Consider the following 55,833-nt stretch of genomic DNA (forward strand, 5'->3'; position numbering starts at 1 on the left):
CGCCGCGGCCCGGCCCGGGGAACCCCCACTCGCTTCCGCGGCGGGGGGGGGGGGGGCCCCCCCCCCCCCCCCGCCGCAGGAGCCTGCTACAGGTATTGACCGGTGTTGCTGGCCGTCTCGATGGAGCGGCCGGCCTCGGCGCCCTTGCCACCGGAGACGAGCGTACGGATGTAGACGATCCGCTCGCCCTTCTTGCCGGAGATGCGGGCCCAGTCGTCGGGGTTGGTGGTGTTGGGCAGGTCCTCGTTCTCGCGGAACTCGTCGACACAGCTGTCGAGCAGGTGCTGCAGGCGCAGCCCCTTCTTGCCGGAGGTGAGGAACTCCTTGATGGCCATCTTCTTGCCCCGGTCGACGATGTTCTGGATCATCGCGCCCGAGTTGAAGTCCTTGAAGTACAGGACTTCCTTGTCGCCGTTGGCGTAGGTGACCTCGAGGAAGCGGTTCTCCTCGGTCTCCGTGTACATCCGGAGCACGACCGCCTCGATCATGGCGGCCACCGTCACGTCGGCGTCGCCGCCGTGCTCGGCCAGGTCGTCCGCGCTGAGCGGCAGGCCGGGGAGGATGTACTTGGCGAAGATGTCCTTCGCCGCCTCCGCGTCCGGGCGCTCGATCTTGATCTTCACGTCGAGGCGTCCGGGCCGCAGGATGGCCGGGTCGATCATGTCTTCCCGGTTGGAGGCGCCGATAACGATGACGTTCTCCAGGCCCTCGACGCCGTCGATCTCGCTGAGCAGCTGCGGGACGATGGTGTTCTCGACGTCGGAGGAGACGCCGGAGCCACGGGTACGGAAGATCGAGTCCATCTCGTCGAAGAACACGATGACCGGCGTGCCTTCGCCGGCCTTCTCCCGCGCCCGCTGGAAGACCAGGCGGATGTGCCGCTCGGTCTCACCCACGTACTTGTTGAGCAGCTCGGGACCCTTGATGTTGAGGAAGTAGCTGGTGTGCTTCTCCTCGCCGCGACGCTCGGCGATCTTCTTCGCCAGCGAGTTGGCGACCGCCTTGGCGATCAGGGTCTTGCCGCAGCCGGGCGGGCCGTAGAGCAGGATGCCCTTCGGCGGGCGCAGCTGGTGCTCCCGGAACAGGTCGGCGTGCAGGAACGGCAGTTCCACCGCGTCGCGGATCTGCTCGATCTGCGAGTGCAGACCGCCGATGTCGGAGTAGTCGACGTCGGGCACTTCCTCCAGAACGAGCTCCTCGACCTCGCTCTTCGGGATGCGCTCGTACGCGTACGCCGAGCGCGGCTCGATCATCAGCGAGTCGCCGGCCCGCAGCGCGGACACCTGCAGCGACTCGGCGAGGTGGACGATGCGTTCCTCGTCGGCGTGCGAGACGACCAGGGCACGGTCGCCCGGGGCGCCGCCGGGACCGGCGAGGACCTCCTTGAGCAGGACGACCTCACCGACCCGCTCGTAGCCGAACGCGTCGACCACGTTGAGCGCGTCGTTGAGCAGGACCTCCTGTCCCCGCTTGAGCTCCTCGACCTCGAGGCTCGGGGACACGGCGACACGGAGCTTGCGGCCACCGGTGAAGACATCGACGGTGCCGTCCTCATGGGCGGCCAGGAATACGCCGTAGCCGCTGGGCGGCTGGGCGAGGCGGTCAATCTCTTCCTTGAGAGTGACGATCTGAGCCCGGGCTTCCTTGAGGGTCGCCACGAGCCGGTCGTTGTTCTCGGTCAGCCGGGCGAGCTGCGCCTGCGTTGCCGCGAGCCGCTCCTCGAGCTGCCGGACGTGTCGGGGGCTTTCGGTCAACTTGCGCCGAACCAGAGCGAGTTCCTCCTGCAGGAACGCAACCTGGCTGGAGAGATCGTTGGCCTCTTTCTCCCAACGTGCGGCGCGGTGATCCGCCTCGTCGCTGCGTGCCACGTCCCACCTCCCCGGGGGCTCGAACGTTCTGAGACAACACTAACCGCTGCGGACCGGATTTCGACCCATGCAACACCCTCGTCACTGAACCTTGATCGATTGGGTCAGGTGGGCGCGCCGGGTGGTCAGGGGGTTCGGGTACCGTCGGACTGGGTTATTTCTCAGGAGGTGGACGGTGTCCGTGGAGACCGGGACTGACGAACTTCAGGTCTGGGTGGATCAGGATCTGTGCACCGGTGACGGGCTCTGTGTGCAGTACGCGCCGGAGGTCTTCGAGTTCGACATCGACGGGCTGGCGTACGTCAAGGACAGCACCGGTGAGCTGCTGCAGAGCCCCGGAGTGCGCACCGGGGTGCCGGAGCGGCTGCGGCTGGAAGTGATCGACGCGGCGAAGGAGTGCCCGGGCGACTGCATCCACGTGGTGCGCCGTTCCGACGACGTCGAAGTCGCCGGCCCGGATGCCGACTGATCGGTTTCGGTAGGGGCCCCTGGGGCCCTCCCGGCCCGCCCGCTGTGACAGCGGGAATGTCACAGTGTCGGACGGCCGACCAAAGATGCGACTATTCGGGAAAATTCTTCCAACCGGGCGATTTGCCCCGGCCCGCCGTCGTCCAGCGTCTTGCCGAAGCGCAGCGCGTCGTGGCGCAGCGCGGCCCGGCCCTCCTCCTCGGCCATGCCGGGCGGCGGCACCGCGTCGTCGACCGAGCTCAGCAGCAGGTAGACGTCGATGCTGTCGACCCTGGCCTGGCCGTTGGAGGTACGCGTCAGCCGGCGCCGGCACCCGACCTCGGTGACCGTGGACAGCGGCACCACCCGCAACGACGAGGTCATCGACCCGACCGGGCCGTCGCCGGGAGCCACGTCCTCGCCGTGCCACAGCACCAGCCGGCTGCCGTCACAGATGACGACCTCCTGCCACACGCCGTTGACCTCGTTGACGAAGCGCTCCAGCGTGAAACACAGCACCGACGCGCCCCGCAGCACGCCGAAGAGGGCGTCCAGCGCCACCTCCGGGTCGCGCAGGTAGGCCCGGGCGGCCGAGTCGAGGTCCTCGTACGGCGACCAGTCCGGGAAGACCGCCGGCATCTCATTGCTGCCCCCGAACGGCGGAGAACTCATCGCGCCCACCCGTTCCCTCCCAAGCCCCATAAATCCGCGACGGAAACTACCGGATCCGCGACGGGCCGTCACACCCCGGGATCGTCGGTCGTCTCCGCCCGTTCAGCGGCGAGAGCAGCCTGGGCGGCCCTGCGCAGCGCGTACGCCTCAGCGCCCTTGCTGGGTTTGCGCCGGCGCGGCGGCGCGGTGACGCCGGGTGCGAGCTTACGGGCCGACACCAGGAACGCGGTGTGCGCGATCATCCGGTGGTCCGGGCGCACCGCGAGCCCCTCGGCGTGCCAGTCGCGGACCAGCGACTCCCACGCCCGCGGCTCGGTCCACCCGCCGCGCTCGCGCAACGCCTCCACCAGCTCGGACAGCTGGGGCGTCGTGGCCACGTACCCGATGAAGACGCCGCCGGGCACGAGCGCCTTCTCGACCATGCCGAGGGCCTCCCAGGGGGTCAGCATGTCGAGGATGATGCGGTCGAAGCCGGTCCCGGTGGCGTCGGCCACGTCACCGTGGTGCAGGTGCCAGGCCGGGTGCGGGCCGCCGAAGAACGACTCGACGTTCTTGCGGGCGATCGCGGCGAAGTCCTCGCGCAGCTCGTACGAATGCAACTCACCGCTGCCACCGACGGCCCGCAGCAGCGAACAGGTGAGCGCACCGGAGCCGACACCGGCCTCCAGGACCTTCGCACCGGGGAAGATGTCGCCCATGGCGACGATCTGCGCCGCGTCCTTCGGGTAGATGACCTGCGCGCCGCGCGGCATCGACAGCACGTAGTCCGACAGCAGCGGGCGCAGCGCGAGGTACGCCGTGCCGCCGCTGGACGTGACGACGCTGCCGTCGGGCAGCCCGATCAGCGCGTCGTGCTCCAGCGCGCCGCGGTGGGTGTGGAACGCCTTCCCGGGCTCCAGCACGATCGTGTGCATGCGGTTCTTGGGATCGGTGAGCTGCACCCGGTCGCCCGCACGGAACGGTCCCCGGTGCGCGGGCACGGGGTCGGCGGCCACGGTGGTCTCTTGAACGGTCACGGATCCCTCTCTCGTCTGCGGTGCGACGCTCTCACTTCGCCGCGGCGCGGCGGGCCACGCGACGCGGCTCCAGCAGCTCGGCCAGATCCGCGACGTGCAGCACGCCGACGACATCCTCGCCTGCGGTCACCACGTACTGCGCACCCGGGTGGGCCTGCACGGCTCGGACCACCTGCTCGCCGGTGAGACCGACGCGCATCGCCGGCAGCCGCGCCAGGTCGCGCGACACGGAGTCGACGGAGACCCACGGCCGCCGCCCGGCCGGCACTGCCGCCGCCGCGGCGGCATCCACCAGCGCGACCACGCGGCCACTGGAGTCGGCCACGGCCAGGCCCTTACGCTCCAGCTCCGACGCATCGGCGCGGCGCTGTGCCTCCGCGATCGACGTTCCCGACGGTACGGCGAACAGCGGCCGCGCGAGCGTCGCCAGGTCGACCAGGGGGAACCGCCGCGTCATCCGCGCGAGCCGGATCGACTGCCCGGCGCCCTGCCACAGCGTGAAGACCACCAACAGGATGAACATCAGGCCGAACAGCGTCAGCAGGTTCAGCCGGTACAGGGTGAAGGCCACGCATCCGGTCACCAGCGCGATGCCGCGGCCGGCCCACCCCGCGACCACGGTGGCCCGGTTTCGGTCCTTCAGCAGCGCCCACACGCCCGCGCGCAACGCCCGCCCGCCGTCGAGCGGCAGGCCGGGCAGCACGTTGAAAACGGCCACGATGACGTTGCTCGCGGCCAGCTGGAAGGCGATCTGGCCGGCAACCGTACGGTCGGGCAGGGCGAACGCGGCGGCGGTGGCGACCCCGCCCAGGACGAGGGACACGGCCGGGCCGGCCAGCGAGACCAGCGCGTCGACACGCGGGCTCGGGGCGTCCCGGTCCATCTCCGTCCAGCCGCCGAGCAGCTCCAGGGTGATACCGCGCACACCGATCCCGTACCGGCGGGCGGTGACGGCGTGGCCCAGCTCGTGCAGCAGCACCGAACCCATCAGGCACACCACGAAACCCAGGCCCACCACGTACGCGAACGGGGCGGCCAGGCCGAGCTCGTTCTCCGCGTACCCGCCGTAGACGACCGTGACCAGCACGGCGAGCAGGAGCATCGACGCGTTGACGTAGATCGGCACGCCGAGGACACGCCCCACCACCCGCCCACCGCGCCGGGCCGGACGGGTCTGCCGCGTGCTCTCCTCCACGGCACCGATGCTACGGACCGAGCCTGAGAGCCCCCTGCCGCGCCGGTTTTCGTCGTACCCCTCCCCTAGCCTTACCCGCATGACGGCAGAAACGGTCCTTGCCCCCACCGGCGCCACAACCACAGGCGCCGACCGGGAGCGCCACCCCGGCCCGTCGCTGTCGCCGTCGCGGGCGGCCGACTTCAAGACGTGCCCTTTGCTGTTCCGCTTCCGCACGATCGACCGCCTGCCCGAGCAACCCACCCGCGACCAGCTGCGCGGCACGCTCGTGCACGCGGTCCTCGAGCGCCTGTTCGACCTGCCGGCCGAGGAGCGCACGCCGGAGGCGGCGGCGGGGCTGGTGGCTCCGCAGTGGGAGCGGCTGGTGGAGCAGGAGCCGGAGGTGGCCCGGCTGTTCGAGGCGCCGGTGGACGTCGCGGCACCGGTCGCGGTCGAGGATCACCCGATCGCGGCACCGCCCTCCCCCGCTGCTCCCGCGACCGCGCTGCCCGGCGCGGCACTGCCGGGCGCGGCACTGCCCGGCGCGGCTCTGCCGGGGGCGGCTGCGCCGGGGGCGGCTGCGCCGGGGGTGGAGGCTCTGCCCGGGATGCCGGAGGGGCGGCCGGCCGACGAGCTGGCCCGGCTCGAGGCGTTCCTGGCGAGCGCGGGCGAGCTGCTCGACGGCTACTTCGCCGTCGAGGACCCACGCCGCCTGCAGCCCGCCGAGCGCGAGGCGCTGGTCTCCACGCTCGTCGACGACGACCTGCTGATCCGCGGCTACATCGACCGCCTCGACGTCTCCCCGGCCGGCGACCTGCGCGTGGTCGACTACAAGACCGGCGGGGCGCCCCGCGAGGCCTTCGAGGGCCGGGCGCTGTTCCAGCTGAAGTTCTACGCGCTGGTGCTCTGGCGCACCCGCGGTGTCGTGCCCCGCGTGCTCCGCCTGCTGTATCTCAAGGACGCCGAGATCTGCGACTACAGCCCGGACGCCGAGGAGCTGGAACGCTTCGAACGCACCCTGGTCGCCCTGTCCCAGGCGATCGAGCGCGCCAAGCAGGACCGCGACTTCCGCCCCAAACCGAGCCGCCTGTGCGGCTGGTGCAGCCACCAACAGTTCTGCCCCGAGTTCGGCGGCACCCCGCCGCCTTACCCGGAGCCGGCGCCCCCGGCGGAACAGCCGGCGCCGATCGCCGGCCCACCGGCATCCCAATCCACCGCCGGCGGCACGTTTCCCTCCGACAACGGGGTCGTGCTGCAACGGCCGTCCTGACGTCGCCTCGGCACCTCCTCCCGTGAGACGGGCACGGCGGCCCGGCGTGCCGATCGCTTAGGGTGAGCGCCGAGGCCGGACACGGGGTGGGGAGGCGAGCGGTGCCGCACGGCAACGGATCTGACGTCGGTTCCGCCCCGGCATCCGACGCCCGCCGCACCGACCCCCTCCACGCCGACCCTCGCCACGCGGACCACCCGGCCGACCCTCGCCACGCGGACCACCCGGCCGACCCGGACCATCCGGCCGACCCCCGGCACGCGGACCACCCGGCCGACTCCCGCCACCCGGCCGACGCCCGCCACCCGGACGCCCGCCACCCGGACGCCCGCTACGCCGGTCCGCGCCAGGCCGATCCCGGCCACGCCGCCCCCAGTCAAACGGCGAGCACCCGCCCGGCGAGCGGCGGTCGCGTCGGCAACGTCCCCGATAACGCCGGCCGGGCGGGTGGCGCGCGTACCGTGCGGGTCCTGCTCGCCGATGAGCAGCCGATGTTGCGGGCCGGGCTGCGGATGGCGCTGGCCGGGGCCGACGGGTTCGCCGTGGTCGGGGAGGCCGGGGACGGCGCCGAGGCTGTCGACCTCGCGCGCCGGCTGCTGCCCGATGTCGTGGTCATGGACCTTCGGCTGCCGCGCCTCGACGGGCTGGCCGCCGCCCGGCGGATCACCGGGTCGGGGCTGCCCGTCCGGGTGCTGGTGCTGACCGCGTACGACGCCGACGAGCAGGTGCTGAGCGCCGTGGCGGCCGGGGCTTCCGGATATCTGTGCAAGGACGCCGGGGCCGAGGAGCTCGTCGCGGCCATCCGTACGGTGGCCGCCGGGGGTGCGGTCGTCGCGCCGAAGATCCTCGACCGGTTGCTGGTGCGGCTGGCCGAGCTGCTGCCCGCCGCGGAGGCAACCGCCGCGGCGCCGGCGCTGGACGCCCTCACCGAGCGGGAGCGGGAAGTGCTCGTGCACGTCGCCCGGGGACACTCCAATGCCGAGATCGCCCGGGCGTTGACGGTCAGCGAGACCACCGTGAAGACCCACGTCGGGCATGTGCTCACGAAGCTGCGGCTGCGCGACCGGGTGCAGGCGGTCGTTCTCGCGTACGAAACGGGTCTGGTCCGCCCCGGCAGCTGACCCGGAGCCGGGAACGGGTCGGGGTCAACCCTGAGGTCACGTAGGTGACGTCCCCGGGCCGGATCTCCGCGTCACGCTCCGCCGTCAGGCGGACGCCGGGCCCGCCGCGCGCCGGAAGACTGAGCGGGCCGGCCGGGCGTGCTGCCCGGCCGGACCATTCCGGGCAGGCGGCTTCCCCGCCTGCCGGGGCAGACCCAGCGGGCGCAGCGCCATCTCAGCCATCCGGCGCGTCCCGCATCGCGTACGAGACTCAGGGGGCGACAGTGACTGCGACGAATGCCGGTGAACCGGTGGCCGCACGGGCCGACGAGGTCTGGAAGGTCTACGGCTCGGGCGAGGCGCGCGTCGTCGCTCTGCGTGGCGTGAGCGCCGAGTTCCGGCGGGGCCGGTTCACCGCCATCATGGGCCCGTCGGGCAGCGGCAAGTCGACGCTCATGCACTGCCTGGCCGGCCTGGACACCGTGGACCGCGGCACCGTGCACGTGGGCGACACCGAGCTGAGCAAGCTCGGCGACAAGGCGCTGACCCGGCTGCGCCGCAACCGGGTCGGGTTCATCTTCCAGCAGTTCAACCTGCTGCCGACGCTGAGCGCGCAGGAGAACATCCGGCTGCCGCTGGACATCGCCGGGCGCAAACCGGACCCGCAGTGGTGGGACATCGTGATCGACACCGTCGGGCTGCGGGACCGGCTGAGCCACCGGCCCAGCCAGCTGTCCGGCGGCCAGCAGCAGCGGGTGGCCTGCGCGCGGGCGCTGGTCGGCCGGCCTGACGTGATCTTCGCCGACGAGCCCACCGGCAACCTGGACTCGCGCTCCGGCGCCGAGGTGCTGTCGTTCCTGCGGGCCAGCGTGCGCGAGCACCACCAGACGATCATCATGGTCACGCACGACCCGGTGGCCGCGAGCTACGCCGACCGGGTCATCTTCCTCGCCGACGGGCAGATCGTCCACGAGCTGGCCGCGCCGACCGCCGAGACCGTGCTCGACACGATGAAGCGGCTGGACACGCACGCCGAGCCGGTGATGCTCTGATGCTGCGCGCCACCCTGAAGAGCCTGCTGGCGCGCAAGCTGCGGCTGATCCTTTCCGGGCTCGCCGTCGTGCTCGGCGTCATGTTCGTGGCGGGCGCGTTCGTGGTCACCGACACGCTGAGCCGCTCGTTCGACGCGGTGTTCGCCAGCGCCTACTCCACCACCGACGTCTCGGTGCAGGCCCAGCCCAAGATCGCGATGTCGGAGATGGACGGTGAACAGGTCGACCCCCCGGTGCCCGCCGGCACGGTGGACACGATCAAAAAAGTTCCGGGGGTACGGAAGGCAGCCGGGCTGGTCGATGCCGACGGCGCCCGCGTGATCGGCAGCGACGGCAAGGTCCTGACGTCCATGGGGCCGCCGCGGCTGGGCATGTCATGGACCGGCGAGGACGAGCTCGTACGGCTCCGCGAGGGCCGTGGACCGTCCGCCCCCGACGAGATCGCGGTGAACGCCGCCGTCGCGAAGGCCGGCGGCCTGAAGGTCGGCGACAAGGTCGGCGTGCTGACCCTGCAGCCGAAGAAGCAGTTCACCCTCGTCGGCGTGTACGGCTACAGCGGCGACCGGGACAGCCTCGGCGGCTCGCAGGTGGTCGCGTTCACCGAGCCGGTCGCCCAGAAGCTGATGCTCGGCAAGACCGGCGTTTACAGCTCCGTGCGCGTACGGGCCGCCGCCGACGTGACTCCGGAGGTGCTGCGGGACCGCATCGCCGCCGCGCTCGGGTCCGCGTACGTCGTCAAGACCGGCGACCAGCTCGCCCAGGACACCGCCGCCGACCTGCAGGAAGGGCTGAGCTTCTTCAACCGGATCCTGCTCGGCTTCGCCGGCGTGGCGCTGTTCGTCGGCATCTTCCTGATCCTCAACACCTTCTCGATCATCGTGGCGCAGCGCACCCGCGAACTCGCCCTGCTGCGGGCGATGGGCGCGAGCCGCCGCCAGGTGATCACCTCCGTCCTGGTCGAGGCGATCGCGATCGGCCTGGTCGCGGCGGTGCTCGGGCTGGCCGCCGGGGTCGGGGTCGGCGCGGGGCTGGCGTACCTGTTCGGCTCGTTCGCCGGCGGCGGCATGGACCTCGCGCCGGTCGGCGTGCCCCTCACGGCCGTGATCAGCTCGTTCGTGGTGGGCCTGCTGGTCACCGTGGTGGCCGCGGTGCTGCCCGCGCTGCGGGCGGCCAGGATCGCCCCGGTCGCCGCCATGCAGGAGGTCGCCACGCCCGACCGGCCGCTGACCCGGATCAGCGTGGCGGGCGGCGCGGTGACGGCCGCCGGCGCCGCCGCGCTGGGCGTCGGGTTGTTCGCCGACGCCGGCGACGCCGTGCTGTGGCTGATCCTGGGCGGCGTCCTCGTGTCGTTCATCGGGGTCGCGCTGCTGACGCCGCTGATCAGCCGGCCGGTGGTGTCGCTGCTGGGCCGGCTGTTCTCCTGGTCGCTGCCCGGCCGGCTGGGCCGGCTCAACTCGGGCCGCAACCCGCGCCGCACGGCGATCACCGCGGCCGCCCTGATGGTGGGGATCGCGCTGGTCACCGGCGTCACCGTGGTGATGGATTCGGCCAAGAGCAGCCTGCGGGCGGAGGCCACCCGGGTCCTCAAGGCCCAGATCATGATCAGCGGGGATCAGAACGGCCCCCGGCCACCGACGTACGACCCGGCCGTCGTGGGCAAGGCCGCGGCGATTCCCGGGGTACGCGCGGCAGCCGCCCTGTGGAACGACCAGGTGCTCATCGACGGCCGCCGGCAGTGGGTCAACGCCACGGACGACCTCACCGAGCTTTCCCAGACGTACGGGGGCGTCGCCGACCTGCCGGCCCTGCGAGACGACCAGATGGTGGTCAGCGCGCCGGAAGCCGCCGAGCAGGGCTGGCAGGTCGGCACGCGGGTCACCGTGCAGCCGTCGCGCGGCGAAGCCCGCGACTACACGATCGTGGCCACGTACGCGGAGGACTCCCTGCCGGGCAGCGTCCTGCTGCCGGCGGCGGCGACGAAGGACTTCAGCGTCCCGCAGCCGATGCTGGGCTTCGTGCGCCTCGCCGACGGCGTACCCGTCTCGGCGGTGCTGCCCCAGGTCAAAGCCCTGCTGGCGGACAGCCCGGAGGTGTCGGCGACCGACGCCGGCGCGTTCGTGGACCAGCAGGCGGCCTCCCTGGACACGGTCATCACCATGATCCAGATCCTGCTGGCGCTGGCCATCCTCATCGCGGTCCTGGGCGTGGTCAACACGCTCGCCCTGTCGGTGCTGGAACGCACCCGCGAACTCGGCCTGCTGCGCGCGGTGGGCCTGAGCCGGGCGCAGACCATGCGCATGGTGACGGTCGAGGCCGTGGTGATCTCGGTCTTCGGCGCACTGCTCGGGGTGACCGTGGGCGCGGGCATGGGGACCGCGGTGACCCGCGCGCTGGAGAGCGACGGGATCACGGAACTGGTCCTGCCGTGGTCACGGATGGGCACGTACCTGCTGCTGGCGGCGCTGGTGGGAGTGATCGCGGCGGTGCTGCCGGCGATCCGCGCGGCCCGGCTGAACGTGCTCGGCGCGATCGCGCACGACTGACGGGGGACGCCCCGCGCCGGTCCCACCGACCGGCGCGGGGCATACGTCGGCGTGCCCGCGCTGACCCGGGCTCTCGTCCGAGTCCCCGGCGCTGAGCCGGGCTTTTCCGTCGGTCTGCCGGAGGTGACCGGGGTCAGGCGTTGACGCGGGCCAGGAGCGCCCCCAGGTAGGCCGGGTCGACGCCGACCAGCGTCTCGCGCAGATGGACCCCGTCGACCGGGGGCAGCTCCAGCTCGGCCGGCACGGCGAGCACCGCGGCACCCGAGGCGAGCGCGCTGGCCGACCCCGTCGGCGAGTCCTCGATCGCCACGCAGTCGGTGATCGGCACCCCGAGCAGCTCGGCGGCCGTCCGGTACGGCGCCGGGTCGGGCTTCGGGGCCGGCACCTCGTCCCCGCAGACCACCACGTCGAAGTTCTCCCGGCCCAGCGTGTCCAGCGCCACCTCGACGAGCCGGCGCGCGGTCGAGGTCACCAGCGCGGTCGGTAGCCCGGCGGCGCGGACCGCGCGCAGCAGCTCCATCGCACCGGGACGCCACACCAGCCCCTCGGCGAACAGCTCCTCGACGCGGTGCTCCAGCCAGGCGACGTCCGCGGCCTCATCCCGGTCGGGCTGGCCCAGGTCCTCGCGCAGGATCCGCATCGACGTGGCCATGCTGCTGCCGATCATCGCCAGCCGGGCGGGCTCGGAGAGCTTCCCGCCGGCGCGCGCCGCGAGCTCGTGCAGCGCGACGTCCCAGACCTTCTCGCTGTCGACCAGCGTGCCGTCCATGTCGAAGAGCACCGCAGCCGGATGTCGTGATGTCAGAACAGGCCTCCCACGCCGCTGAACCGAACCGTCCCGCCCATTCTTCCCCGGGACCGGCCCGGACGCGGCCCGGTGTGACGTCCGCTACGAGAGCTTGCAGGGGCTGAGCGACCGCCGGTACCCGTTGCTGAACGCCGCGGTGCGCTGCCGGGCGGTCCCGTGCGCGCCCTCGGCGAACCACGGCTGCCCCGGGTCGTCGCCCACCGCCTCCAGCCCCGCCGCCAGCTCGTCCAGGTCGCCGTCCGCCAGGCGCAGGCGGCCCGCCTTCTGCATGTCACCGATGTACGCCCCGGCCATGCAGTCGGCCTGCAGCTCCTGCTGGATCGTGAACTGCTTCTGGATGCCGAGGCGGCGCTGGATCGCGTGGGCATACTCGTGGCCGAGCAGGTAGAAGATGAACGCGTCGCCGATCTGACGGAACGCGGCGAACGCCCAGTTGGCGTCGTACGCGATGAAGTCCCCCGCCGAGCAGTACGCCGCGTTGTTGAGCCCGAGCGCCTGCCCGCCGCACCCGACCTGCTTCTTCGCCCCGTACGGGATCAGCTCGGCGATCGGCTGGAAGTCCAAGCCGGAGCGCTTGAACTGCTTCTGCCAGTACTCCTCGGCGATCTCGCGCGCGTCGCCCACGTCGCCCTGGAACTCCTCGACGGTGTCCGTACCGTCGATGTCCGGGTCGTCCGCCGTGTCCGCCGTCCTCGTCGCGGCCGGCTTCCGCCGGCCAGCGGGCTCGCCCTGGCCGGCGGGGGCCTGCGGCGCGGCCACGCAGCCGAGGGCGATCGCAGCCGCCACGGCGAGCGCCGGCATCACGAGACGGTTGCGGCGCGGCACCGGCATGCGGGGTCCTCCGAGGGCAGCAGTCGATTACCTCCACGATACGGACGCAAGCCAGTCACCGGATCAAGCGGTGTGGCGCTGGACACCTGTGGACAACCCGGTACGCCCCTGCGCCGGGGCGTAACTTGCGAAGGGACCCCAGGACGAGCCGCCGGCCGCCCCGGGGTGACCGACGGGTCCCGGCGGCACGAAGGGAAATCCGCATGAAGCAGGTATCACTGGCCGGCCTCGACGTGTCCCGCATCGGCCTGGGCTGCATGGGCATGTCGGCGTACTACACCGGCCGAGGCAGCGACGACGCCGAGTCCATCCGCACCATCCACCGGGCGATCGAGCTGGGCGTCACGTTCTTCGACACGGCCGAGATGTACGGCCCGTACACGAATGAGGAGCTCGTCGGCCGCGCCCTGGCCGGCCGCCGCCACCAGGTCGTCATCGCCTCCAAGTTCGGCCTGCTCTCGCACCGCGGTGGCGACGGCGGCCGCACCATCGACGGGCACCCCGACAACGCGCGCGCGGCCGTCGAGGGCTCGCTCAAGCGGCTCGGCACCGACCACATCGACCTGTACTACCAGCACCGCATGGACCCAAAGGTGCCGGTCGAGGACACCGTCGGCGCGCTGGCCGACCTGGTGCAGGCAGGGAAAATACGCCACATCGGCCTGTCCGAGGCGGCCCCGGAGACGATCCGCCGCGCCCACGCCGTGCATCCGATCACGGCGGTCCAGTCCGAGTACTCACTGTGGACCCGCGACCCCGAGACGGAGGTGCTGCCGACGCTGCGCACCCTGGGCATCGGCTTCGTGCCGTATTCGCCCCTCGGCCGCGGCTTCCTCACCGGCGCCATCCGCTCCCCCGAGGACTTCGACGCCGACGACTTCCGCCGCAACAACCCCCGCTTCCAGGGCGACAACTTCCAGCAGAACCTGCGCATCGTCGACGAGGTGCAGGCGGTGGCCGCGGAGGCCGGCGCCACGCCGGCCCAGGTCGCGCTGGCCTGGGTGCTCGCACAGGGCGACGACCTGGCACCGATCCCGGGCACCAAGCGCGTCACCCGCCTGGAGGAGAACGCCGCCGCGGACGGGGTGCGGCTGAGCGCGGAACAGCTCGCCCGGCTGAACGCCATCCGGCCGGCTGTGGGTGACCGGTACGCGAACATGAGCGAGGTGGGGCGCTGACGGCTGGGCGGTCCGCCTCAACCGGGTTGATCGGGTCGGCGCGGCGCTGGCCGGCGCGGCTCTGGCCCGCGCGGCGTCGGCCCGCGCGGCGTTCGGCGGGACCGGCGGGGCGTTGTGGCGGGATAGGGAGATGATGGGCGCGTGCGGATCGAGGACGTCACCCCGGAAACCATGCGGCCCGTGCGGCGCTCGTGGCTGGTGCAGAGCTGGCACGACCTGACCTTCTTGCACTGGCCCGTACCGCCCGCCACGGTGGCGCCGTTCCTGCCGCGGGGCACGGTTCCCGACACGCTCGACGGGGTCACGTACGTCGGGCTGATCGGGTTCCGGATGGTGAAGCTGGGCCCGGGCCGCGGGCCGGGGATCCCGTACCTGGGCACGTTCTGCGAGACGAACGTGCGCCTGTACAGCGTCGACTCGCAGGGGCGGCGGGCGGTGGTGTTCCTGTCGCTGGACGCGGAACGGTTGCTGCCCGTGCTGACGGCGCACGCGCTGCTCCGCCTGCCGTACAAGTGGTCACGGATGTCGTTGCACAAGAACGACGGCGTGCTCAGCTACTCCAGCACACGCCGATGGCCCGGGCCGCGCGGATCCAAGACCGCTATTTCCGTACGGGTGGGAGCACCCGTCCCGGACCCCACGCCGACGGAACACTTCCTGACCGCCCGGTGGGGGCTGCACACCCGGGCCTGGGGCCGTACGGTCCACCTGCCGAACGAGCACCCCCGCTGGCCGCTGTTCCGGGCGGACCTGCTCGACCTCGACGACGACCTGCTCCCGGCCGCGGGCGTACCGGTGTCGGGCCCGCCGGCCAGCGTCCTGTACTCCCCCGGCCTCCCGGTCACCTTCGGCGGCCCCAGCGTCGCCGCCACATGAACACGGCCGCAGCACCCCGCACGACGGCCACCGCACCCCGCCGATACGGCCGCCAGGACGCCTCGGACGACGGCCGCCGCAACGCGCCCACACCGGCCATCACTGGGATGCCCTGACCGCACGTCCCGCAGGACACCACGCCGGCCGCGCAACGGCCCAACCATCCATCGACGCGGGCCATCACCAGGGCGAACTGACCGCACGCCCCGCAGCACACCACGCCGGCCGGACCACGGCCCGATCGACTCCGGGCCGCCACCACGACGCCTCATGTCGCGCCCGCCATGCCGGTCCGGGGCCGGCCGCCGGACCGACCACCGTCACAGGCCCACCGGGCTCCGGTGACGGCACGAGGGCGGCGTCGCGGGGCGAACCGGCCTCGGGTCAGACGCGCGACGGGATGCGGCGGTGCAGTTCGGCCAGGAGGACGTCCGGGCCCGGGGACATGAGCCCCACGTCGATCACGTACGCCGTCCGCGCGTCGCGGCGTACCGTGCGGGGTCGCCGGCCTGGGCCCGGCAGTTCGGTGACCTCGGCCGTGGAGGTCGGCGTGACGACCAGCTCCGTGAAGGGTCCCCACCGGCGAAGCGCGAGCGAGGCGACCGCCGACCAGGGCAGGTGCACCCCCCGGCGGCCGGTCGCGGCGAACTCGAGGCCCCGCACCGAACTCTTCAGCCACCCGAACCGGCGCCAGGCCACCAGCACGACCACGCCCGCCGCGACGACGGGGACGATCAGCAGGCTCTCCGCGATCGTGACGAGGTCGGCGGCGGTCGGCGGCATGCCCAGGGCGATCGAGATCAGCAGCCACAGGGCGCGCACCACGAGGAATGCCAGGGCGATCACCCACAGCATGGTCACGAAGACCATGCCGCGGGGCTGGAAGAACGTGGTGGCGTCCTCACCGATCTCCAGCGGATGATCCTGCACGACGCCCATTATGCCCGGATTGCGATGCCGCTTCCGCCGTTCGCCCGCGGAAGCAGCAGCCGGCACACACCGCGCACTACCGGCCCGCACCGCGCAAGACCGTCACGCACCGCCGACAACCGGCACGAACCGCGAACGAGCGGCACGCACCGCGGACAAGCCGCACGCACCGCGGACAGCCGGGTCGAGGACGGCGACTACGGCCGGCATGGCTCGAGGGCGGCGGCTACAGCGGATCGGCGGCGGGTGGGTTGCCCGGCAGACCCGCCGGACCGGATCCGGGCGGATTGCCCGGATGCCACATCGTGCCGGCGGCAGGCGGATTGCCCGGCGGCCACGTCGTGCCAGCAGCCGGCGGGGTGCCCGGCGACCACAGCGGATCGGCGGCGGGTGGGTTGCCCGGCAGACCGGTCGGGCCCGCGGCCGCGACGCGGCCGGCCAGCAGGTCCGCCACCCGGTACAGCGGCCCGAGCAGCTGCGGGATTGTCTCCGGGTCGCGCAGCCGGCCGGTCGTCATGGCCAGGAGGTCGGTGCCCTGCAGCGTCCATACCGGTACGGCCCCCGCCACGTGGGCTGCCAGGAGGGCCGCGCTCAGCGGGTACGGGGAGGCGCCCGGCTCGCCGACCACCTGGAAGTGTTTGTCGAACTGCTCGTGGCCCAGCGCCGTACCCGTGCCGAACAGCGCGCGGCCCCACTTGGAGAGGGTGCCTCGGGGTTGGATGCCGAGGTACGGGGACGGCCGGTCCAGGTGGACGACGAGGACCGTGTAGTGGTGGGTCGTGGACTGGGTGCCGTGCGTGGTGCCGCCCTGGCCGTCCGACGTGGTGGTCGAGGTGGTCACCGTGTGCGAGTAGTCGGCGACGCTGGCGCGGCGGCCCCACAGCGCCCCGGTCAGGGCGAGGGTCACGCCGCGGCGGTTGCGGCCGGGCAGGCGTTCGCTCCAGTCGACGGCGGGGTTCGGGACGATGGTCCAGCCGTGGGCCGCGACCCATCGGTGCAGGGCCTCGCGGCGCTCACGCTCGCGGCGGCGGCCCGCGACGACGGAGACCACCACGAGGGCGACGACTGCCGCCATGCAGGTCAGAGACCCGCCGAGGATCACGACTGCGTCCATGGCCGCACAGGATGCCACGCTCCCGCCATCCCGGGCATCCCCGCCGCGCGGAAGCGTCGAGATCGCGCCCCGGCCGGGGCGCGCAAGGCGAGCGGAGACAGGCAAGGCAGGGCCGCGCCGGGCCGGGCCGACGCAGGGCGGGCGCAAGCGGCAGGGCCCCGCGATGGGAGCGCGCGGCGGGGAGCACGCGAGGTCCGGGCGCGAAGCGGCAAGGCGCGAGGTGAGAGGGCGCGAGGCGGACGGCAAGCGGGGAGGGCGGCCTGCAAGCGGGGAGGGCGGCCTGCAAGCGGGGAGGGCGGGGCGCGAGGCGGGAGGGCAGCAGCGCATACGGCGACGGGCGCCCCCGGGCGGGCGGCCGGCGGGCGGGGGTGGGTAAGTGGCCGGCGGTGACCGGGGGCAGCGGGTCCCGGTGCGTGCCGAGCGGCTCCGTGTCGACGACCTGCTCGACCGGCTGCATGCCGGCCGCTGCCGCCACCGCTTCCGCCTGGGCCTCCGACGTGACGCCGACCTTGGCGAGCTGGCGGGTGTAGCTCTTCGTCGCCGTCCAGAGCTTGTAGATCAGGAGGAGTTCGAAGGCGGCCAGCAGGACCCCGGACAGGACCGTCACCGGGATGATCTGGTTGGTCAGCGGGCCGACGATGAAGACGAACATCTGGAACTCGATGCCGCTGAACACGTGCGCGCGGATCCGCTGGCGGACCAGCATGTTGCGGACGCGGACGAAGGCGCTGAACTTGCTGCGGAAGTCGCCGTACACGTCGACCACCGGGCGTTCGGCGCCCTTGCCGTCGACCGCCGTCGCCGTCGCGGTGGCCGCGCCGATCGGGTGCTCCGCGTCGGTCTCCTCGACGAACATCGGCGGGGCGCCCTCGCCCTGGGCCGCCTCGAGGTGGCGGCGCATGTCGTTCTTGACCTTGCCCATCTGCAGGGCGTTCAGGTACCGGAACATGTCGAGGAAGATGATCGCGCCGGCCAGCCACAGGTAGTGGATGTTGTCGGTCTTCGCGTACAGGCCGCCCATCAGGGCGATCGCGCAGACGAGGACGCGCAGGCGGTCGAAGACGTAGTCGAGCCAGGAGCCGAAGACCGAGCCGGTGCCCTTGAGCCGGGCGATCTTGCCGTCCATGCAGTCGAGCACGAAGCTGAGGTGGAAGACGACCGCGCCGGCCACCAGCCACGGGTAGTCGGCCTGGGCGAAGCAGGCGGCGGCGATCAGGCCGAGCACGAAAGCGCCCATGGTCAGCAGGTTCGGCGTGATCCACCGGACCGGGGCGACGAGCCACACCAGCCGCGACGCGAGCGGGTCGACCAGCCAGACGGTCCACCAGGCGTCGCGATCCTTGTAGGTGCGGGTGCGGATCTCGTCGAGCGAGAAGCGCTGTGCCATGCCACAACTCCACCGAGGTGATGAATACGTGAATAGTGAGACGCGCGGACCTTACAGGAGATCGATTGGCAGCATAGAAGCCAGGCCAAGAATCTGGACAAAGAGTGAAATGTTTGCCCGTACGGCCCGCGGATCATGAACTGTAGGTAATCGGGTCAACAGCCGACCCCGGCCCGCCGAGCGGCCGGCGACCGGAGCGCCGCCACACGGCGAGAGCCCGCCGAGCGGCCGGCGACCGGAGCGGCGCCACACGGCGCGAGAGCCCGACGAGCGGCCGGCGACGAACCAGCGGCACGCAGCGCGAAGGAAGCCCGACAAGCGCCCGCGCGGCAAGCGCCCACGCGGCAAAGGCGAGCGGCAAAGGCGAGCGGCAAGGGAGCGCGCGAAGGCGCGGTCCGCAAGGAGCGCGGGCGGCAGGGAGCGCGGGCCGCAAGGAGCGCGGGCGGCAGGAAGCGGGCGGCAAGGAGCGCGGGACAGGAGAGCCACCCGTGCGGGCGACAGCCGTGTTGGCCGCCGGCGGCCGGCGTGTCAGGATGCCTGCAGTCCGACAGACCGGGGGTACGGGTGGACGCCGAGCACGTGGCGGGCGATCTCGAGACGGTGCTGCTGCGCGAGGACCAGATCCTTTCCCGCGTCGCCGGCCTCGCGCGGGAGATCGGTACGGACTACGCCGGCCGGGACCTGGTGCTCGTCGGCGTGCTGGGCGGCGCCGCCACGTTCACCGTGGATCTCGCCCGCGCCATGGACAGCTCGGTCGAGATCGGCTGGATGGCGATGCGGTCGTACACGACGGGCAAGCGCAGCTCGGGGTCCGTACGCCTGCTCAAGGATCTTGATCTGGACATCGAGGGCCGCGACGTGCTGATCGTCGAGGCCGTGATCGACACCGGGCTGACCATGTCGTGGCTGATCTCCAGTCTGCAGCAGCGCCGGCCCGCCTCCGTCGCCGTGTGCGCGCTGCTGCGCAAGCCGGACAGCCCCGCGTTCGACGTGCCCACGTACGTCGGCTTCGACGTGGAGCCGGGGCTGATCGTGGGCTACGGCCTGGACTTCCGCGGCCGCTACCGCAATCTGCGCTGTGCCGCCGTGCTCGCGCCGCACGCCGTGCGGTAGAACCACCCGATGCCCGTGACGAACCCCTGGCTGGCCGGACCCTCCCCCACCGAGCGCCTGCCGCGCGATCGCCTCGAGGAACGCATCCTCAACCTGCTGTCCACCCACAACATGTGCGTGCTCGCGACCACCGGGCCGGGCGGTGCCCTCGCCACCCCGGTGCGCTACTTCCATCTCGGCTTCACCGTGATGTTCACCGCCGCCGCCGGTACGCCGAAGCTGCGCAACATCGCCGCCGACCCGCGCGTGTCCCTGGGGATCTTCGCGCCCCTGGTCGGTCAGGCCAGCAGCCGCGGCGCGCAGATCTTCGGCACGGCCCGCGTGCTGACGCCCGGCGACGCGGATTACGCCGAGCACTGGCCGGCCGTACGCTGGCAGTCCGACCACGTTGAACGCTCCCGTGACCTGGACGATCCGCCGCACGGACCGCTCGTGGTGGTGCCGGCCGAGCGCATCGTCTACACCGAGCATTGGCTGCGCCGGGACGGGTACGCGCCCCGCCAGTTCTGGAAACGCTAGCCCGCGCGACTCCCCTCGGGCGGCGGGCCCGGCGCGGCCGCCGGGTGCTATCCGGTGCGGCCACGTACGCTCGACAGTACTCAGGTACGAAAGGTTGGCACCGTGACAGAGTTCGACGGCCTCCCCCTGCTGCGCTCCCCCGTGGCGATCGCCGCCTTCGAAGGGTGGAACGACGCCGCCGACGCGTCGACGGCCGCGGTGGAGCACCTGGAGCAGGTGTGGCAGGCCCGCGAGATCACCACCATCGACCCGGAGGAGTTCTACGACTTCCAGGTCAGCCGTCCGACCACCACGATGGGCGACGGCGAGACGCGGCGCATCGAATGGCCGACCACCCGGTTCAGCGTGGCGAGCCCGCCCGGCACCGAGCGCGACGTCGTGCTGATCCGCGGCATCGAGCCCAGCATGAAATGGCGCACGTTCTGCGAGCAGATCCTCGAGGTGTGCCACAGCCTCGAGGTCGACCGCATCCTGCTGCTCGGCGCGCTGCTCGCCGACGTGCCGTACACGCGGCCGCTGCCGATCAGCGGCACCGCCTCCGACGAGTCGGTGGCGGAGAAGTACAAGGTCGCCCCCACCCGGTACGAGGGACCCACCGGCATCGTGGGCGTCCTGCAGGAGGCGGCCGGCCGCGCCGACGTGGAGGCGCTGTCGTTCTGGGTGCACGTGCCGCACTATGCGAACAACCCGCCCTGCCCGAAGGCGACGCTCTCGCTGCTGAGCCGCCTGGAGGACGTGCTGGACCTGCCGGTGCCCCTGGCGGACCTCGCGCAGGAGGCCGACGAGTGGGAGAAGCGGGTCCGCTCGGCGGCCGAGCAGGACGCGGAACTCGGCGAGTACGTGCGCGAGCTCGAGGAGCGGGTCGGCGACGAGGGCATCAAGCCGCTGACCGGCGACGAGATCGCCAGCGAGTTCGAGAAGTACCTGCGCCGCCGGGGCGGCTCCGCGGGCCCCACCGCCGGGTCCTGGTGACGAGCGGCCCCACCGCCGGGTCCTGGTGAACAGGGGTGGCGGCCGGCGCGGAGCCGGCCGTCACCTCACCGCCAGAAGGTCGCGACCGCCGCGTTGACCAGCGTCAGCGCGATGATCCCGATGAAGTGGCCGCGGGCCACGGCCTCGCGCCGCTTGCGCCACGGGATGAACACCATGATGAAGATCGCGACGGCGATCAGCAGCTTCACGGCGAGCTTGGCCGGCTCGGGCTCGGCGTCGCCGCCCCCGCGCAGCGGCGCCGCGAGCGCCAGGCCGGTCACGACCTGGATCACCGAGCCCCACAGCATGGCCGGGTTGATCCGCAGCTTGCCGGAGATGTACTGGACGATCGCACCGCCGAGCAGCAGCGCGAACCCGACGAGGTGCGCGTAGCGCAGGATCAACCGCAGAGCCTCCATGGCCGCACAGCCTAGAGGTCCGCTTCCCCGCTGATGTCCGCAGGTGCCACGGCGTGTCGCTGCGGCGCCCCGCACAGCCCGTAGGGCATCCTAGGAACCTAGGGTCTGGAGGTCGCAGCATGACGATCAACCCCGGCGCCGCCGAGTTCCCGCACCGGCAGATCGCCGCGCAGCTCAAGGAACGCATCCGGCGCGGCGACTGGCAGCCCGGCGAGCGACTGCCGTCCATCCCCGCGATGGCCGAGATGTTCGGCGTCGCCAAGCAGACCGTGCAGCGTACGGTCGACCAGCTGCGCGTCGAGGGCATCCTGATCACCAAGCCCGGCTCCGGCACGTACGTGCGCGGCACCCGCCGCCGGCTCAACCGCCTCTCCCGCGGCCGGTACGGCGTGCATCGCGGCTACCACGCCGACCTGGCCGCCCGCTACCGCCAGCAGTTGACCGCCGTGGGCCGCGACGCCGCGCCGCCCGAGGTGGCGGACGCGTTCGGGGTCCGCGACGGCACGGAGATGCTGGTCCGCCGGCACGTGGTCCGCGCAGACGACGCGACCGTCGAGGTGGGCGCGTCGTGGTTCCGGGTGACCGACGCGACCGGCACGTCCCTGGAGCGCGCCGAGGCCTTCGGGCGTCCGCTCTACCAGGAAGCCGAGGAGGCGATCGGGAGGCGCTACACCTCGGCGACGGACACGATCAGCGCCCGGCAGCCGAGCCGCGAGGAGGCGGAGATCCTGCAGATCCGGCCGGACACGCCGGTGCTGCACCTGCTGCACGTGGCGTTCGACGAGAACCGCAAGCCGATCGAGGTCGCGCAGGCCACGTGGCCGGGGCCGATGACGACGCTGACCGAGGAGTACCGCATCCCCGCCCCCACGCCGGACCCCGACCCGGACCCGGGCCTCACGCTCGCTTAGAGACGGTGGGCCCACCGCGCCGGGCCGCCGGCAGTCCGCACCGCGACCCCTCCTCGGTGGCCAGCACGTTCTCCTCCAGCCGCAGCAGGCTGGCCAGGGCGACCTCCTGCTCGGATGGGCTCATGTCGCCGACCGTCAGCTCCTCCAGCTGCGCCCAGATGCACTCCACGCTCTCGCGCAGCGCGTCGCCCGCCGGGGTGGACACCACCAGCGACGCCCGCCGGTCCTTCGGGTCCGGCTTGCGGCGCACATAGCCCGCCGCCTCGAGCCGCTGCACGATGCGGGTCGTGCCCGCCGAGTCGGTGCCGAGCTCGGCGGCGAGGTCGGCCTGGCGCTGCGGGCCGGACTCCCACAGCCGCATGAGCAGCAGTTCCTGACTGGGGTGCAGGCCCAGGTCACGCAGCAGCCGCCCGGCGAGGAGCTGGTGGATCCGGGCGAGCCGCGCGATGGCGTGGCTGATCGGTCCGCCGGGCAGCGCCTCGGCAGTGGGGTTCATGCAGCTGAGCGTAGCTCCGCTCAACAGTGGCGCTCGTCACGGCCGCGCCGGGAAACAATCCGGGCCGGCCGGAACTTACCTGTCCTGGACAGCAAAAAAGCTGTCCAGGACAGGAGTTTGTGATGACGACCGCATTCGACGGGGGCCGGCTCGGCCGCTACACCACCCGCAACCGCGTGGTCATGGCCCCCATGACGAGAAGCCGGGCGTACGGCGAGGGCGCCAGCCCCACACAGCTCATGGCCGAGTACTACGGCCAGCGCGCCGGCGCCGGACTGATCATCACCGAGGGTACGCAGCCCTCCGCCGTGGGACAGGGCTACCTGAACACCCCCGGCCTGCACACCGCCACCCAGGTCGAGGCGTGGAAGCCGGTCACCGCCGCGGTGCACGCGCGCGGCGGCCTGATCTTCGCCCAGCTCATGCACTCCGGCCGGATCGGGCACCCGAGCCTGCACGGCGCCACCCCGGTGAGCGCCTCCCCGGTCGCCGCCGCCGGGCAGGTCTTCACCGCCGAGGGCCCGCAGGACCTCGTGACCCCGGAGCCGCTGGACGAGGCCGGGATCCAGGCCACTATCACCGACTTCGCCGACGCGGCACGCAACGCGATCGAGGCCGGCTTCGACGGCGTCGAGCTGCACGGCGCCAACGGGTACCTGCTGCACCAGTTCCTCTCCACGAACGCCAACGTGCGGACCGACGGGTGGGGTGGCACGGTCGAGGGCCGCATCCGGCTGGTCGTCGAGGTGGCCCGGGCCGTCGCCGGCGCGATCGGTGCGGACCGCGTCGGACTGCGGATCTCGCCGTCGAACCCGTTCAACGACATCGTCGAGGACGGCCACCGCGAGACGTACCTGGCCCTGGTCGACGCGCTCAACCCGCTGGGGCTGGCGTACCTGCACGTCGGCGAGGGACCGGACACCGAGTTCACGCCGCAGCTGCGGGAGCGGTGGAACGGGCCGCTGATCCTCAACCCGTACACGCCGGGCGGGTGGACCGGGCCCGAGGCGCTGAAGCTGGTCGAGAACGGCGAGGCGGACCTGGTCTCGTACGGCGCCCTCTTCCTCGCCAACCCGGACCTGCCGGAACGCCTCGCCGCGGGCGGGCCGTTCAACACCCCCGACTACGACAAGGCGTACGGCGGCGACCACACCGGCTACACCGATTACCCGGCGCTGACCGCGGCGGTCTGATCCACCGGCTCCCGGCGGTCCTGATGGGCCGCCGGGGCGCGCAGGCCACGGTCGAGCAGCGCGAACGCCACGCCGATGAGCAGCGGGCCGGCCACCCCGGCCGGTCCCGCGGCCAGCACGAGGAACGCGGCCACCCCGGCGACGGTCAGCACGGGCACCCACCGGCCGGCCAGCCCGTCGGTGGCCGCGCCCACGGTCACCGCGATCAGCCCCAGCAGGCTCAGCGCCATCCCCGGCAGCGCCCAGCCGAAGGCCAGCAGCGGGAAGCCACCCATCGTCTCCCCCACCCGGCCCGCCGCGGCGTCGCCGAGCACCTGCCGGGCCGCGAGATCCGCCGTGTCGCCGACCATCAGCGCGCTGAAGTGCAGCAATGCCACGACGGTCACCCCGGCCGCCACCCTGGTGAACCGGCGCCCGCGCGCGGCGATGCCGAGGACCGCCGGGACGAACAGCAGCCAGCCGAGGTGCAGCAGCAGCGCGCTGAGCTGCAGCACCACGGGATGGTCGCTGGTGGCGGCCGGCGCGGTCAGCATGCCGAGCGCGAACGCCGCGGGGGCCGCGTACAGGCAGATCCTGGAGACCCGGCGGCGGAACGCGCCGAAGACGTCCGGCTCGCCGGCCTCAGGCCGGCGGGTGACCAGCTGCCATCCGGCCGCGCCGTAAGCGCCGGCCAGGACCACCGGGCCGAGCAGGTTCACCGGTACGGGCGAGATCGCGAACAGGAAGTACAGCACCGTGCCGAGCAGCGCCGCCCCGGCCGTCCACCACGAGATCACCCGGCCCCGGGCCGCGGCCACCGGCACGAGCACCAGCGACAACGCCCAGCCCGCGAGGCCCGGCCACTGCCAGCCCGCCATGGTCGGCGTCTGCTCCTCGAACCGGGTGGTGACCGCCGCGGCCTGAGCGTCCGGCAGGTTCTGCTCCAGCGCCAGCACGAAGAAGTCGATCACCATCAGCGCCGAGAACGTCGCGAGCCCCAGCAGCACCGCGACCCAGGCGACCCGGGCGAGCGCGGCGCCGCGCGTACGGATCGGGGCCAGCAGCCCCAGCATCCCGGGCACGAACAGGACCCAGGCCCAGTGCAGCAGCAGCGAATGCCACTGCGTCGCGTCCGGATGGGCGCGGTAGATGCCGTGCACCTCGCCGGTGCCGAGCGCCGGGTCCACCCCGGTCGCCACGGCCAGAGCGATCGGAGCCGTCACCAGAGCGACGGCGGCCGCCTTACGCCACATCGTGGCCTCCTTGCGTGTTGCGTGGATGTCGGCCGCCGACGCTACGAACGGCGTGGCCTGCGGTAACCCGTACCGGGAGGGAGCCGGGGTCCGCCTCGGGGAGGACGGGCCGTCCCCCGCGCGACGGTCTCGCGGGACGGGCCGGGCCCGTACGGTCGAACAGTGATCCGCAAGCCACGCCCGCTCGACCTCGCGCTCGGCGCCGGGTTCGCCGCGTTCGCCCTGATCGAGGAGTACGTCGTCCGGATGCCGGGGAGCTGGTGGCCGTACGCGCTGGCGGTGTGCACGGCGTTGGTCGTCGCCCGTCGCGCGGTGCCGCTGCTCGCGATGGCGGTGAACAGCGTGGCCGCGTGCTCGTTCTTCTACGCCGACACGCCCGTCAGCTACCGGCTGTGGCAGCTTGTCGCGATGATGATCTCGGCGTACACGGTGGGTCAGCTCGTCCCGGGCCCGCAGGCCGGCCGCCGCGACCGGCTGCGCGCCGCCGCCGGAGCCGGGCTGGTCCTGCTCACCGCCCTGCTGTACTGGGAGAACGACCGCACCGACCCGATGGCCGCCTTCTTCTTCACGACCGCCCCGTACGCCCTGGGCGCCGTGGTCGCCGCGCAGGCCCGCCGGCTCGCCGACACCGCAGCGGTCCGCGCGTCGATCCGCGAGCAGCAGGCCCGGGAGGCGGTGATGGAGGAACGCGTCCGCATCGCCCGGGAACTGCACGACATGGTCGCGCACAGCGTGACGGTGATGGTCATCCAGGCGGGCGCGGTCCGGCGGCGGCTCGACGCGGGGCTCACCGTCGACCCGGAGCTCCTGCAGGGCATCGAGGAGGCCGGCCGCGAGGCGGTGGGCGAGCTGCGCCGCACTCTCGGCCTGCTGCGCGGGGACGCCGGCCAGACGGCACCGCCCGCCGGCCTCGACCGGCTCGACGACCTGGCCGGCCAGGTCCGGGAGGCGGGCCTCAAGGTCATTCTCGACCGTACGGGCAGCCCGGCGACGTTGCCGCCGGCCGCGGACCTGTCGGCGTACCGGATCATCCAGGAGGCCCTCACCAACGTCCTGAAACACGGCGGCGCGGCGGCCGCGACGGTGACTGTCGCCGCCGAGGCCGGGGGCGTACGGCTCACCGTCGCCAACGACGGCCCGGTCGTGCCGCCGCCGGCGGCCGGGAACGGGCAGGGTCTGATCGGGATGCGGGAGCGGGTGGCGTTGTTCGGGGGTACGTTCACCGCCGGGCCTCGGGACGGGGGTGGGTTCGCGGTGGAAGCATGGCTGCCGGCGTTGCCGGCGACGGGCTCACCGACCTCGGCAGCTGTTCAGGCGGGGTCGTGAGCGGGGGGATCTCGGTCGTCATCGCGGACGACCAGAAGATGGTCCGCGCCGGCCTGCGGATGGTCATCGAGACCGAGCCGGACCTGCGCGTCGTCGGCGAGGCCGGCGACGGCGTGGAGGCGGTCACCCTCACCCGGCGGCTACGGCCCGACGTGGTGCTGATGGACATCGCGATGCCCCGCCAGGACGGCCTCGCGGCGACCCGGGCCCTGCTGTCCGCCCCGAACCCGCCGCGGATCATCGTGCTGACGACGTTCGACACGGACGAGAACCTGTACCGGGCGCTGCAGGCGGGAGCGAGCGGCTTCCTGCTGAAGGTGTCGTCGCCCGAGCATCTGATCACGGCGGTCCGGGTCGTGGCGGCCGGCGAGGCGCTGCTCGATCCGGCGGTGACGACCCGGGTCATCTCGGCGTTCGCGGGCCGGCCCGGTCCCGCGGCACCACCGGAGCTGGACACGCTGACGCCCCGCGAGACCGACGTGCTGCGCCTGCTGGCCCGCGGCAGGTCCAACGCGGAGATCGCCGCGGACCTGGCCGTGGGCGAGGCGACGGTGAAGACGCACGTGGCGCGCGTGCTGATGAAGCTGGGGCTGCGGGACCGGGTGCAGGCGGTCGTGTACGCCTATGAGTCCGGCCTGGTCAGAGCCGGCCGCTGACCTCGGCCCGGCGGCCGGGCGCGGCGGTCTCTACAGGCGGATGCCGAGGAGGGCGTCCACCGTGCGGGACATCAGCTCCGGGGCCGCGGTGTCGTCGCCGGTGCCCGACAGGGCCGCCTCCGTCCAGGCGTCGATCAGGGCGAGCGCCGCCGGGGTGTCGAGGTCGTTGTGCAGGGCCTCGCGGACCGCGGCGAGCAGGCCCTCGCCCGACGGGCCGGCCGGGGCGGCCGCCGCGGAGCGCCAGCGGGCCAGGCGCTGCTGGCCGGTCTTGAGGACGTCGTCGGTCCACTGGCGGTCGGTGCGGTAGTGCTCGGCGATCAGGCCGAGGCGGACCGCCATCGGGTCGACGCCGTCGCCGCGCAGGCGGGAGACGAAGACGAGGTTGCCCTTGGACTTGGACATCTTCTCGCCGTCGAGGCCGATCATGCCGGCGTGCACGTAGTGGGCGGCGAACGGGGCGCGGCCGGTGAGGCGCTCGGCGTGGGCGGCGGAGCACTCGTGGTGCGGGTAGAGCAGGTCGTTGCCGCCGCCCTGGACGTCGATGGTGTCGCCGAGCAGGCCGGTGGCGATCGTCGCGCACTCGATGTGCCAGCCGGGGCGGCCGGGGCCGAGGTCGCCGCCCTCCCAGGCCGGCTCGCCGTCGCGGGCGCCGCGCCACAGCAGCGGGTCGAGCGGGTCGCGTTTGCCCTCGCGGCCGGGGTCGCCGCCGCGCTCGGCGGACAGGACCAGCATCTCGTCGCGGGTCAGCCCGGACTCGTAGCCGAACGAGGGCGCCGCGGCGATCGAGAAGTAGACGTCGCCGGTGCCGTCTTCGAGGGTGTACGCCGACCCGTCCGCGAGCAGCTCCCGCACGTGCCCGGCGATCGCGGGGATCGACTCCACCGCGCCCACGTAGTGCACGGGCGGGATCATCCGCAGCGCCTCCATGTCCTCACGGAACAGGGCGGTCTCGCGCATCGCCAGCACGACCCAGTCCTCGCCGTCACGGTTGGCCCGCTCCAGCAGAGGGTCGTCGATGTCGGTGACGTTCTGCACGTAGCGCACGTCGAGGCCGGCGTCACGCCAGGCGCGCTGCACCAGGTCGAACGTGATCATCGTGGCGGCGTGCCCGAGGTGGGTGGCGTCGTACGGCGTGATGCCGCAGACGTACATGGTCGCGGTGGTTCCGGGCCTGGTCGGTGCGACCCGGCGGCGGGCGGTGTCGTACAGGGCCGGCAAGGCGGCCCTTCCCGGCAGGGTCGGCACGTCGTGCCCGGTCCATGCGTCCATGGTCACCGAGCCTATCCAGACCCGGCGGCAGTTTCGCCCGGGGCGTGAGTAAAGACTCAGGAAGACGCGGCGGCCGGATCAGACCGGCGGCCAGGGCACCGCCGGCCAGTCCTGCGGCGGCTTCGGGAACCGTCCGGCGCGCAGCAGCCGCCGCACCCGCAGCCGCGCGTGCTGCACCTCGGAGAGCGTCAGGTGCTCCTCGAGCTTCTCCCCCAGGTCGCCGTCGAGCTCCGCGCCGAGCCGGGTCAGCACCTCCACGCACTCGGCGGGCAACTGCCGGCCCGTCCAGCCCCACAGCACCGTGCGCAGCTTGTTCTCGACGTGGAAGCTGACGCCGTGGTCGACGCCGTGGATGCGGCCGTCGGGGGCGTACAGGACGTGGCCGCCCTTGCGGTCGGCGTTGTTGATGACCGCGTCGAGCACGGCGAGGCGGGCCAGGCGGGGGTCGTCGGCGTGGGCCAGCGCGTACGCGTCGCCGTCCTCGTCACGCGCCGACGCGACCGGGAACCAGCCCTCGGGCACGTCGTACGCCGGGACGAACCCGATCAGCGCCTCGGCGTCCGCCGGTTCGTCGATCCACAGCTGGCAGGCGCCGGGGCCGAGCGGACCGTCCCGCAGGATCGTGGGCGGTACGAGCCCCCAGCCGCTGGCCTGCGACACGAGGAAAGCGGACACCTCCCGGCCGGCGAGGGTGCCGTCGGGGAAGTCCCACAGCGGGCGTTCACCGCGCACCGGCTTGTACACGCAGCGGCGGGTCACCCCGTCGAGGGTGATCTCCGCGCGCAGCGTGGTGTTGGAGGCGTCGACGAGCCGGCCCTCGAGCTCCATCGTGCCGTGGTGGAGCAGCTCGAGGGCGTCACCCTCGGCGAGCGCCTGCGCCGGCTCCGTCGTCACCGGTGGTAGCCGTTGTGCCGGGGGCAGAGGTGGCCGGCCGGGTCCAGCGGCTGGCCGCAGAGCGGGCAGGGCGGGCGGCCGGCGGCGACCACGCGGCGGGCGCGGTCGATGAACGCGCGGGTCGCCTCGGGGGTGAGCCGGACGCGGAGCCGGTCGAGGTCGTCGTCGGGCTCGTCGTCCTCGTCCTCGTCGTCCGCGGCGTCGTCGTCCTCCTCGGCGCCCAGCTCGACCTCGGCGTCGGCCTCGCCCGCCTCGATCGCCTCGATGACGACCGTGGTGGTGTCGACGTCGAAGGCGAGGCCGAGCGTGCCGACCCGGAACTCCTCGTCGACGGGGGTGTCGAGGGGCTCGTTGTCGTTGACGGCGAGCGGGGACGACTCGGGCAGCTCGACGCCGAACCGCCGGCCGGCCTCGGTGAGCAGCTCCTCGAGCTTCTCGGCGAGCAGCGACACCTGGACCTTCTCCAGCGCCACGCTGACCACCCGCCCGCCACCGCGGGCCTGGAGGAAGAATGTCCGGTCGCCCGGCTCGCCCACCGTCCCGGCGACGAACCGCTCCGGCGGCTCGAAGGCATGCACCTGGTGGGTCATGGCAACGACCCTATCCGCCCGCGCGCACGATCGCGCGGCGCACCGGCCCGGTTCGCCGAGGGCGCAACGCGAGCCCCCATCGCCGTCACACGCTGGTCACGCGCCGTCAACACGGGTTCACACGCCGGCGCCGGCGCCACCGCCCACCGCGGCGTCGGACTGCGCCGCCGGGTCCGCCGCCTGCCCGTCCTCCTTCTTCACCGGGATGAGACCGGCGAGGTCGGCGGTGTCGTTGAGGCGGACGAGGAACGGGCGGGTCGGCGTGTAACGGATCACACTGATCGAGGCGGGATCGGCGACGATGCGCTGGAACTCGTCCAGGTGCAGACCCATGGCGTCCGCGACGATGGCCTTGATGATGTCGCCGTGGCTGCACGCCACCCACAGCGCGTCGGCGCCGTGCTCGGCGGTCACCTTGGCGTCCCAGCGCCGGATCGTGGCGACCGCCCGCGCCGACATGGCCGCCATCGCCTCGCCGTTGGGGAACACCACGGCGCTCGGGTGCTGCTGCACGACGGGCCACAGCGGGTCCGTGGCCAGCTCCTTGAGCGGCCGGCCCTCCCAGTCGCCGTACCCGCACTCGGTGAGGCCGTCGTCGACGGCCGGGACGACGTCCGGCAGGGCGAGCTCGACGGTCTGCCGGCAGCGGACCAGCGGACTGCAGACGACCGTCGCCAGCGGCAGCGCGCGCAGCCGTTCCCCGGCACGCCGGGCCTGGTCACGGCCGGTGTCGTCGAGCTCGACGGGGCGGCGGCCGGCGAGCTCGCCGGTCGCGTTGGAGGTGGTCCGCCCGTGGCGGAGCAGCAGGACGGTCGCCACGGCTACTCGGCCACGCCGGACGCTTCGTAGGCCTCCGCGACCGCGCGCAGCGTGGCGATGCCGCTCTCCAGGTCACCCACGTACGGGCTCACCGACAGCGTGCCGACGCCGGCTGCCGCGTACTCGCGGATGCGCTCCACGATGCGCGCCTTGGGCCCGACCATCGACGTACGGTCGATGAAGTCCTGCGGCACCGCCGCGGCCGCGTCCCGGACCTTGCGGTCCAGGTAGAGGTCCTGGACCTGCTTGGCCTCGTCCGCGTAACCCATCCGGACGGCCAGCTGGTTGTAGAAGTTCTGCTCGCGGCTGCCCATGCCGCCGACATAGAGCGCCGCGTACGGCCGGATCAGGTCCGCGCACGCGGCCACGTCGTCGCCGATGGCGACGGGCACGGCCGTGCACACGTCGAAGCCGGCCAGGCCGGCTCCCGACTTCGCGCGGCCCCGCTCGATGTGCTGCAGCTGCTCCCCCGCCGCGTCCGGCGCGTAGAAGATCGCCAGCCAGCCGTCGGCGATCTCACCGGCCAGCTCCAGGTTCTTCGGTCCCACGGCCGCGAGATAGATGGGTACGGAATCCCGGGGCGGATGGAAGCCCAGTCGCAGCGCCTTCCCGGCTCCGCCCGGGAGCGGCAGCCGGTAGTGCTCGCCCTCGTAGGCCACGGGCTTGCGCGCGATCGCGAGCTTGACGATGTCGACGTACTCGCGGGTGCGGCCGAGCGGCTTGGCGAACCGCACGCCGTGCCACCCCTCGGAGACCTGCGGGCCGGAGACGCCCAGCCCGAGGCGGAACCGCCCGCCGGAGAGCGTGTCGATGGTGGCGGCCGTCATCGCGGTCATCGCGGGGCTGCGGGCGGGGATCTGCATGACCGCCGCGCCCACGTCGATGCGCTGCGTCTGGCCGGCGATCCACGCGAGCATGCTGGGCGAGTCGGAGCCGTACGCCTCCGCCGCCCACACCACCGAGTAGCCGAGCCGGTCGGCCTCCTGGGCCATCGCCAGGTGATCGGCGGGGGTGCTCCACGAGGTCTGGTATCCGAGGCTGAGTCCGAGCCGCACGGGTCCTCCCGTTCCTGCTGGCAGGGCCGCGATGCCCCGCGTTACGAAGCCTAGGCGACCACGCTGAGTGATCTTCGGGCCCTCGGGTCGCGTACCCGACGGTTGTGCGGCACTGTTGAGCTCTCAACAGCGTTCCGCCGGTGGTCCCCTCTGAATAAGGTTCACCCATGCAACAGCGACCGCTCGGCCGAAGCGGGCTGGCGGTCTCGCGGCTCGCGCTCGGCACCATGACCTGGGGACGGGACACCGATCCTGACGACGCGGCCGCGCAGCTGAAACTCTTCCTCGACGCGGGCGGCACGCTGATCGACACCGCCGACGTGTACGGCGACGGCGACGCCGAGGCGGTCATCGGGTCGCTGCTGGATCACATGGTGCCCCGCGACGAGGTGCTGATCGCCACAAAAGCGGGGCTGGGGCATTCGCCGCACCGCCGTCGCGACAGCTCCCGCGGTCACCTTCTGCGCACCCTCGACGCCTCGCTGCGCCGGCTCGGCACCGACTACGTCGACCTGTGGCAGCTGCACGGCTACGACCCGCAGACGCCGCTGGAGGAGACGCTGTCGGCGCTGGACCACGCGGTCAACAGCGGCCGGGTGCGCTACGTCGGGGTGTCCAACTTCGCCGGTTGGCAGACCGCGCAGGTGGCCATGTGGCAGCGGGCGTACCCGGCGCGCGCGCCGATCGTGGCCACCCAGATGGAGTATTCGCTGCTGGAACGCGGCATCGAACGCGAGGTGATGCCCGCGGCGGCGGCCCTGGGCATCGGCGTGCTGCCGTGGTCGCCGCTGGGCCGTGGCGTGCTGACGGGCAAGTACCGCAACGGCCGCCCGCTGGACTCGCGCGCGGCCACCGACCACCTGGCGCCGTTCGTGCGGACGTACCTGGAGCCGCGCAGCTCGAGCATCGTCGAGGCGGTCGTCACGGCGGCGGCCGGCCTCGGCGTCGAGCCGCTGGAGGTGGCGCTGGCCTGGATCCGCGACCGCCCGGGCGTGTCCGCGCCGATCCTGGGTGCGCGTACGGCGGGCCAGCTGCAGGGTGCGCTGCTCAGCGACGAGCTCACCCTGCCGCACGAGATAGCCCAGGCCCTCGACGACGTGTCGGCGGTCCCGCTGGGCTATCCGGAAAGGGAGGGTCTGACCGGCCCGGGGACTGGTGGCACGCCCGAACCGGGCGCATATTAGGACCCATGGACTACGAGTACGCGCCGCTGCGGTTGCCGTCGAATGTCGATCGCCTGACCGCCGCGGCGCAGCTGGCGATCCAGGCAGAGTTCTCCGGATGGGAGCTGGCCCGCGTGCAGCTCTTCCGGGACGGGACCCGCCAGGTGATGCTCCGCCGCAAGGTGGGCACCACGGGGCAGCCCGGCATCTCGATATAACCGAAGAGGAAGACCACCATCGCCCGCCACCGACGGGCGATCATTACGTCCTGGCCACGCCCGGGCAGACGACTGCCGGGGGTGCGCACCGCCCCGGGCGGACAACGGCCGGGCGCACCACGGCTCCGCCCGCGCTGGGGCAGAGCCGGGCGCACCCGGCCGGCTGCGAACGGCTCAGGCCGTCACCTCAGTGGTTGTGGCCGGCGTGGTCGTCTTCCTCGTCAGGCAGGAAGGGGTGCTCGTCGAGGCGGCCGACCAGAATGTCGTCCGGTCCGGGGGTGAACGGGCCGGCGCCGTCCTCGTCCGCGTACGCCTCGAGGTCGAGCGGCTCACTCACCTCGGAGACCGTCAGCAGGCCGTCGAGCGGTTCGAGCTCCGGCACGTCGAGCGACGACAGCGAGCCGTCCCCGGCCTGGAGCAGCTCCAGGACCGCCTCGCCGACGGATTCGATCGGCTCGGCCTCCTCGTCCTCGGGGACGAGGCCGCGGCGGGCGTTGTCGGCGACCCGGAGCAGCGCGGCGACGCTGGGCACCCGGTAGTCGCGGCGCTGGCGCACGGAGATGACCTGGGGGTGCGGGTCGCTCCCGGCGCCGTCGAGGCCGCCGGCGGCGGCGTTGAAGCGGGCGGCCGCCTCGTCCGGGTCGATCGATTCGACGTCCCAGGGCGTGACCTCGCCGAACAGGTCGAGCAGCTGCTCGTCGTAGGCGAACGAGGCGTTGTTGAGGTCGACGTAGGCCTGCCACACGTCGTCGTCGTCGACCCGGCCCTGGGCGGCCTTGACCGCCGCCAGGTGGGCCTTGGCGGCCGCCACGACCCGGTCGAGGGCGGCGTCCAGCTCCGCGTACTGGTCGGTCATGGTGTGAAAAGTCCTCTCATCAACGGCGTCGTTGTCGGGACGTCAGCTCGCCCTGAGCAGCCGGTCGAGCACACGCACGCCGAACTGTAGTCCTTCGACCGGAACGCGCTCGTCGACGCCGTGGAACAAAGCCGAGAAGTTGAGGTCGGCGGGCAGTTTGAGCGGCGCGAAGCCGAAGCAGCGGATGCCGAGCGTGCTGAAGGCCTTGGCGTCGGTGCCGCCGGAGAGCATGTACGGCACCGCACGGGCGCCCGGGTCCTCGGCGCGCAGCGCGGAGGACATCGCGTCGACGAGGGCACCGTCGAAACTGGTCTCCAGGGCGGCCTGCTGCTGCAGGTGCTCGATCTCGATGTCCGGGCCGATCACGGCGCGCAGCTGCTCGAGGAAGAGCTCGGCCTGGCCGGGCAGCGTACGGCAGTCGATGGTCGCGGACGCCTTGCCCGGGATGACGTTGTCCTTGTACCCGGCCTCGAGGCGGGTCGGGTTGGCGGTGTTGCGCACGGTCGCGCCGATGAGGTTGGCGATGGGACCGAGCTTGGCGATGGCCAGCTCGGGCTCGGCGGGGTCGATCTCGATGCCGAGCGCCTCGGAGACCTGCTCGAGGAACGCCTGCACGGTCGGCGTGACGACCATCGGGAACTTGTGCCGGCCGACCGCTGCGACGGCCTCGGCGAGGGCGGTGACGGCGTTGTCGTCGTGGACGAACGAGCCGTGACCCGGGCGGCCGCGGGCGTGCAAACGCAGCCAGTCGATTCCCTTCTCCGCGGTCTCCACGAGGTAGAGCCGCAGGTCGTCGTTGATCGTGTACGAGAAGCCGCCCACCTCCCCGATCGCCTCGGTGCAGCCCTCGAACAGGCCGGCGTGCTCGCGGACGAGGTACTGCGAGCCGTACTCCATGCCGGCTTCCTCGTCGGCGGTGAAGGCGAGCACGATGTCGCGGGGCGGGACGACGCCGGTACGTTTCCAGTCGCGGACGACGGCGAGCATCATCGCGTCGAAGTCCTTCATGTCGATCGCGCCGCGCCCCCACAGGTAGCCGTCCTTCTCCTCGCCGGAGAACGGCGGGACGGACCACTCGCTCGCGTCGGCGGGGACCACGTCGAGGTGGCCGTGCACGAGCAGCGCGCCGCGCGACGGATCGCTGCCGGGGATACGGGCGATCAGGTTGGCCCGCTTCGGCGCGGACTCGTGCAGCTCGACGTCGATGCCGGCCTCGGTGAGCTGCTGCGCCACGTACTCGGCGGCGGCACGCTCACCCACGGTGGTCCGGGGATCGCCGGTGTTGCTGGTGTCGATCCGGAGCAGGTCGCGGCAGATTCCCACGACCTCGTCGGCGGCGGTGACGGGTTCCATCCGCCCTTCTTACCAGGTGGGGCGGGGCGGCGTTTGGCGGGTGATCAGGTACGGGTAAGACCCGGCCGTGTCCGTACATCTGCCTCCCCTGCCGCCGGTCGGTGGCGAGACGACCGGCCCGAACGTCGCCGATGTGATCTCCCGTGAGCACCGCGAGCTGCTGGCGCTGGCCGAGGAGCTGGCCGCAGGCGGGGCCGACGCCGCCCGCGGCCGTACGCTCACCCAGGTCCTCGTGGCCGCCGTGTCCCGGCATCTGTCCGCCGAGGAGCAGTACGTCTATCCCGCCGTGCGGGCCGTGGTCTTCGACGGCGAGGGCCTGGTGGACCGGGAGATCACCGAGGACCGGGCCATGCTGGAGGCGTTGCGCCTGCTCGAGGCCGCGCCGGAGGACGAGCGCGCCGAGCGGGCCGCGGACGTGCTGCGCCGGTTGCGCCGGCACGCGGACGCGGCCGCCGGGGAACTGATGCCGTTGCTGGTGCGCATGGCGTCGGTGGAGGATCTGATCCGGCTGGGCAACCGGGTGGAGACGGCGAAGGAGGCCGCGCCGACCCGGCCGCATCCGGGGACCCCGGCGACCCCGCCGTGGAACAAGGTCGTGGACCCCGCGGTGGCCATCGTGGACAAGGTGCGTGATGTCGTGGGGCGGCGGACGACGTACCCGAAGGACCTCTGACCTTACTGATAGTGATAGATCCCACACTGAACGTTCCAGTATGGGCGTACGGGTTAGCTGCTTTGGTCCGTTTGTTTAACCCGTTTGTCACATCTGGAGGATCTTTGGCTGGCCGAAGGTCTAGCCGATATCGCGCGAACGTCCTACCGTCACGCTATGAACCTGGAGCTGCGGCATCTCAAGGTGGTCTGTGCCATCGCGGAGACGGGCAGCGTGACGAAGGCGGCGTCGCTGCTGGGGCTCGCCCAGCCGGCCCTCACGGCGCAGCTGCAGCGCATCGAGCGGACGCTGGGCGGGCCGCTCTTCGAACGCGACCGGCGGGGCGCCCGGCCGACCGCCCTGGGTGAGCTCGTGCTCTCCCGCGCCCGGGTCCTGCTGCCGGCGATGAAGGGGCTGCAGGACGAGGCCGCCCGGCTCGCCGGCGCGGGCTCCGACAACACCATGAGCCGCTACCGGATCGGCTCCATCGGCGGGCCGATCATCGGCGGCATGGTGCACCGGCTGTCCGAGGCCCAGCCGGACGCGCAGATCAGCACCCACGCGTCGTACTACGTGGAGGAACTGGCCACGATGGTCCTCGCGGGCAAGCTGGACTACGCCCAGGTCGGGGTCTGCGGCGACGCGCTCCCCTCGGCGGAGTACGGCCTCGTCTGGCAGACCATCGCCATCGACGGCGTGTGCGTGCTCATGCCCGAGAAGCACCCGGCGGCCAAGGGCGTCGACGTGGACCTGGCGGACCTGGCCGAGGAGCAGTGGGTGGCCGGCACCGGCGACGGCTGCTTCGGCGACTGCTTCGCCGCGGCCTGCGCCCGGGCCGGGTTCACGCCGAGGCGGATGCTGGAGACCGACATCCGCGGCTGTGTGGACATGGTGGAGTCGGGGCTTGCCCTCGCGCTCTGCCAGCCGACGTTCCGGCCGCCCGGCGGGCTGACCCACGTACCGATCCAGGGCGCGCCGCTGCGCTGGCGGCAGGTCCTGGGATGGCACCCGGACAGCCCCGCCGCCCGGGTGGCGCCCCGGCTGATCAGCATGGCGAGCGAGGCGTACCAGGAGGCCGCGGCCCGCAACCCGCTCTACGTGGAGTGGCTGGAGGGCTATCCGCAGCTCGGCGCCCAGCAACTCGCGGCGGCATGAGAAAGCCCCGGCACTCGTGGGAGCGCCGGGGCTGTTCTGTACGGGCGTCAGGCGGCGGCCGGTGACGGCGAGCGGACCTCGAAGGTCAGCCGGTCGTCCGCGACGTCGACGTGGACCGTCCGGCCGGGTGCCAGGTCCGCGGCGAGCAGCATCCGCGAGAGCCGGTTGTCGAGCTCACGCTGGATCGTGCGGCGCAGCGGCCGGGCGCCGTACTCGGGCTGGAAGCCGCGGGCGGCCAGCCAGTCGATGGCCGCGGGGGTGAGCTCCAGGCCGACGTCCTGCGCGTGCAGGCGCCGCCGGGTCTCCTCCAGCAGCATCCCGGTGATCTGCCGCAGCTGCTCCGTCTCGAGCTGCCGGAAGATGATGATCTCGTCGATCCGGTTGATGAACTCGGGGCGGAACTGCTCGCGCAGCCTGCGGTCCAGCCGCTCGCGCAGGTCGCGGTCCTCGCTCACGCCGGCGTCGGCAGCGCCGAAGCCCAGCGTGCGCCTGGTGCCGTCGATGATCTCGGACCCGATGTTGCTGGTCATGATCAGGACGGTGTTCCGGAAGCTCACCGTCCGGCCCTGGCTGTCGGTCAGCCGCCCGTCGTCGAGCACCTGCAGCAGGATGTTGAAGACGTCCGGGTGCGCCTTCTCGATCTCGTCCAGCAGCACGACGGAGTACGGCCGCCGCCGTACCGCCTCAGTCAGCTGGCCGGCCTCGTCGTAGCCGACGTAGCCGGGAGGGGCGCCGACGAGCCGGGACACGGTGTGCCGCTCCTGGAACTCGCTCATGTCGAGGCGGATCATCCGGTCGGTCTCGCCGAACAACGCCTCCGCGAGGGAGCGCGCCAGCTCGGTCTTGCCGACGCCGGTCGGGCCGAGGAACAGGAAGCTGCCCACCGGCCGGTCCGGGTCGCCGAGCCCCGCACGGGAGCGCCGTACGGCCTCGGCAACCGCCGCGACGGCCTCCTCCTGGCCGACCACGCGGTCGTGCAGGTGCGCCTCGAGCCGCAGCAGCCGATCGCGTTCCTCCTCGGTGAGCTGCGCGACCGGGATGCCTGTCGCCCGCGAGACGACCTCGGCGATGTCCTCGGGGGTCACCCGCGGCACCGCGTCTCCCCCGGCGCCCGCCGAGTCCATCCGCTGCCGGATCGCGTTGATCTCGTCGCGCAGCTGGGAGGCCTTCTCGTAGTTCTCCGCCGCCACCGCCTGGTCGCGGTCGCGGGTGAGCTGCTCGAGGCGGCGCTCCTGCTCGCGGACGTCCGCGGCGGGGGTCTTGACGCGCAGCCGTACCCGGGCACCGGCCTGGTCGATCAGGTCGATCGCCTTGTCCGGCAGGAACCGGTCGGTGATGTAGCGGCCGGACAGCTCCACCGCGGCGTCGAGCGCCTCGTCGGTGATGCGCACCTGGTGGTGCGCCTCGTAGTTGTCGCGCAGCCCGCGCAGGATGGCGACGGTGTCCTCGACGCTGGGCTCGCCCACCAGCACCGGCTGGAAGCGGCGGGCCAGCGCCGCGTCCTTCTCGATGTGGCGACGGTACTCGTCCAGCGTGGTCGCGCCGATCACGCGCAGCCGGCCGCGGGCGAGCGCGGGCTTGAGCATGTTGCTCGCGTCCATGCCGCCGCCGTCGCCGCCCCCGCCGGCACCGACCAGCGTGTGGATCTCGTCGAGGAACACGATCAGGCCGTCGCCGCTCTGCTGGATCTCGTCGATGACCTTGCGCAGCCGCTCCTCGAAGTCGCCGCGGTAGCGGGTGCCCGCAACCAGGCCGGCCAGGTCGAGCTGGATCACGCGCTTGCCGGCGAGGGTCTGCGGGACGTCACCGTCCACGATGCGCTGGGCCAGGCCCTCGACGACGGCGGTCTTGCCGACGCCGGCCTCGCCGATCAGCACCGGGTTGTTCTTGGTACGCCGCGACAGCACCTCGACGGCCTGCTCGATCTCGGTGGCGCGCCCGATCACCGGGTCGATCTCGCCACGCCGGGCCAGGTCGGTGAGGTCCACACCGTACTGCTCGAGGGTCGGGGTGTTCGTGGCGCCACCGCCGCCCCCGGCAGCCGAGGGCTCGGGCTGCTGCAGGGTGCCGGGGTCGACCCGGCCGGCGAGCAGGCGCCCCGCGGTGGTGTCGGGGTTGAGGCCCAGCGCCATGAGGATGTGCTCCGGGCCCACGTACGACGCGCCGACCGCGCGGGAGAGCTGCAGGCTGTCCAGCAGCGCGCGCTTGGCCGCCGGGGTCAGGGCGATGTGCTCGGGCAGCTCGGCGCCGGGCGTGCGGGTGGCTGCGCCCAGCTCGGCGAGCAGCGCGTCGGGGTCCGCGCCGGCGCGGCGGACCAGCGACTTCTGCGGTTCCTGCTGCAGGGCGCCCCAGAGCAGGTGGTCGGTGTCGAGGTCGGCGGGGCCCACCCCGGCGGGGGCCACCTCGGCGGCCCGGCGCGCCGCGTCCGAGAGGACCTCGCGCGCGTCCGCGCTCATGTACTTCGTGATGTCGATCCGCTGCGCGGCCCGCCGGGGACCTGCCGCGCCGAAGAAACGGGCGATCAGGTCGTCCCAGTCACCGGGGCCGGTCGGCCCCAGGGGTCCGATACTCATTGATCTTCTTTCGTTGCGGGTTCATCGGGTGTGAGACGCTGCCGGTATGGCCGTACCGCTGCTGGTCGTGGACGCCGCCAACGTCGTCGGCTCCAAGCCGGACGGGTGGTGGCGTGACCGCGCGGGCGCTGCGGCCCGCCTGCGTGATGCGCTCGTACCGATCAACGCCGATGGCCTGCCGGACCTTCCCGGCCCGGTCGAGGTCGTGCTGGTCGTGGAGGGTCGCGCTCGTCACACCGGCCCGGTCCCGGGCGTACGCGTCGAGCCCGCGCCCGGCTCCGGCGACGACGAGATCGTGGCGGTGGTGACCCGCGAGGGCGCCGGGCGGCGGGTCGTCGTGGTGACCGCCGACCGCGGGTTGCGCGCGCGGGTGACGGCGCTGGGCGCGGAGGTACGCGGCCCCTCCAGCGTCCCGCGCTGAATCGGGCACTCGGGCACGACCGTCTCATCGGGGACGACTATCCTGGGCGGCGTACAGGGTGCCGATGAGCCGGGAGGCTGCACGAGTGGCCAGCGTCGCCGAGGTCAGAGCGGCCGTGGACGCCGCGCTCCAACAGGTCACCGAGGGCCAGGCGGCCATCCAGGCGGCCCGCGAGAAGCTCGGCGAGGCGCAGCAGAGCCTGGCCGCCGCGCTGGACGGCTCGGCCAACGAGGCGGTGGGCGCCGCGCACGCGTCGCTGTCGCAGGCCGACCAGCAGCTCGAGGAGTGCCTCGGCGCGACCCTGCTGGCGGTCGAGCAGGCACAGACCTACACCGCGACGCTCTGACGCGATGTCGCTGCTGCAGGAACTCGGCGCCCAGCTCCGCGCCACCTCCGAGGAGCTGCCCACCGGCCTCGTGACGGTGGCGATGGAACGGCTGCGCAGCGCCACCGAGCTGCTCAACTGGGTGCGGCAGACCTCGGTCGACCCGATGGGCGTACCGCAGCTCGGCAACGCGACCGAGCACGCCGAGCACGCCGCGGCCGCCCTGCGCCTGGCCCAGGACGCGATCGAGGCGTACCTCGCGGCGCTGGGGCTGGCCGGGCAGACCGGCGCTCCCCCGGACACCGACTACAAGGCCGGGCTGCAGCCCAAGGAGCAGCAGGCCGGGCGCGACGACCAGCGGCCGCCCGCACCGGAGAAGCTCGGCCCGTGGTGGCAGGAGCGGGTCGCCGAGCTCACCGGCGAAGCGCCGCCCCCGCCCAAGGAGGGCGCCGCTCCCTCAGGGCCCACCGACACCGCCGAGCTGCTGCGCCGGGTCGCCGCCGGGGTCCGCTCCGGCGACCGTGCCCGGCTCGGGCGCGACCTGCACGGGGTCAACGCCGCCACCGGCCTCGGCCTGTCCGCGGCCAGCTCGCCGGTGCTGCGCAAGCTCGCGGGCGACCTGCTCGGGCACGAACCGCGCCCCGAGGACCTCCCCCGGCTGCAGAACGCGGCAGGCGGCCGGGTGCGCTCGCTGCTGCCCGGCACCCCACCGGCCCTGCTGGACACGATGCTGGCCCGCATCTGCCGCGCGCCGGCCAAGGAGGAGCAGCCCGCGCACCCCGCCGACTCGGCGGTCACCGCGGGCGTCCTGACCGGTGTGCTGCTCGCCCGGCTCGGCCGCGACCCGGCCACGCTGGACCCGTCGGCGCCGGAACCCGTACGGCCGAGTGGCGCCGATGCCTGAGTCGACCGCCCAGCAGGTCGTCGAGGTCCGCGCCGCGCTGTCGCACGCGCTGGGCGCCGCCACCGACGCGCTCGAGGCCGCGCAGGCCGAGCACGAGGCGGCCCTGACCCGGCGGGCCCGGATCGTCGCGGCCGCCCGGGAACGGCGCCGCCGGCTCGCCCACGAACGTGACAAGCGCCTGCGGCAGATCGACGAGCAGCACGAACGCGACCTGGCGGAGCTGGCCGGGGCGGCCGCCGAGACCGCCCGCCTCGCCGCTCCGGGCGCCGCCGGAGCCCCGTGGTCGCGATGGCGGGCCACCCCGGCGGACTCCTCCGCGCCCGCGCCCGACCTGCGCGTCGGCGAGCTGCTGCTGCCGTACGACGGTGAGGTGCCCGCGCTGGTGCCGCTGCTCGACCGGGGACACGTGGTGGTCCGCGGCGACGACGCGACCGGCGACGACGTGGTGGCCGGGCTGCTGCTGCGCGCCATCGGCAGCGTCGAGCCGGGCCGGATCACGCTGACCGGGTACGACCCCGAGCAGCTGGGCGGCGGGCTGGCCGGTTTCGCCCCGCTCGCGCCCGCCGGGGTGCTGCAGTTCGTCGGGCCCGGCGGCCTCGGCGCGCTGCTCGACGAGCTCGTGGACCACGTCCGGCGGATCAACGAGACCGTGCTGGCCGGCGAGCACTCCTCGCTGCGGGAGCTGGCCGCCGCCACCGGGCGCCGGCCGGAGCCGTGGCGGGTGGCGATCCTGCTCGGCGCCGGGCGCCCGGACGAGCTGTCGCGGCACGAGCGCAGCCAGCTCGACCGGTTGCTGCGCACCGGCGCCGCGTGCGGGGTGCACCTGATCGTGCGGGACCTGCCGGTGAACGGCGCCACGGGCGTGGAGGTCGTCGAAGCGGTTCCGGGTGACGACGCCCGATTGAGCGGGTGCGGTGCCCTGCCCGTACGCCTGGATCCGGGTCCGCCGCCCGCGGTCGTGACGCGCACGTGCCGGCAGATCGCCGACGCCGTGGCCGCGGGCCCGGCCCCCGTGGCGCTCGACAGCCTGCTGCCCGAGCACGAGTGGCAGCAGAGCTCCGCCCGTGCGCTGACCGCCCCGCTCGGCGACAGCCCGCAGGGCGCCCCGGTGCACGTGACGCTGTCCGACTATCCCCCGCACGCGCTGATCGCCGGCCCCTCCGGCACCGGCAAGACGAACCTGATCTACGCCTGGATGGGCGCGCTCGCCGCCCGCTACTCCCCCGCCGAGCTGGCGTTCTACCTGCTCGACTTCAAGGAGGGCGTGTCGTTCGCCCGGTTCGCGCCGGGCCGCCGCGACCCCAGCTGGCTGCCGCACGTGCGCCTGGTCGGCCTGAACGTCAACACCGACCGGGAGTTCGGCCTGGCGCTGCTGCGCTTCCTCGGCGCCGAGCTGCGCAGCCGGGCCGACGCGGCGAAGCGGCACGAGGTGACGAATCTGGCCGAGCTGCGCGCCGAGGACCCGGAGGGCAGCTGGCCCCGGATCGTGGCGGTGGTCGACGAGTTCCAGGTGCTGCTCGCCGGGCGCGACGCGGTCGCCGCGGAGGCCGTCGACCTGCTGGAGGACCTGGCCCGCCGGGGCCGCTCGCAGGGCATCCACCTGGTGCTGGCCAGCCAGGACGTGTCCGGCATCGAGGCGCTGTGGGGACGCCCGGCGCTGGTGGCCCAGTTCTCGCTGCGCATCGCCCTGCCCCGGGCGCGCCGGGTGCTGGCCGAGACGAACACGGCCGCCGACGTGCTGCCCCGTTACCACGCCGTGGTCAACGCCGACTCCGGCGCGCTCGAGGCCAACCGGGTCGTGCGCGTGCCCGACGCCGGCAACCGGGAGCGGTGGAGCGCCCTGCAGCACCGGCTGTGGCGGCGCCGCCCGCCGGAGCTCCCGCCGCCGCGGCTCTTCGACGGTGACGCGATCCCGCGCCTCGACGACAGCCCGGACTTCCGTGACATCGGCGCCGCCGGCCCGGTGTCCGCGCCGGTGGTGCTGCTCGGCGAGACGATCGACGTGGCGGCCCGGTCGGCGCGCACGGTGCTGCGCCGGGCGCCGGGCCGCAACCTCGCGATCATGGGTACGCGCGTGGACGAGGCGTGCGCGGTGCTGCACACGGTGGCCCGCTCGCTGGCCGCGCAGTTCGAGCCGGGCGCGGCCCAGTTCGCCGTGGCCTGCCTCGACACCGACGCGAGCACCGCGGTCGAGGCGCTCAAGGGCGTGCTGCCCCCCGAGACCGGTTACTACGACGCCGACACGGTGGAGTTCCTGTTCGAGGACGCCGCCATCCGCGCGACCGAGGGCACCGCGGCGGACCGCCCGCTCTTCCTCCTGCTGTACGCGGTCGACGCCGCGCCCGGGCGCAACCCCGAGCTCCTGCGCCGGATCCTGCGGCAGGGTCCCGAGCGGCGGGTGCACGTCATCGGCTGGTGGCGCGGCGCGGCGCTGTTGCGCGACACGCTCGGCGGCCCCAGCTCGCGCACGGACGTGATCGGCGCTTGGGTCGCCCTGGACGTGCACGGCAGCGAGCTGTCGCCGTACTACCCGGGCCACGGATCGCCGGTCTGGTATCCGAGGCCGTGGCGGGCCCTGCACTTCGACCGCTCGGTGCACCGCGGCGCCGAGGTCATCATCCCCTATGGACCCTCATGACGATCTCCGACGCCGACGGCACGCTGGAACGCCGTACCCCCGACTACCGCAGCGTGCTGCGTAAGCTGACCAACCTGGACGACGAGGCGGCCGCACACCGCGCCGAGGCGCACACCTGGCACGACACCCGCGCCCGTGAGGCCGACGAGGCGGTCCACGCGGCCGACCAGCGCATCCGCGAGGCGCAGGCGGCGGTCCGCGCCGCGCAACGGCACCGCGACGAGGTCGACGCGCAGGTCGCCGGGCTGTGGGCGGAGTTCGCGCACAAGGTGGGCCGGATCGCCGACCGGTTCGGCCAGGCACCCCAGCCGACGGTTCCCCGCCAGCGGGACCGGGACGCGGACGACTATCTGCAGGAGGCGGCGACGACCGCCGCATGGACGCCGCCGACCAAGCCGCTGAAGGGCGCCACCCTGCTGTACGCGGGCCTCGGCGCGCTCGGCGGGGCGCTGGGCCTCGCCGCGTGGTCGCTGCTGCGCTGGGCGGGCCGGGAGGGCGGCGGTGACCTGGCGGTGGGGCTGCCTGTGGTGGCGCTGGTCGTCGCCCTGCTCGGCCCCATCCTCGCGGTGATCACGGCCAAGCGGGTGGCGGACCGCAGCGGCAACCCCCTCGACGCCTCCGCGGTCGCCACCGTGCTCATCGCCGCGCTGATCACGGCCGGCCTGATCCTGGCCGCCGTCCGCGGCAACTCCCCCGGCGGCCGAGCCGGGACCAGCACCGCTGGGCCGTCCGCGGCCGCCGTCCGCGGCGACACGCCCGGCGGCTGAGCCGGGCGGCTCAGGCGGGGACCAGCACCGCCTCGCGCAGCAGGCGGCGGGCCAGCACCAGGCGGTCGGCGTCGTCGTCGAGGCCGGGCAGGTCGCCGACCCGGTGCCCGCCGCCGTCGAGGGCGGTGCGCACGGCCTGCTCACAGTACGCGGGGAACCGCAGCGTGCGCCCCAGGAGCTGCAGCACCACGTGCTCGGGGCCGTCCGCGCGCAGGGTCCAGCGCAGCTCGTGGCGTACGGTCACCCGGTCGTCGGCGGTCAGCCGCTCGGCGAAGGTGAGCTGGGCCAGCGGGCGTACCGGCTCGGGGCGCTGCGCCGGCCAGGCCCGGGCCCGCAGCCGCTCGGCCACCTCGGCCGGGTCGGCGGTGAGCAGCCAGTCGCGCAGCGCGGAAACCGTCCGGGTCAGTTCGTCGGCCACCTGGTCCGGGTCCGCCACGTCCATGCCGTACGGCAGGGTCGCGCGCAGACGCTGGTCCTGGGCGGCGAGGTGGAGCAGCTCCTCGACGAGGGCGTACCGGGTCAGCGCCCGTACGCCGAAGGTCAGGTGCAGCGACCGCTCCCCTTGCGCCTCGGCCGAGTGCAGCCAGCCGCGCGGCAGGTAGAGGGCGTCGCCCGGGCTGAGGACCACGTCCAGCGTGGCCGGCCCGTCGGCGACGGCGCCCACCTCGTCGGCCCGGCCGCCCCAGGTCTGGCGCTCGAGCGGCTCGGGCAGCACCGGCTCGTGCACCCGCCAGCGCTTGGTGCCGTCGACCTGCAGCACGAACACGTCATGGGTGTCGTAGTGGGTCGCGAAGCCCTTGTTGCCCGCCGGGGTCAGATATGCGTTGACCTGCAGCGGCTGGCGCAGCTCCGCGCCGAGGCGGCGGGCGTACTCGATCAGCGGCGGCCAGATGCGGTGCAGGCCCTGGAGCACGAGCGTGGCGCCGTCGGCGTACAGGCGCATGACCTTGTCGTCGACGACCTGGTCGCCGATCTCCGCGCCGGCGCCGCCGGAGCCGGTGAAGGCCGAGGCGGGCAGCACGGTGCCCTGGTTGGCGACGCGCAGGAACGGCGTGCGCAGGCCGCGCTCGCTGAGCAGCTCGTCGACCGCGTCCGGTGAGAGCAGGTCCAGGAAGCCGTCCGGGCCGGCGAGTTCGTCGGCCCGGGTGAGCAGCGGCTGCCGTCCCCAGTACGCCTCGGCGAACTTCGCCGGGTCGACGGCGATGGCCCGGGACAGAGCCGGGCGGCGGTCGCCGCCGCCCGGCGTGGGGCGCGTCATCGCAGCGAGCCTCAGGAGGCGCTGCCGTCGGCACCACCGTCGTGGCCACCCGGGTTCGCGCCGCCGTCCGCGGGGCCCTCACCCGAGGCGCCGCCGTCGGCACCACCGTCGTGGCCGTTCGGGTCCGCGCCGCCGTCGGCCAGGCCCTCGCCCGAGGCGCTGCCGTCGGCACCGCCGTCGTGGCCGCCCGGGTTCGCGCCGCCGTCCGCGGGACCCTCCCCGCCGGCACCGCCGTCCGCGCCACCGTCGTGGCCGCCCGGGTTGGCGCCGCCGTCGGCCACGCCCTCGCCGGTAACGCCGCTGCCGCCGGTGATGTCGTCGTCGCTGAGTCGCATGCTGGTTCCCCTTCGTCGGTGGAAGGTTCCCCCGGTACCCGGTTTCGATCACCCCTAATCTGGCAACCCTGGCGGTGTGCTGGTGATGGGCACCTCAGGGTGGCAGTACAAGGACTGGCGACCGCCGAAGGGTGGCGACAGCTCCCGGCCGTACCTGTATCCGGAGGGGTTGCCGCAGCGGCTCTGGCTGGAGCATTTCGCCGGGGCGTTCGCCACCGTGGAGATCAACAACGCCTTCTACCGGCTGCCGGAACGCGACACGTTCGCCCAGTGGCGCGCCCGCACCCCGGACGACTTCTGCTTCGCGGTGAAGATGAGCCGCTACCTGACCCACATCAAGCGGCTGAAGGAGCCCGAGGAGCCGGTGGCCCGTTTCCTGGGCCGCGCCGAGGCCCTGGGCGACAAGCTGGGCCCGGTGCTGATCCAGCTGCCGCCGACGCTGCAGGCCGACGCCGCGGCGCTCGACCGGACGCTGTCGCTGTTCCCGCGTACGGTCAAGGTGGCGGTCGAGCCGCGGCATGACAGCTGGTGGACCGATGAGATCCGCGACGTGCTCGAACGGCACAACGCGGCGCTGTCCTGGGCGGACCGCAAGGGGCGGCCGGTGACCCCGCTGTGGCTCACCGCCGACTTCGGCTACCTGCGGATGCACGAGGGACGGGCGAACCCCTGGCCGCACTACGGGCGTTCGGCTCTGGCCACGTGGCTGGACCGGCTGCCGGACCTGCCCACGTACGTGTATTTCAACAACGACCCCGGTGGCGCGGCCATCACCGACGCCGTCGCGATGGCCGCGCAGGCCCGCCGCCGTGGTCTCGAGGTGACCCGGACCCCGTAGGCTGGCACTGATGGACGTGGAGCTGAATGGGCGGGCGCCCGGCGTCGCCGAGCTGCACCGGCTGATCGCGAGCAACTACGGGCACTACACCTCCCTGCAGGTGCGCGACGGGCGGGTCCGCGGCCTCGCGCTGCACCTGGCCCGGCTCGCCGACGGGGCCGAGGAGCTGTTCGGGCACCGGGTCGGCGTCGAGGAGGAGCACCGCCTGCTCGGGCTGATCCGGCACGCGCTGGGCCGCACCCGGAACGCGTCCGTACGGGTGACCCTGGTCCCCGGCCCGGGCGGTGACGAGGGCCCGCCGGACGTGCTCGTGACCGTTTCCGATCCCGCGCCCGAGCCGGCCGGACCGCCGCTGCGGGTGCAGACGGTGACGTACGAGCGGGACCTGCCCGAGCACAAGCACCGTGGCACGTTCATGCTCGACTACCACGTCCGGGAGGCGCGCCTGGCGGGCTTCGACGACCGCCTCTTCATCGGCCGTGACGGCGGGGTCCGCGAGGGCACCTCGTGGAACCTCGCGCTGTGGGACGGCGAGCAGGTCGTCTGGCCGGTCGCGCCGGTCATGCGGGGCATCACGATGGTGCTGCTGCAGATCGCCATGACGATGAACGGCACGCCGTGGACGCTGCGCCCGGTCGACGGCGCGGACCTGGCGTCGTTCGCGGGTGCGGCCGCGCTGAGCTCGGCCGGGATCCGGGCGATCGGCAGCATCGACGAGCTGCCGCTGGCAGATGCGCCGCTGACCAAAGTGCTCGCCGAGACGTGGGCGGAGGTGCCGTGGGACGAGCTGTAGCCGTACGCCCCGTCGTCGGCGCGGCGGCCCTGAGCGCGGCCGCGACAGCGTTCCTCTTCGTCGGCGCCCGGGTCGTCCAGCGGCAGGCCGACGCCCACGGCATCGTGGTCGCCGGCTACGCCCCGGACCGCACCGGCCTCTGCGAGCCCCACGTCAGCTGCCTGCCCGCCGGCACCGCGACGACCGTGGCGCAGGGCCTGGTGCTCGTCGCCGCCTTCGTCCCGGTGCTGGTCGGGCTGGTCCTCGGCGTCCCGCTGACGGCCCGGTCCGCCCCCGTCGCCCCAGCGCTGGCCGTCGGCGTCGGCTGCACGGCGGTCGTGGCCGTCGCGTTCCGGCTGGTGGCGGCCCGGTACGCGCTGGTCGTCGACGGTCCCGGCCTCGGGCTGCTCCGCGAGCTGCACAAGAACAGCGTCGCGTTCATGGTGATGCAGACGGTCTTCGTCATCGCGCTGGCCCACGTCCTGCGCCGGGCGGGGTGCCGGAGCCTGCCCACCCTGGCGGTGTGCGTCGTGGCCTGGCCCGCGGCGATCGTCGTCGCGCAGGTCGGTGGCCTGGTGCTGGGGATGCTGGCCTACCTGCTGACGTCGTGGTCCGACGGGCTGTCCGCGATGCTCGGCACGCAGACGGAGGACGAGACCGCGGCCTTCGCGGCGCTGGCCCTCGCCGGGTGCACCGCCGTCACCGTGGTCGCCGGCCGCCGGAGGACCCGCTAGTCGTCCTCGTCGAGCAGGCCGATCAACGTCGTGGCGTTGCGCTGGGCGTAATCGGAGTAGCAATTGTTCATGAACACCTGGGTCCGCTCGGTCTCCCCGGCGAGCGCCCGCAGCTTCGGCGCCCACTCCCGCAGCTCTTTGGCGGAGTAGTCGTAGCCGAACTTCTCGTGGATGTCCTTGCTGGTCCACTTGTCGCTGTGGCCGTGGAAGCGGACGACGGCCAGGTCGGCGGTGGCGGCCACGATCGGCGGCACCGAGGATTTGTGGCCCTGCGGCATGTCCACGCAGACCAGCGGGAGCTCGTGCCTGCGCAGGAACTCGAGCGTCTCCTCGGCGTTGTCGCCGTCGAACCAGGACGCGTTGCGGAATTCGAAGACCGGGCGCAGCGGCTTGCAGCGGGCCACGACCTCGCGCAGGTAGTCCTTGTTCGACCGGCGGATGCCCCACCACGGCGGGAACTGGAACAGCAACGCCCCGAGCTTGCCGGCCTCGACGAGCGGGTCCAGCGCCGTCAGGAAACGGGTCCAGATCTCCTCGTACGTCTGCGGCGGCAGGTCCTGCGGGTAGACGTTCTTCTTGTCGGTCTCGGGCCGCAGGTCCTTGTAGATCGCCGAGACCTTGGTGGGGTGGCCGGTCAGCATGCTGAAGGCCTTGATGTTGAACGTGAAGCCGTCCGGCGTGCGCTGCGCCCACAGCTTCGTGGTCTGCTCGGCGGGCGGCCCGTAGTACGTCGAGTCGACCTCGACCACCGGGAACTGCTTCGCGTAGTAGGCGAGGCGCTTCTCCGCGGTGTCGGCGGACGCCGGGTACCACCCCGACTCGAGCAGCGTCTTGTCGGTCCACGAGGCCGTGCCGACCTGGATCTCACCCATGAGCTCAAGCTAGCGCCGATACGAGCGGTCCGCCGCCTTCGACGAGGGCGGCGGACCGGATCGGCGTCGTGGTCAGCCCGCGCGACGCTCGCGGTTGGCCTTGCAGTGCACGCACGTCGTGGCCGACGGGAACACCTCGAGCCGCTCGACCGGGATCGGGTTGTGGCAGCTCTCGCAGTTGCCGTACGTGCCCTCGTCGAGGCGCTGCATGGCGATCTCCGCCTGCGTGCGCCGGTCGAGCAGGGTCCGCAGCAGCGACGTCGCCGCGTCGCGCTCGGCGGTCTTGGATCCGCTGTCGGCCTGGTCGTCGCCGGCCGCGTCGCCGATCTCGACGAGCCGCAGCCGCTGGTTCTCGGCGACGGCTTCCTCGTACTCGGCGTTGAGATCGTCGTACCGGGCCTTCAGCAGCTCCCGGATCTGCGAGACCTCCTGCGGCGAGCGCCCCTTGGCGGTGTCGGCACCTTTACCCGTGATGACCGCGCTGTTGACGAGCATGTGCTCCCCCTGCCCTTCCCTCTGCCCCTGCCGGTGGATCCCCCGCGCCGGCCCCTGGTGTCACCACCGTCGGGGTCGGCTGATACCCACCGCCGAAGATCCGAAACGGGATCCCCGCCAAAAAAGTAACCGCAGCATAACTGTCAGTGGTCTACTCCGCTACGGACTGCGCCAATATGCTGACGCGTCGCAGCTCACAGGCGGGATGAGGTGGATTCACTCACGGTTGAGCACCAGCGCGGGCCGCCTAGGGTCGTCCAGGCGGACCACGACATCGGCGAATGCCGGCGGGTCCACCTCGTCGCCGTAGCGGGCGTACGCGGGCAGCGTCCACAGCTCGGCGGGCTCCGTCCGGCGCCGCAGCGCACCGGCCGACAGTTCCAGATGGACGGTGAGGTCGAAGGGCAGCCCGGCGCCGAGCAGCAGCGGCCCGCTGACGATCACCACGGCGGCCGGGGGCAGCTCCGTGTACGGCTCTCGGGCGGCCCGGTCGATGCGCGCGTCCCAGAGGCGGGTGACGATCCGCCCGGTGCCGCCCGGGCCGGCCGGGTCGAGCACCTCGCGGCGCAACCCGGGCTCGTCCAGCCAGCCGGTGTAGAACGATTCCGGGTTGGTGCGGCCGAACTCCAGGCGTACGGAGGCCGGGCGCAGGAAGTCGGCGGCGTCGATGCGGACCGCCGGGCGGCCGCGCACCCGCAGCGGGTCGACGAGCGCGTCCGCCAGGGTCCCGGGAGCGGCGGCGCCCGGGCCGTCGATCGCCACCCGCAGCCGCCGCTCCGGCGCCTCGGCGGCGAGCCGGTCGGCCAGCTCCTCGACCAGGACCTCGGTCGAGACGGGACGCACGCGCATCCGGCGAGTCTAGTTCCCGCCGCGGCGGCCCCGGCGGCACCGGCCGGCGCCGGACCGGTCGCCGCCGGCCGCTTCACCGGGGCCTGGCGGGCTATTCGTGCGGGAGGACGATGATGCGCGCCTCGTCGGAGAGGCGGTAACCGACGCCGTACACGGTCGTGATCAGCGGCAGGTGCGAGCCCATCTTGACCCGCAGCCGGCGGACGTGGACGTCGACCGTGCGCTCGCCGGTGTGCTCGTAGCCCCAGACCGCGTTGAGCAGCTGGGTGCGGCTGAACACCCGGCGCGGGTGGTCCGCGAGGAACAGCAGGAGATCGAACTCGAGCCGGGTCAGCGGGAGCAGCTTGCCGTCCAGCATCACCTGCCGCGAGGCCGTCAGCAGGCGCACCTCGACGCCACCCTCGGCGAGATCGGCGAGCTCGGCGGCGGGCATCGGGGCCGGGCCGGCCTCCGGCTGCTCCACGGCGACCGAGCCCTGACCGGCCTCGACGAGCTCCCGGACCGCCTCGATCAGGCGGTGCGCCTGCGGCGGCAGCGTGTCGCCGGTGAGGGGGATGTTCAGGGTCACGGTGAGGGCCGCCGGCGGCGCGGCCGCCGGCGCCGGACGCCGGATGGCGGCCACCCGGCCCGACCCCGTCGCATGTCGTCCCGTACGCCCCGGCAGGGCGGTGACCGGCATGAAGCCTCCCGCGTCAAAGAATGGAAACACCGCACAGTACAACGGCGATCGAATTAATGCATGCTTAAACCGCGGTCGATATTTCCGGGATGGCGGCCGATGGGTCAAGGCGGCAACCACACTGTGGGATACTTGTTCCATAACCGCTGGATGCATCGTGTTTTTACGCACAGGGAATGCGATTACCGCGCCCGGCGGTTAACGGCAGGCGTCCGTTTCTTGCAGATGTGAATAAACGATGGATCGCCGGGGTTACGGCGGGGGCAGCCGCCAGCCGGGCACCGAGGGCCAGCGGACGGTCAGCACCACCGTCTCCTCGTCCCCGGCCTGCCAGGAATGGTCTTCGCCGGGTCCCCAGACCACGTAGTCGCCCGGCTCGCTCAACACCACGGTCCGGTCCCGCAACTCGATGTGGAAGGCGCCACGGATCAACACGAGCAAGGCCGTACGGATCTCGTGGGTCGCCCACGCCGCCCGGCGCTCGCCCGGCGCGTGCACCCCCCACTTCACCTCCACCGCATCGCTGTGCAGCAGCTCGCCCTTCGGCATGAAATGGCCGAGCAGCCAGCCCTGGTTCCGTGCGCCGTCCTCGCCGGCGCGGCCGACGTAGACGCCGTCGGTCACCCGCTCACCCCCTCGCAAATGCGGGCGACATTAGCACCCGTACGCTGGCGGTATGGCGGAGGAATTGGATGCCGAAACGATCGCGTTCGCGCACCGGATGTTCGACCTGGCGCGCTCCGGCGAGGCCGAGCAGCTCGCCGGCCAGCTGAGCCACGGGCTGCCCGCCGACCTCACCAACGACAAGGGCGACACGCTGCTGATCCTGGCGTCGTACCACAACCATCCGGAGACCGTCGCGACGCTGCTGCAGCACGGCGCCGACCCGGCCCGCGTGAACGACCGCGGACAGACCGCGCTGGCCGCCGCCGTGTTCCGCCGCAACGCCGAGACCGTACGGATGCTGCTCGGTGCGGGCGCGGACCCCGACGGCGGCAAGCCCAGCGCACGGGAGACCGCCGAGTTCTTCGACCTTCCGGAGATGACCGCCCTGCTGAACGGCGAGTGACGTGAGCCTCGCAGCCGACATGGCCGGCGCCGCCCGCGACCTGCTGGCCGCCCACCCGCAGGCCGGCGTCGGGTTCGACGACCGGCACCGCCGCTGGATCGAGTACCGGCCCGAGCCGCGCCCGGGCGTGTCGCTCGCCGAGCTGGCACCCGCCCCGCGCAAGGCCGTGCACCGCCTGCTCGCCACCGGGCTGAGCCCCGTGGCGTTCGCGCAGGCCATGGCCGTGATCGCGTTGGAGGAGGTGCTGGACCGCCGCGAGGACGGGCGGCGCGGCCGGCACAGCGAGGACTACCGGGTGATCGTCTTCGGGGTGCCCGGCGACGACCGGTGGGCGTGGCGCTTCGAGGGTCACCACCTGTCGGTGAGCATGACCGTCGCGGACGGGCGGGTCTCCCCCGCCCCGGTGTTCCTCGGTGCCAACCCCGCCCGCGTCGACGCGCTGGGCCGGCCCGTGCTGCGGCCGCTGGGCGTCGAGGAGGACCTCGGGCGCGAGCTGCTGCTCTCGCTGTCGCCGCAGGCACGCCGTGTTGCGGTTGTCGGGGACGTGGCGCCGTACGACATCCGCACGGCGACCCACCCCCGCAGCGCGCCCATCGCACCCGCGGGCATCGCCCGCGCGGACCTGCGGCCCGGCGAGCGCGCGCTGCTCGACCAGCTCGTGGCGCTCTACCTGGGCAGGCTGCCCGACGAGCTGGCGGCGGCGCTGGACCCGGCGGGCGGGGCGGTGCACTTCGCGTGGGAGGGAGCGGCGCAGCCCGGCACGCGGCACTACTACCGCGTCCAGGCCGACGACCTGATCATCGAGTTCGACAACACGACCGAGGACGGCAACCACGCGCACACGGTGCTGCGGCGGCCGCTCGGCGAGTTCGGCGGGGACATCCTCGCTGAGCACCTTTCGACGGGTCTTCATTAGGTTTTCCGCCGCGGGTGGAATCAGCGCCGTCACACCGCGGCTGAGCGGCACCGGGCCGCCCAGCCGCGGACGACTCAGCTGCCGGAGGTGAGCCGGCGGCCGACGGCCGCGATGAGCCGGTCCAGTTCGGAGCCGAACGGGTTGTCGTGCACCAGGTACGTCCACGTGGCGCTCGGGCGGACCATCTCCGCGCGGTCCGGGCGCCAGCCGTCGGAGAGGTCGACCTCCTCGAACGTCTCGATGGTGCGGCGCTCGATCTCGGTGAACACCTTCTGGAAGGCCGGCACCGCGAAGCGGTGGAACTCGTCGAGCGGGTCCAGCTTGCCCAGCGCCCGCAGGTGCACACCCTCGCGGACCTCGGAGAGCTCCGCCAGGTGCTCGGCCCAGAGCCGGTCGAGGTGGTAGAGCGCGATCGAGCGGGCCGCGTCGGAGAGCACGTCCTCGTCGGTCTCCTTGGCCTTCTCCGGCGACTTCTCCAGCAGCATGATCGCGGCGACCTCGCTGGTGAGCAGCCGCTCGCGCCGCTCGGCGAGGGCGAGGCGCTGCTCCTCGATGACCACGCTGTAACGCCACGTGTTGCGGTGGATCTCGTGGTTGACGCCCTCGGCGACGCGCTGGGCGTGCTCGACCGCGTACTCCACCTGGTCGTCGTGCACGACGCCGTCCATGTCCATCCGCGGCGACGACGGCAGGATGTCGCCGGCGTGCCGGGTGACCAGGTCGTCCTCGAGGCTGACGAAGAACACCGAGCCGCCGGGGTCGCCCTGCCGGCCGGCGCGGCCGCGCAGCTGGTCGTCGACGCGGCGGCTGTCGTGCCGGCCGCTGCCGATGACGTACAGGCCGCCCAGCTCGACGACGCGGTCGCGGTCCTTCTCGTCGCTGCCGCCGAGGCGGATGTCGACGCCGCGGCCGGCCATCTGGGTGGAGACGGTGACCGCGCCGAGCGCGCCCGCCTCCGCGATGATCGCGGCCTCCTCGTCGTCGTTCTTGGCGTTGAGCACCACCGACGGCACGCCGGCCGCGGCCAGCTGCTGGGCCAGCAGCTCGGACGCCTTCACGTCGAGGGTGCCGATCAGCACCGGCCGCCCCTTCTCGTGGGCGATCTTGATCTCCTCGACCAGCGCCTCGTCGCGCATGTCGTGCGCCGAGTAGATGCGGTCCGGCTCGTCGTCGCGGATGTTGGGCGTGTTCGACGGGATGACCGCGACCTCGAGCTTGAAGTACTCGCGCAGCTGCTCGCCGACGTGCACGGCGGTCGCCGTCATGCCGCACACCGTCTTGTAGAGAGCGATGTACGCCTGCACGGTGATCGTGTCGAGCACCTCGCCCTCGGCGGTGGCGTGCAAGCCCTCCTTGGCCTCGACCGCCGCCTGGAGGCCGTCGGGCCAGCGGCGGCGCTGGGCGACCCGGCCGCGCATCTCGTCGATCAGCTCGACCGTGCCGTCGCGCACGATGTAGTCGACGTCGCGGCGCAGCAAGGCGCGGGCGTGCAGCGCGACGTTCACCGCCGAGAGCTGGGCGACGTGCTCGTCGGCGTACAGGTCGATGCCCATCTTCTCCTCGAGGGCCTTGAGGCCCGCGTCGGTGAAGGCGACGCTGCGGCCGTCGTCGGCGACCTCGTAGTGCTTGCCCGCGCGCAGGTCGCGGACCAGCTCGGCGGCCTCGTGCACCGGGTCGCTCTCGCTCGACGTGCTGCCGGCGAGGACCATCGGCACGCGGGCCTCGTCGATGAGGATCGAGTCGGCCTCGTCGACGATCGCGGTGGCCAGCTCGCGCTGCACCCGGTCCTCGACGTCGGTCACCAGCTGGTCGCGCAGGTAGTCGAAGCCGGCCTCGCTGACCGAGACGTACGTGACGTCGGCGGCGTACGCCTCGCGGCGCTCCTCCGGCGTGGACGCCTCGGTGACCCAGCCGACGCGCAGGCCGAGGAGCTTGTAGATCGGCTCCATCCACGTGGCGTCGCGTCGGGCCAGGTAGTCGTTGACCGTGAGGATGTGCACCGGGCCGTTGCCGAGGCGGACGTGGCCGTACGCGGCGACCGTCGCGGTCAGGGTCTTGCCCTCACCGGTGGCCATCTCGGCGACCTTGCCGGACAGCAACGCCATGGCGCCGAGCAGCTGCACGTCGTACGGCCGCTGCTCGATCGCCCGCCGCGCGGCCTCGCGGCCGATGGCGCAGATCTCCTCGTAGGTGTCGGCTTCCTGGGCCGCGGCGGTCAGCGCCTCGTCGTCGAGCTCTTGGAGCGCGTCCTCACGGGCTTC

56 protein-coding genes (1 of these 56 running past the window's edge) are annotated in these 55,833 nt (G+C 73.1%); 28 read left to right on the plus strand and 28 right to left on the minus strand.

Features of this window, described 5'->3' with window-relative positions:
- Positions 1–86: 86 nt before the first annotated feature.
- On the minus strand, positions 87–1,868 hold the full coding sequence (gene arc / locus IT780_RS19415; RefSeq protein WP_199512996.1) for a proteasome ATPase: 1,782 nt from the start codon (positions 1,866–1,868) through the stop codon (positions 87–89).
- A gap of 181 nt (positions 1,869–2,049) precedes the next feature.
- Here arc and IT780_RS19420 point away from each other — a divergent pair, with 181 nt between their 5' ends.
- A complete protein-coding gene (locus IT780_RS19420; protein ID WP_199512997.1) occupies positions 2,050–2,337 on the plus strand; it encodes a ferredoxin in 288 nt (95 codons plus the stop codon).
- 59 nt (positions 2,338–2,396) lie between these two features.
- Here the strand turns inward: IT780_RS19420 and IT780_RS19425 are convergent, their stop codons facing one another.
- The 3 genes from IT780_RS19425 to IT780_RS19435 form a co-directional block, all read right to left on the minus strand.
- Positions 2,397–2,987, minus strand: a complete 591-nt coding sequence (locus IT780_RS19425; protein ID WP_199512998.1) for a hypothetical protein — start codon at positions 2,985–2,987, stop codon at positions 2,397–2,399.
- 68 nt (positions 2,988–3,055) lie between these two features.
- On the minus strand, positions 3,056–4,003 hold the full coding sequence (locus IT780_RS19430) for a tRNA (adenine-N1)-methyltransferase (RefSeq protein WP_199512999.1): 948 nt from the start codon (positions 4,001–4,003) through the stop codon (positions 3,056–3,058).
- 31 nt (positions 4,004–4,034) lie between these two features.
- Positions 4,035–5,105 carry a M50 family metallopeptidase gene (locus IT780_RS19435; protein WP_233413162.1) on the minus strand — a complete coding sequence of 357 codons (1,071 nt, stop codon included), beginning with the start codon at positions 5,103–5,105 and terminating at the stop codon, positions 4,035–4,037.
- A 172-nt stretch (positions 5,106–5,277) separates the two neighbouring features.
- On the opposite strand from IT780_RS19435, the gene IT780_RS19440 reads away from it, so the two are divergent.
- The 4 genes from IT780_RS19440 (at position 5,278) to IT780_RS19455 (ending at position 11,142) form a co-directional block, all read left to right on the plus strand.
- Positions 5,278–6,447 (plus strand): RecB family exonuclease, encoded by a 1,170-nt coding sequence (locus IT780_RS19440; protein WP_233413085.1) that lies wholly within the window; start codon positions 5,278–5,280, stop codon positions 6,445–6,447.
- A 461-nt stretch (positions 6,448–6,908) separates the two neighbouring features.
- The gene (locus IT780_RS19445) at positions 6,909–7,568 is read left to right on the plus strand and encodes a response regulator (RefSeq protein WP_307831271.1); all 660 of its coding nucleotides are present in this window, start codon (positions 6,909–6,911) and stop codon (positions 7,566–7,568) included.
- Positions 7,569–7,831: 263 nt separating this feature from the next.
- Positions 7,832–8,599, plus strand: coding sequence for an ABC transporter ATP-binding protein (locus IT780_RS19450; RefSeq protein ID WP_199513001.1), 768 nt, complete (start codon positions 7,832–7,834; stop codon positions 8,597–8,599).
- Positions 8,599–11,142 carry an ABC transporter permease gene (locus IT780_RS19455; RefSeq protein ID WP_199513002.1) on the plus strand — a complete coding sequence of 848 codons (2,544 nt, stop codon included), beginning with the start codon at positions 8,599–8,601 and terminating at the stop codon, positions 11,140–11,142. Before IT780_RS19450 ends, IT780_RS19455 begins: the two co-directional genes overlap by 1 nt.
- Positions 11,143–11,275: 133 nt before the next feature.
- Here IT780_RS19455 and IT780_RS19460 read toward each other — a convergent pair whose 3' ends face one another.
- Positions 11,276–11,923: an HAD family hydrolase gene (locus IT780_RS19460; RefSeq protein ID WP_199513003.1), complete on the minus strand. Its 648-nt coding sequence runs from the start codon at positions 11,921–11,923 to the stop codon at positions 11,276–11,278.
- Positions 11,924–12,031: 108 nt separating this feature from the next.
- Positions 12,032–12,781, minus strand: a complete 750-nt coding sequence (locus tag IT780_RS19465) for a neutral zinc metallopeptidase (RefSeq protein ID WP_199513004.1) — start codon at positions 12,779–12,781, stop codon at positions 12,032–12,034.
- A 203-nt stretch (positions 12,782–12,984) separates the two neighbouring features.
- Here IT780_RS19465 and IT780_RS19470 point away from each other — a divergent pair, with 203 nt between their 5' ends.
- Both IT780_RS19470 and IT780_RS19475 read left to right on the plus strand, forming a co-directional pair.
- Positions 12,985–13,959 carry an aldo/keto reductase gene (locus tag IT780_RS19470; protein WP_199513005.1) on the plus strand — a complete coding sequence of 325 codons (975 nt, stop codon included), beginning with the start codon at positions 12,985–12,987 and terminating at the stop codon, positions 13,957–13,959.
- A gap of 141 nt (positions 13,960–14,100) precedes the next feature.
- Entirely contained in the window at positions 14,101–14,835 is a 735-nt protein-coding gene (locus IT780_RS19475; protein ID WP_307831265.1) for a YqjF family protein, read from the plus strand.
- Between the two features lie 384 nt (positions 14,836–15,219).
- On the opposite strand, the gene IT780_RS19480 is transcribed toward IT780_RS19475, so the two are convergent.
- The 3 genes from IT780_RS19480 to IT780_RS41995 form a co-directional block, all read right to left on the minus strand.
- The gene (locus IT780_RS19480; RefSeq protein WP_199513006.1) at positions 15,220–15,765 is read right to left on the minus strand and encodes a hypothetical protein; all 546 of its coding nucleotides are present in this window, start codon (positions 15,763–15,765) and stop codon (positions 15,220–15,222) included.
- Between the two features lie 226 nt (positions 15,766–15,991).
- The gene (locus IT780_RS19485; RefSeq protein ID WP_199513007.1) at positions 15,992–16,879 is read right to left on the minus strand and encodes a hypothetical protein; all 888 of its coding nucleotides are present in this window, start codon (positions 16,877–16,879) and stop codon (positions 15,992–15,994) included.
- A complete protein-coding gene (locus IT780_RS41995; protein WP_233413086.1) occupies positions 16,779–18,266 on the minus strand; it encodes a CDP-alcohol phosphatidyltransferase family protein in 1,488 nt (495 codons plus the stop codon). The genes IT780_RS19485 and IT780_RS41995 overlap by 101 nt, the downstream gene beginning before the upstream one ends.
- A 564-nt stretch (positions 18,267–18,830) precedes the next feature.
- Between IT780_RS41995 and hpt the strand changes: the two genes are divergently transcribed.
- The 3 genes from hpt (at position 18,831) to IT780_RS19505 (ending at position 20,870) form a co-directional block, all read left to right on the plus strand.
- Entirely contained in the window at positions 18,831–19,379 is a 549-nt protein-coding gene (gene hpt / locus IT780_RS19495) for a hypoxanthine phosphoribosyltransferase (protein WP_307831266.1), read from the plus strand.
- A gap of 9 nt (positions 19,380–19,388) precedes the next feature.
- On the plus strand, positions 19,389–19,898 hold the full coding sequence (locus IT780_RS19500) for a pyridoxamine 5'-phosphate oxidase family protein (RefSeq protein ID WP_199513008.1): 510 nt from the start codon (positions 19,389–19,391) through the stop codon (positions 19,896–19,898).
- Between the two features lie 102 nt (positions 19,899–20,000).
- Positions 20,001–20,870 carry a PAC2 family protein gene (locus IT780_RS19505; RefSeq protein ID WP_199513009.1) on the plus strand — a complete coding sequence of 290 codons (870 nt, stop codon included), beginning with the start codon at positions 20,001–20,003 and terminating at the stop codon, positions 20,868–20,870.
- Between the two features lie 65 nt (positions 20,871–20,935).
- Here IT780_RS19505 and IT780_RS19510 read toward each other — a convergent pair whose 3' ends face one another.
- Positions 20,936–21,289, minus strand: a complete 354-nt coding sequence (locus IT780_RS19510) for a hypothetical protein (RefSeq protein WP_199513010.1) — start codon at positions 21,287–21,289, stop codon at positions 20,936–20,938.
- A 119-nt stretch (positions 21,290–21,408) separates the two neighbouring features.
- On the opposite strand from IT780_RS19510, the gene IT780_RS19515 reads away from it, so the two are divergent.
- The gene (locus IT780_RS19515) at positions 21,409–22,200 is read left to right on the plus strand and encodes a GntR family transcriptional regulator (RefSeq protein WP_199513011.1); all 792 of its coding nucleotides are present in this window, start codon (positions 21,409–21,411) and stop codon (positions 22,198–22,200) included.
- Here IT780_RS19515 and IT780_RS19520 read toward each other — a convergent pair.
- Entirely contained in the window at positions 22,187–22,696 is a 510-nt protein-coding gene (locus IT780_RS19520) for a MarR family winged helix-turn-helix transcriptional regulator (protein WP_199513012.1), read from the minus strand. The two genes, IT780_RS19515 and IT780_RS19520, sit on opposite strands and share 14 nt — an antisense overlap.
- 122 nt (positions 22,697–22,818) lie before the next feature.
- Between IT780_RS19520 and IT780_RS19525 the strand changes: the two genes are divergently transcribed.
- Positions 22,819–23,889: an alkene reductase gene (locus IT780_RS19525; RefSeq protein ID WP_199513013.1), complete on the plus strand. Its 1,071-nt coding sequence runs from the start codon at positions 22,819–22,821 to the stop codon at positions 23,887–23,889.
- Here the strand turns inward: IT780_RS19525 and IT780_RS19530 are convergent.
- A complete protein-coding gene (locus IT780_RS19530; RefSeq protein ID WP_199513014.1) occupies positions 23,862–25,121 on the minus strand; it encodes a hypothetical protein in 1,260 nt (419 codons plus the stop codon). The two genes, IT780_RS19525 and IT780_RS19530, sit on opposite strands and share 28 nt — an antisense overlap.
- 162 nt (positions 25,122–25,283) lie before the next feature.
- Here IT780_RS19530 and IT780_RS43190 point away from each other — a divergent pair, with 162 nt between their 5' ends.
- Both IT780_RS43190 and IT780_RS19540 read left to right on the plus strand, forming a co-directional pair.
- On the plus strand, positions 25,284–26,447 hold the full coding sequence (locus IT780_RS43190) for a sensor histidine kinase (RefSeq protein WP_199513015.1): 1,164 nt from the start codon (positions 25,284–25,286) through the stop codon (positions 26,445–26,447).
- Positions 26,444–27,103 (plus strand): response regulator, encoded by a 660-nt coding sequence (locus tag IT780_RS19540; protein ID WP_307831267.1) that lies wholly within the window; start codon positions 26,444–26,446, stop codon positions 27,101–27,103. Before IT780_RS43190 ends, IT780_RS19540 begins: the two co-directional genes overlap by 4 nt.
- Before the next feature lie 30 nt (positions 27,104–27,133).
- Here the strand turns inward: IT780_RS19540 and mshC are convergent, their stop codons facing one another.
- The 5 genes from mshC to IT780_RS19565 form a co-directional block, all read right to left on the minus strand.
- Positions 27,134–28,372, minus strand: coding sequence for a cysteine--1-D-myo-inosityl 2-amino-2-deoxy-alpha-D-glucopyranoside ligase (gene mshC / locus IT780_RS19545; protein WP_199513017.1), 1,239 nt, complete (start codon positions 28,370–28,372; stop codon positions 27,134–27,136).
- A gap of 78 nt (positions 28,373–28,450) precedes the next feature.
- Positions 28,451–29,266: an SCO1664 family protein gene (locus IT780_RS19550; protein WP_372443730.1), complete on the minus strand. Its 816-nt coding sequence runs from the start codon at positions 29,264–29,266 to the stop codon at positions 28,451–28,453.
- The gene (locus IT780_RS19555) at positions 29,263–29,856 is read right to left on the minus strand and encodes a DUF3090 domain-containing protein (protein WP_199513018.1); all 594 of its coding nucleotides are present in this window, start codon (positions 29,854–29,856) and stop codon (positions 29,263–29,265) included. The genes IT780_RS19550 and IT780_RS19555 overlap by 4 nt, the downstream gene beginning before the upstream one ends.
- Positions 29,857–29,973: 117 nt before the next feature.
- Positions 29,974–30,675 carry a histidine phosphatase family protein gene (locus IT780_RS19560; protein WP_199513019.1) on the minus strand — a complete coding sequence of 234 codons (702 nt, stop codon included), beginning with the start codon at positions 30,673–30,675 and terminating at the stop codon, positions 29,974–29,976.
- Between the two features lie 2 nt (positions 30,676–30,677).
- Positions 30,678–31,730 carry an LLM class F420-dependent oxidoreductase gene (locus IT780_RS19565; RefSeq protein ID WP_199513020.1) on the minus strand — a complete coding sequence of 351 codons (1,053 nt, stop codon included), beginning with the start codon at positions 31,728–31,730 and terminating at the stop codon, positions 30,678–30,680.
- 167 nt (positions 31,731–31,897) lie between these two features.
- On the opposite strand from IT780_RS19565, the gene IT780_RS19570 reads away from it, so the two are divergent.
- Positions 31,898–32,914, plus strand: a complete 1,017-nt coding sequence (locus tag IT780_RS19570; RefSeq protein ID WP_199513021.1) for an aldo/keto reductase — start codon at positions 31,898–31,900, stop codon at positions 32,912–32,914.
- Between the two features lie 5 nt (positions 32,915–32,919).
- Positions 32,920–33,111 carry a DUF5703 family protein gene (locus tag IT780_RS19575; RefSeq protein WP_199513022.1) on the plus strand — a complete coding sequence of 64 codons (192 nt, stop codon included), beginning with the start codon at positions 32,920–32,922 and terminating at the stop codon, positions 33,109–33,111.
- Between the two features lie 187 nt (positions 33,112–33,298).
- Here the strand turns inward: IT780_RS19575 and IT780_RS19580 are convergent, their stop codons facing one another.
- Both IT780_RS19580 and IT780_RS19585 read right to left on the minus strand, forming a co-directional pair.
- On the minus strand, positions 33,299–33,967 hold the full coding sequence (locus tag IT780_RS19580; protein WP_199513023.1) for a hypothetical protein: 669 nt from the start codon (positions 33,965–33,967) through the stop codon (positions 33,299–33,301).
- A 42-nt stretch (positions 33,968–34,009) separates the two neighbouring features.
- Positions 34,010–35,320: a M20/M25/M40 family metallo-hydrolase gene (locus tag IT780_RS19585; protein WP_199513024.1), complete on the minus strand. Its 1,311-nt coding sequence runs from the start codon at positions 35,318–35,320 to the stop codon at positions 34,010–34,012.
- 67 nt (positions 35,321–35,387) lie between these two features.
- Between IT780_RS19585 and IT780_RS19590 the strand changes: the two genes are divergently transcribed.
- The gene (locus IT780_RS19590) at positions 35,388–35,993 is read left to right on the plus strand and encodes a hemerythrin domain-containing protein (RefSeq protein ID WP_199513025.1); all 606 of its coding nucleotides are present in this window, start codon (positions 35,388–35,390) and stop codon (positions 35,991–35,993) included.
- Positions 35,994–36,149: 156 nt separating this feature from the next.
- The gene (locus IT780_RS19595) at positions 36,150–37,127 is read left to right on the plus strand and encodes a LysR family transcriptional regulator (RefSeq protein ID WP_199513026.1); all 978 of its coding nucleotides are present in this window, start codon (positions 36,150–36,152) and stop codon (positions 37,125–37,127) included.
- 47 nt (positions 37,128–37,174) lie between these two features.
- On the opposite strand, the gene IT780_RS19600 is transcribed toward IT780_RS19595, so the two are convergent.
- Positions 37,175–39,700, minus strand: coding sequence for an ATP-dependent Clp protease ATP-binding subunit (locus IT780_RS19600; protein ID WP_199513027.1), 2,526 nt, complete (start codon positions 39,698–39,700; stop codon positions 37,175–37,177).
- Positions 39,701–39,746: 46 nt separating this feature from the next.
- Between IT780_RS19600 and IT780_RS19605 the strand changes: the two genes are divergently transcribed.
- From IT780_RS19605 to IT780_RS19625, 5 genes are all read left to right on the plus strand, one after another.
- Positions 39,747–40,121, plus strand: coding sequence for a hypothetical protein (locus tag IT780_RS19605; protein WP_199513028.1), 375 nt, complete (start codon positions 39,747–39,749; stop codon positions 40,119–40,121).
- A gap of 85 nt (positions 40,122–40,206) precedes the next feature.
- Complete coding sequence (locus tag IT780_RS19610; RefSeq protein WP_199513115.1) at positions 40,207–40,467, plus strand: hypothetical protein; 261 nt, start codon at positions 40,207–40,209, stop codon at positions 40,465–40,467.
- A gap of 4 nt (positions 40,468–40,471) precedes the next feature.
- Positions 40,472–41,350, plus strand: a complete 879-nt coding sequence (locus IT780_RS19615; protein ID WP_199513029.1) for a hypothetical protein — start codon at positions 40,472–40,474, stop codon at positions 41,348–41,350.
- Positions 41,343–43,988 carry an FtsK/SpoIIIE domain-containing protein gene (locus IT780_RS19620; RefSeq protein WP_199513030.1) on the plus strand — a complete coding sequence of 882 codons (2,646 nt, stop codon included), beginning with the start codon at positions 41,343–41,345 and terminating at the stop codon, positions 43,986–43,988. Before IT780_RS19615 ends, IT780_RS19620 begins: the two co-directional genes overlap by 8 nt.
- Positions 43,985–44,755 (plus strand): hypothetical protein, encoded by a 771-nt coding sequence (locus IT780_RS19625; RefSeq protein WP_199513031.1) that lies wholly within the window; start codon positions 43,985–43,987, stop codon positions 44,753–44,755. The genes IT780_RS19620 and IT780_RS19625 overlap by 4 nt, the downstream gene beginning before the upstream one ends.
- Positions 44,756–44,765: 10 nt before the next feature.
- Here the strand turns inward: IT780_RS19625 and IT780_RS19630 are convergent, their stop codons facing one another.
- Both IT780_RS19630 and IT780_RS19635 read right to left on the minus strand, forming a co-directional pair.
- The gene (locus IT780_RS19630) at positions 44,766–46,013 is read right to left on the minus strand and encodes a cupin domain-containing protein (RefSeq protein ID WP_199513032.1); all 1,248 of its coding nucleotides are present in this window, start codon (positions 46,011–46,013) and stop codon (positions 44,766–44,768) included.
- A gap of 11 nt (positions 46,014–46,024) precedes the next feature.
- Positions 46,025–46,348 carry a BatC protein gene (locus tag IT780_RS19635; RefSeq protein WP_199513033.1) on the minus strand — a complete coding sequence of 108 codons (324 nt, stop codon included), beginning with the start codon at positions 46,346–46,348 and terminating at the stop codon, positions 46,025–46,027.
- An 85-nt stretch (positions 46,349–46,433) separates the two neighbouring features.
- Between IT780_RS19635 and IT780_RS19640 the strand changes: the two genes are divergently transcribed.
- From IT780_RS19640 to IT780_RS19650, 3 genes are read left to right on the plus strand one after another with little or no spacing between them, the layout of a single operon-like run.
- Positions 46,434–47,186, plus strand: coding sequence for a DUF72 domain-containing protein (locus tag IT780_RS19640; RefSeq protein WP_233413088.1), 753 nt, complete (start codon positions 46,434–46,436; stop codon positions 47,184–47,186).
- Positions 47,187–47,196: 10 nt separating this feature from the next.
- Entirely contained in the window at positions 47,197–47,979 is a 783-nt protein-coding gene (locus IT780_RS19645; protein WP_199513035.1) for an aminotransferase class IV, read from the plus strand.
- Positions 47,964–48,692, plus strand: a complete 729-nt coding sequence (locus tag IT780_RS19650) for a hypothetical protein (protein ID WP_199513036.1) — start codon at positions 47,964–47,966, stop codon at positions 48,690–48,692. The genes IT780_RS19645 and IT780_RS19650 overlap by 16 nt, the downstream gene beginning before the upstream one ends.
- Here IT780_RS19650 and IT780_RS19655 read toward each other — a convergent pair.
- The 5 genes from IT780_RS19655 to IT780_RS19675 form a co-directional block, all read right to left on the minus strand.
- A complete protein-coding gene (locus IT780_RS19655; protein ID WP_199513037.1) occupies positions 48,689–49,564 on the minus strand; it encodes a DUF72 domain-containing protein in 876 nt (291 codons plus the stop codon). The genes IT780_RS19650 and IT780_RS19655 overlap by 4 nt on opposite strands.
- 72 nt (positions 49,565–49,636) lie before the next feature.
- The gene (locus IT780_RS19660) at positions 49,637–50,059 is read right to left on the minus strand and encodes a TraR/DksA family transcriptional regulator (RefSeq protein ID WP_199513038.1); all 423 of its coding nucleotides are present in this window, start codon (positions 50,057–50,059) and stop codon (positions 49,637–49,639) included.
- A gap of 216 nt (positions 50,060–50,275) precedes the next feature.
- Positions 50,276–50,908, minus strand: coding sequence for a nucleoside/nucleotide kinase family protein (locus IT780_RS19665; RefSeq protein ID WP_199513039.1), 633 nt, complete (start codon positions 50,906–50,908; stop codon positions 50,276–50,278).
- Positions 50,909–50,999: 91 nt separating this feature from the next.
- Positions 51,000–51,476 (minus strand): winged helix-turn-helix domain-containing protein, encoded by a 477-nt coding sequence (locus IT780_RS43195; RefSeq protein ID WP_307831272.1) that lies wholly within the window; start codon positions 51,474–51,476, stop codon positions 51,000–51,002.
- Between the two features lie 363 nt (positions 51,477–51,839).
- A complete protein-coding gene (locus IT780_RS19675) occupies positions 51,840–52,211 on the minus strand; it encodes a cupin domain-containing protein (protein WP_199513041.1) in 372 nt (123 codons plus the stop codon).
- Between the two features lie 52 nt (positions 52,212–52,263).
- Here IT780_RS19675 and IT780_RS19680 point away from each other — a divergent pair, with 52 nt between their 5' ends.
- Entirely contained in the window at positions 52,264–52,656 is a 393-nt protein-coding gene (locus IT780_RS19680) for an ankyrin repeat domain-containing protein (protein ID WP_199513042.1), read from the plus strand.
- A gap of 19 nt (positions 52,657–52,675) precedes the next feature.
- Positions 52,676–53,572, plus strand: a complete 897-nt coding sequence (locus tag IT780_RS19685; protein WP_199513116.1) for a DUF3500 domain-containing protein — start codon at positions 52,676–52,678, stop codon at positions 53,570–53,572.
- 74 nt (positions 53,573–53,646) lie between these two features.
- Here IT780_RS19685 and secA2 read toward each other — a convergent pair whose 3' ends face one another.
- Positions 53,647–55,833, minus strand: the 3' portion of a protein-coding gene (gene secA2 / locus IT780_RS19690; protein ID WP_199513043.1) for an accessory Sec system translocase SecA2. It continues 102 nt past the right edge of the window; 2,187 of the gene's 2,289 nt are visible here — the last part of the coding sequence; the start codon falls outside the window, past its right edge; the stop codon is at positions 53,647–53,649.

The sequence above is a fragment of the Nucisporomicrobium flavum genome, assembly GCF_016464385.1.
In the GTDB taxonomy this organism is placed as follows: domain Bacteria; phylum Actinomycetota; class Actinomycetes; order Mycobacteriales; family Micromonosporaceae; genus Actinoplanes; species Actinoplanes flavus_A.

Bases quoted from the DNA above. Each gene is read 5' to 3' on its own strand.
- IT780_RS19425 (WP_199512998.1), bottom strand. From the start codon at position 2,987: ATGAGTTCTCCGCCGTTCGGGGGCAGCAATGAGATGCCGGCGGTCTTC.
- IT780_RS19435 (WP_233413162.1), bottom strand. From the start codon at position 5,105: ATGCTCCTGCTCGCCGTGCTGGTCACGGTCGTCTACGGCGGGTACGCG.
- IT780_RS19440 (WP_233413085.1), top strand. From the start codon at position 5,278: ATGACGGCAGAAACGGTCCTTGCCCCCACCGGCGCCACAACCACAGGC.
- IT780_RS19455 (WP_199513002.1), top strand. From the start codon at position 8,599: ATGCTGCGCGCCACCCTGAAGAGCCTGCTGGCGCGCAAGCTGCGGCTG.
- IT780_RS19465 (WP_199513004.1), bottom strand. From the start codon at position 12,781: ATGCCGGTGCCGCGCCGCAACCGTCTCGTGATGCCGGCGCTCGCCGTG.
- IT780_RS19470 (WP_199513005.1), top strand. From the start codon at position 12,985: ATGAAGCAGGTATCACTGGCCGGCCTCGACGTGTCCCGCATCGGCCTG.
- IT780_RS19485 (WP_199513007.1), bottom strand. From the start codon at position 16,879: ATGGACGCAGTCGTGATCCTCGGCGGGTCTCTGACCTGCATGGCGGCA.
- IT780_RS41995 (WP_233413086.1), bottom strand. From the start codon at position 18,266: ATGGCACAGCGCTTCTCGCTCGACGAGATCCGCACCCGCACCTACAAG.
- IT780_RS19500 (WP_199513008.1), top strand. From the start codon at position 19,389: ATGCCCGTGACGAACCCCTGGCTGGCCGGACCCTCCCCCACCGAGCGC.
- IT780_RS19510 (WP_199513010.1), bottom strand. From the start codon at position 21,289: ATGGAGGCTCTGCGGTTGATCCTGCGCTACGCGCACCTCGTCGGGTTC.
- IT780_RS19515 (WP_199513011.1), top strand. From the start codon at position 21,409: ATGACGATCAACCCCGGCGCCGCCGAGTTCCCGCACCGGCAGATCGCC.
- IT780_RS19520 (WP_199513012.1), bottom strand. From the start codon at position 22,696: ATGAACCCCACTGCCGAGGCGCTGCCCGGCGGACCGATCAGCCACGCC.
- IT780_RS19525 (WP_199513013.1), top strand. From the start codon at position 22,819: ATGACGACCGCATTCGACGGGGGCCGGCTCGGCCGCTACACCACCCGC.
- IT780_RS19530 (WP_199513014.1), bottom strand. From the start codon at position 25,121: ATGTGGCGTAAGGCGGCCGCCGTCGCTCTGGTGACGGCTCCGATCGCT.
- mshC (WP_199513017.1), bottom strand. From the start codon at position 28,372: ATGGACGCATGGACCGGGCACGACGTGCCGACCCTGCCGGGAAGGGCC.
- IT780_RS19555 (WP_199513018.1), bottom strand. From the start codon at position 29,856: ATGACCCACCAGGTGCATGCCTTCGAGCCGCCGGAGCGGTTCGTCGCC.
- IT780_RS19570 (WP_199513021.1), top strand. From the start codon at position 31,898: ATGCAACAGCGACCGCTCGGCCGAAGCGGGCTGGCGGTCTCGCGGCTC.
- IT780_RS19575 (WP_199513022.1), top strand. From the start codon at position 32,920: ATGGACTACGAGTACGCGCCGCTGCGGTTGCCGTCGAATGTCGATCGC.
- IT780_RS19580 (WP_199513023.1), bottom strand. From the start codon at position 33,967: ATGACCGACCAGTACGCGGAGCTGGACGCCGCCCTCGACCGGGTCGTG.
- IT780_RS19585 (WP_199513024.1), bottom strand. From the start codon at position 35,320: ATGGAACCCGTCACCGCCGCCGACGAGGTCGTGGGAATCTGCCGCGAC.
- IT780_RS19595 (WP_199513026.1), top strand. From the start codon at position 36,150: ATGAACCTGGAGCTGCGGCATCTCAAGGTGGTCTGTGCCATCGCGGAG.
- IT780_RS19600 (WP_199513027.1), bottom strand. From the start codon at position 39,700: ATGAGTATCGGACCCCTGGGGCCGACCGGCCCCGGTGACTGGGACGAC.
- IT780_RS19605 (WP_199513028.1), top strand. From the start codon at position 39,747: ATGGCCGTACCGCTGCTGGTCGTGGACGCCGCCAACGTCGTCGGCTCC.
- IT780_RS19615 (WP_199513029.1), top strand. From the start codon at position 40,472: ATGTCGCTGCTGCAGGAACTCGGCGCCCAGCTCCGCGCCACCTCCGAG.
- IT780_RS19620 (WP_199513030.1), top strand. From the start codon at position 41,343: ATGCCTGAGTCGACCGCCCAGCAGGTCGTCGAGGTCCGCGCCGCGCTG.
- IT780_RS19625 (WP_199513031.1), top strand. From the start codon at position 43,985: ATGACGATCTCCGACGCCGACGGCACGCTGGAACGCCGTACCCCCGAC.
- IT780_RS19630 (WP_199513032.1), bottom strand. From the start codon at position 46,013: ATGACGCGCCCCACGCCGGGCGGCGGCGACCGCCGCCCGGCTCTGTCC.
- IT780_RS19635 (WP_199513033.1), bottom strand. From the start codon at position 46,348: ATGCGACTCAGCGACGACGACATCACCGGCGGCAGCGGCGTTACCGGC.
- IT780_RS19640 (WP_233413088.1), top strand. From the start codon at position 46,434: ATGGGCACCTCAGGGTGGCAGTACAAGGACTGGCGACCGCCGAAGGGT.
- IT780_RS19645 (WP_199513035.1), top strand. From the start codon at position 47,197: ATGGACGTGGAGCTGAATGGGCGGGCGCCCGGCGTCGCCGAGCTGCAC.
- IT780_RS19655 (WP_199513037.1), bottom strand. From the start codon at position 49,564: ATGGGTGAGATCCAGGTCGGCACGGCCTCGTGGACCGACAAGACGCTG.
- IT780_RS19660 (WP_199513038.1), bottom strand. From the start codon at position 50,059: ATGCTCGTCAACAGCGCGGTCATCACGGGTAAAGGTGCCGACACCGCC.
- IT780_RS19665 (WP_199513039.1), bottom strand. From the start codon at position 50,908: ATGCGCGTGCGTCCCGTCTCGACCGAGGTCCTGGTCGAGGAGCTGGCC.
- IT780_RS19680 (WP_199513042.1), top strand. From the start codon at position 52,264: ATGGCGGAGGAATTGGATGCCGAAACGATCGCGTTCGCGCACCGGATG.
- IT780_RS19685 (WP_199513116.1), top strand. From the start codon at position 52,676: ATGGCCGGCGCCGCCCGCGACCTGCTGGCCGCCCACCCGCAGGCCGGC.